The sequence below is a fragment of the Helicobacter sp. 13S00401-1 genome, assembly GCF_002272925.1.
GTDB lineage: Bacteria > Campylobacterota > Campylobacteria > Campylobacterales > Helicobacteraceae > Helicobacter_I.
On sequence record NZ_MLAR01000013.1, the window covers coordinates 1 to 46904 of the forward strand.

42 protein-coding genes and 4 tRNA genes are annotated in these 46904 nt (G+C 35.0%); 13 read left to right on the forward strand and 33 right to left on the reverse strand.

Annotated elements, in window-relative coordinates; all coding sequences use genetic code 11:
- A partial coding sequence (locus BKH43_RS06700; RefSeq protein ID WP_143429047.1) for a hypothetical protein occupies positions 1-3245 on the reverse strand: 3245 nt, incomplete at its 3' end.
- A gap of 146 nt (positions 3246-3391) precedes the next feature.
- Here BKH43_RS06700 and BKH43_RS06705 point away from each other — a divergent pair.
- Positions 3392-4150, forward strand: a complete 759-nt coding sequence (locus BKH43_RS06705) for a TSUP family transporter (RefSeq protein WP_095229897.1) — start codon at positions 3392-3394, stop codon at positions 4148-4150.
- A gap of 35 nt (positions 4151-4185) precedes the next feature.
- On the opposite strand, the gene BKH43_RS06710 is transcribed toward BKH43_RS06705, so the two are convergent.
- The 5 genes from BKH43_RS06710 to BKH43_RS06730 are packed head-to-tail and all read right to left on the reverse strand — an operon-like array spanning position 4186 to position 8727.
- On the reverse strand, positions 4186-5016 hold the full coding sequence (locus BKH43_RS06710) for an outer membrane beta-barrel protein (RefSeq protein WP_095229899.1): 831 nt from the start codon (positions 5014-5016) through the stop codon (positions 4186-4188).
- A gap of 14 nt (positions 5017-5030) precedes the next feature.
- Positions 5031-6179 (reverse strand): hypothetical protein, encoded by a 1149-nt coding sequence (locus BKH43_RS06715; RefSeq protein ID WP_095229901.1) that lies wholly within the window; start codon positions 6177-6179, stop codon positions 5031-5033.
- Entirely contained in the window at positions 6169-6963 is a 795-nt protein-coding gene (locus BKH43_RS06720; RefSeq protein ID WP_095229903.1) for a hypothetical protein, read from the reverse strand. Before BKH43_RS06720 ends, BKH43_RS06715 begins: the two co-directional genes overlap by 11 nt.
- Complete coding sequence (locus BKH43_RS06725; RefSeq protein WP_095229905.1) at positions 6953-7873, reverse strand: hypothetical protein; 921 nt, start codon at positions 7871-7873, stop codon at positions 6953-6955. The genes BKH43_RS06720 and BKH43_RS06725 overlap by 11 nt, the downstream gene beginning before the upstream one ends.
- Complete coding sequence (locus tag BKH43_RS06730; protein ID WP_095229907.1) at positions 7870-8727, reverse strand: hypothetical protein; 858 nt, start codon at positions 8725-8727, stop codon at positions 7870-7872. Before BKH43_RS06730 ends, BKH43_RS06725 begins: the two co-directional genes overlap by 4 nt.
- 155 nt (positions 8728-8882) lie before the next feature.
- Between BKH43_RS06730 and BKH43_RS06735 the strand changes: the two genes are divergently transcribed.
- On the forward strand, positions 8883-9380 hold the full coding sequence (locus tag BKH43_RS06735) for a peptidylprolyl isomerase (RefSeq protein ID WP_095229909.1): 498 nt from the start codon (positions 8883-8885) through the stop codon (positions 9378-9380).
- Positions 9381-9394: 14 nt separating this feature from the next.
- The gene (ileS, locus tag BKH43_RS06740; protein ID WP_095229970.1) at positions 9395-12145 is read left to right on the forward strand and encodes an isoleucine--tRNA ligase; all 2751 of its coding nucleotides are present in this window, start codon (positions 9395-9397) and stop codon (positions 12143-12145) included.
- Positions 12146-13017: 872 nt separating this feature from the next.
- On the opposite strand, the gene BKH43_RS06745 is transcribed toward ileS, so the two are convergent.
- From BKH43_RS06745 to BKH43_RS08500, 4 genes are read right to left on the reverse strand one after another with little or no spacing between them, the layout of a single operon-like run.
- A complete protein-coding gene (locus BKH43_RS06745) occupies positions 13018-14484 on the reverse strand; it encodes an MATE family efflux transporter (RefSeq protein WP_095229911.1) in 1467 nt (488 codons plus the stop codon).
- Positions 14481-15050: a class I SAM-dependent methyltransferase gene (locus tag BKH43_RS06750; protein WP_143429048.1), complete on the reverse strand. Its 570-nt coding sequence runs from the start codon at positions 15048-15050 to the stop codon at positions 14481-14483. Before BKH43_RS06750 ends, BKH43_RS06745 begins: the two co-directional genes overlap by 4 nt.
- A 10-nt stretch (positions 15051-15060) precedes the next feature.
- Complete coding sequence (locus tag BKH43_RS06755; RefSeq protein ID WP_143429051.1) at positions 15061-15987, reverse strand: carbon-nitrogen hydrolase; 927 nt, start codon at positions 15985-15987, stop codon at positions 15061-15063.
- Between the two features lie 20 nt (positions 15988-16007).
- Positions 16008-16148, reverse strand: coding sequence for a hypothetical protein (locus tag BKH43_RS08500; RefSeq protein WP_172402341.1), 141 nt, complete (start codon positions 16146-16148; stop codon positions 16008-16010).
- Between the two features lie 158 nt (positions 16149-16306).
- Between BKH43_RS08500 and BKH43_RS06760 the strand changes: the two genes are divergently transcribed.
- Positions 16307-16879: a hypothetical protein gene (locus BKH43_RS06760; RefSeq protein ID WP_253248069.1), complete on the forward strand. Its 573-nt coding sequence runs from the start codon at positions 16307-16309 to the stop codon at positions 16877-16879.
- A gap of 940 nt (positions 16880-17819) precedes the next feature.
- Here BKH43_RS06760 and mreC read toward each other — a convergent pair.
- Genes mreC through panB form a run of 6 tightly spaced genes read right to left on the reverse strand, consistent with a single transcriptional unit; the run spans position 17820 to position 23099 of the window.
- On the reverse strand, positions 17820-18623 hold the full coding sequence (mreC, locus tag BKH43_RS06770) for a rod shape-determining protein MreC (RefSeq protein WP_095229921.1): 804 nt from the start codon (positions 18621-18623) through the stop codon (positions 17820-17822).
- Positions 18624-18631: 8 nt separating this feature from the next.
- Positions 18632-19669, reverse strand: coding sequence for a rod shape-determining protein (locus BKH43_RS06775; RefSeq protein WP_095229923.1), 1038 nt, complete (start codon positions 19667-19669; stop codon positions 18632-18634).
- Between the two features lie 18 nt (positions 19670-19687).
- Positions 19688-20968, reverse strand: coding sequence for an ATP-dependent protease ATP-binding subunit ClpX (clpX, locus tag BKH43_RS06780; RefSeq protein WP_095229925.1), 1281 nt, complete (start codon positions 20966-20968; stop codon positions 19688-19690).
- Positions 20969-20970: 2 nt separating this feature from the next.
- Complete coding sequence (gene lpxA / locus BKH43_RS06785) at positions 20971-21750, reverse strand: acyl-ACP--UDP-N-acetylglucosamine O-acyltransferase (RefSeq protein ID WP_095229927.1); 780 nt, start codon at positions 21748-21750, stop codon at positions 20971-20973.
- Positions 21747-22259 carry a 3-hydroxyacyl-ACP dehydratase FabZ gene (gene fabZ / locus BKH43_RS06790; RefSeq protein ID WP_095229929.1) on the reverse strand — a complete coding sequence of 171 codons (513 nt, stop codon included), beginning with the start codon at positions 22257-22259 and terminating at the stop codon, positions 21747-21749. Before fabZ ends, lpxA begins: the two co-directional genes overlap by 4 nt.
- A gap of 45 nt (positions 22260-22304) precedes the next feature.
- Entirely contained in the window at positions 22305-23099 is a 795-nt protein-coding gene (gene panB / locus BKH43_RS06795; RefSeq protein ID WP_095229931.1) for a 3-methyl-2-oxobutanoate hydroxymethyltransferase, read from the reverse strand.
- Positions 23100-23226: 127 nt separating this feature from the next.
- Between panB and BKH43_RS06800 the strand changes: the two genes are divergently transcribed.
- A complete protein-coding gene (locus BKH43_RS06800; protein ID WP_095229933.1) occupies positions 23227-24534 on the forward strand; it encodes a hemolysin family protein in 1308 nt (435 codons plus the stop codon).
- Positions 24535-24559: 25 nt separating this feature from the next.
- Positions 24560-25531, forward strand: a complete 972-nt coding sequence (locus BKH43_RS06805; RefSeq protein WP_095229935.1) for a DMT family transporter — start codon at positions 24560-24562, stop codon at positions 25529-25531.
- Between the two features lie 86 nt (positions 25532-25617).
- On the opposite strand, the gene dnaJ is transcribed toward BKH43_RS06805, so the two are convergent.
- Entirely contained in the window at positions 25618-26739 is a 1122-nt protein-coding gene (gene dnaJ, locus BKH43_RS06810; RefSeq protein ID WP_095229937.1) for a molecular chaperone DnaJ, read from the reverse strand.
- A 76-nt stretch (positions 26740-26815) separates the two neighbouring features.
- Between dnaJ and recR the strand changes: the two genes are divergently transcribed.
- The gene (recR, locus tag BKH43_RS06815; RefSeq protein WP_095229939.1) at positions 26816-27388 is read left to right on the forward strand and encodes a recombination mediator RecR; all 573 of its coding nucleotides are present in this window, start codon (positions 26816-26818) and stop codon (positions 27386-27388) included.
- A gap of 3 nt (positions 27389-27391) precedes the next feature.
- Positions 27392-28420 carry a glycosyltransferase family 2 protein gene (locus tag BKH43_RS06820; RefSeq protein ID WP_253248070.1) on the forward strand — a complete coding sequence of 343 codons (1029 nt, stop codon included), beginning with the start codon at positions 27392-27394 and terminating at the stop codon, positions 28418-28420.
- A gap of 35 nt (positions 28421-28455) precedes the next feature.
- On the opposite strand, the gene BKH43_RS06825 is transcribed toward BKH43_RS06820, so the two are convergent.
- Both BKH43_RS06825 and panC read right to left on the reverse strand, forming a co-directional pair.
- Positions 28456-29715: a hypothetical protein gene (locus BKH43_RS06825; RefSeq protein ID WP_095229941.1), complete on the reverse strand. Its 1260-nt coding sequence runs from the start codon at positions 29713-29715 to the stop codon at positions 28456-28458.
- Positions 29712-30566 carry a pantoate--beta-alanine ligase gene (gene panC / locus BKH43_RS06830; RefSeq protein ID WP_095229943.1) on the reverse strand — a complete coding sequence of 285 codons (855 nt, stop codon included), beginning with the start codon at positions 30564-30566 and terminating at the stop codon, positions 29712-29714. Before panC ends, BKH43_RS06825 begins: the two co-directional genes overlap by 4 nt.
- Positions 30567-30699: 133 nt before the next feature.
- Between panC and BKH43_RS06835 the strand changes: the two genes are divergently transcribed.
- Positions 30700-31872 (forward strand): NAD(P)/FAD-dependent oxidoreductase, encoded by a 1173-nt coding sequence (locus tag BKH43_RS06835; protein ID WP_095229945.1) that lies wholly within the window; start codon positions 30700-30702, stop codon positions 31870-31872.
- Positions 31873-32260: 388 nt separating this feature from the next.
- Here the strand turns inward: BKH43_RS06835 and BKH43_RS06840 are convergent, their stop codons facing one another.
- The 6 genes from BKH43_RS06840 to pyrG all read right to left on the reverse strand — a co-directional run bounded on the left by BKH43_RS06840 (position 32261) and on the right by pyrG (position 39875).
- Positions 32261-33127, reverse strand: a complete 867-nt coding sequence (locus tag BKH43_RS06840) for an ATP-binding protein (RefSeq protein WP_095229973.1) — start codon at positions 33125-33127, stop codon at positions 32261-32263.
- 553 nt (positions 33128-33680) lie between these two features.
- Positions 33681-34589 (reverse strand): translation elongation factor Ts, encoded by a 909-nt coding sequence (gene tsf / locus BKH43_RS06845; protein ID WP_095229947.1) that lies wholly within the window; start codon positions 34587-34589, stop codon positions 33681-33683.
- Between the two features lie 13 nt (positions 34590-34602).
- Positions 34603-35397: a 30S ribosomal protein S2 gene (rpsB, locus tag BKH43_RS06850; protein ID WP_095229949.1), complete on the reverse strand. Its 795-nt coding sequence runs from the start codon at positions 35395-35397 to the stop codon at positions 34603-34605.
- A 150-nt stretch (positions 35398-35547) separates the two neighbouring features.
- Complete coding sequence (locus BKH43_RS06855) at positions 35548-36543, reverse strand: RluA family pseudouridine synthase (protein ID WP_095229951.1); 996 nt, start codon at positions 36541-36543, stop codon at positions 35548-35550.
- Entirely contained in the window at positions 36543-38237 is a 1695-nt protein-coding gene (locus tag BKH43_RS06860) for a DHH family phosphoesterase (RefSeq protein WP_095229953.1), read from the reverse strand. Before BKH43_RS06860 ends, BKH43_RS06855 begins: the two co-directional genes overlap by 1 nt.
- 12 nt (positions 38238-38249) lie before the next feature.
- Positions 38250-39875 carry a CTP synthase (glutamine hydrolyzing) gene (gene pyrG / locus BKH43_RS06865; protein ID WP_095229955.1) on the reverse strand — a complete coding sequence of 542 codons (1626 nt, stop codon included), beginning with the start codon at positions 39873-39875 and terminating at the stop codon, positions 38250-38252.
- Between the two features lie 262 nt (positions 39876-40137).
- Here pyrG and BKH43_RS06870 point away from each other — a divergent pair, with 262 nt between their 5' ends.
- Both BKH43_RS06870 and BKH43_RS06875 read left to right on the forward strand, forming a co-directional pair.
- Positions 40138-40974 (forward strand): hypothetical protein, encoded by an 837-nt coding sequence (locus tag BKH43_RS06870; protein ID WP_095229957.1) that lies wholly within the window; start codon positions 40138-40140, stop codon positions 40972-40974.
- Between the two features lie 153 nt (positions 40975-41127).
- Complete coding sequence (locus tag BKH43_RS06875) at positions 41128-41547, forward strand: hypothetical protein (protein ID WP_143429049.1); 420 nt, start codon at positions 41128-41130, stop codon at positions 41545-41547.
- Positions 41548-41623: 76 nt separating this feature from the next.
- Here the strand turns inward: BKH43_RS06875 and BKH43_RS06880 are convergent, their stop codons facing one another.
- From BKH43_RS06880 to BKH43_RS06915, 8 genes are all read right to left on the reverse strand, one after another.
- Positions 41624-42064, reverse strand: a complete 441-nt coding sequence (locus BKH43_RS06880) for a hypothetical protein (protein ID WP_095229961.1) — start codon at positions 42062-42064, stop codon at positions 41624-41626.
- Between the two features lies 1 nt (position 42065).
- Positions 42066-42647 carry a phosphoribosylglycinamide formyltransferase gene (gene purN / locus BKH43_RS06885; protein WP_095229963.1) on the reverse strand — a complete coding sequence of 194 codons (582 nt, stop codon included), beginning with the start codon at positions 42645-42647 and terminating at the stop codon, positions 42066-42068.
- Between the two features lie 292 nt (positions 42648-42939).
- Positions 42940-43016 (reverse strand) — tRNA-Arg (locus BKH43_RS06890).
- Positions 43017-43051: 35 nt separating this feature from the next.
- Positions 43052-43128, reverse strand: a tRNA-Arg gene (locus BKH43_RS06895).
- 9 nt (positions 43129-43137) lie between these two features.
- Positions 43138-43214 (reverse strand) — tRNA-His (locus BKH43_RS06900).
- Positions 43215-43227: 13 nt separating this feature from the next.
- Positions 43228-43305 (reverse strand) — tRNA-Pro (locus BKH43_RS06905).
- A gap of 188 nt (positions 43306-43493) precedes the next feature.
- Complete coding sequence (locus tag BKH43_RS06910) at positions 43494-43928, reverse strand: globin domain-containing protein (protein ID WP_172402342.1); 435 nt, start codon at positions 43926-43928, stop codon at positions 43494-43496.
- Between the two features lie 93 nt (positions 43929-44021).
- On the reverse strand, positions 44022-44486 hold the full coding sequence (locus BKH43_RS06915) for a hypothetical protein (RefSeq protein WP_095229967.1): 465 nt from the start codon (positions 44484-44486) through the stop codon (positions 44022-44024).
- A 47-nt stretch (positions 44487-44533) separates the two neighbouring features.
- Here BKH43_RS06915 and msrA point away from each other — a divergent pair, with 47 nt between their 5' ends.
- Both msrA and BKH43_RS06925 read left to right on the forward strand, forming a co-directional pair.
- The gene (gene msrA, locus BKH43_RS06920) at positions 44534-45007 is read left to right on the forward strand and encodes a peptide-methionine (S)-S-oxide reductase MsrA (protein WP_095229968.1); all 474 of its coding nucleotides are present in this window, start codon (positions 44534-44536) and stop codon (positions 45005-45007) included.
- A gap of 464 nt (positions 45008-45471) precedes the next feature.
- Positions 45472-46904, forward strand: a 1433-nt coding sequence (locus BKH43_RS06925) for a cache domain-containing protein (protein WP_143429050.1), incomplete at its 3' end; no start/stop codon positions are given.

Below are 46904 nucleotides of genomic sequence, written 5' to 3' on the forward strand. Positions count from 1 at the left end.
TTTGGGGCTTTATAGGTTTGTGCATAGAGGTTTTCTAGGTGTAAGGTGTTATAGATATTTATATCACCAGTTACATGAAGATCAGAGTTCCCATCTTGAAAGGTTAGGTTGTTAGCGTTTAGGGTAGGCAGATAGGCACTAGCAAAAAGGAGGGTTAGGTTGTTAGCATTAACACTAGCTACATTTTTAACATTAAGCACAGACCAGGAATCTAAAGTGGCATTATTAAGATTGATACTTGATCCTTCTTTAGTAGTGCCATTACCCCTAAACTCTAAGCCTGCTCTATCTACACCACTAGTGCCTTGATATAAGTAAAGGTTATCTATGTTTACCTTATCAAGCTGAGAATAAAACACAGTGTTATTATTACAACCTCCATTTATACAAGTATTATTATTTCTTTGAACTGTTAGGCTTCCTATATCAAAGTTAGAGCCATAAACACTTGCAGTCTTTAACCCTAAGGTCTTAATAGTAGAGTTACCAGTAACACCACTTAGTTCTAATGTAGAGTTTGAGACTAATGCACCTGCACTATCAAGGCCTGCGGCATTTATAGTATCAGCATAAAAATTTTTAGCTTTAACTGTTAGTTTTTGGAGGTTACTAAGATTCACGCTAGTTAGGTTTATATCTATACCAGGAGCGTTGATAGTGCCACCACCTCTAAAACTCAAAGCGCCAACTTGTGAGCTATCAGTTATATGCTGAAAGTTTAAAGTGGTGCCATTACCCACAGATATAGCACCAGAGGCAAGTTCTTTTGCCCCTATAGTTAGAGTGTTAAAATCACCTAGATTAAGATTCCCAAGTTTTACACCATCAGTCACATCACCAAAACTTAAAAAGGAGTTAGCTCCAGTTGTTATATCATTAGTCTCTAAAGTCTTCCCGCTAGCTTTTAGCTCGTTATACCCATGAAGTGTGATAGCTTTAGTTACCTTTATATCATTACTACCTTGTAAGTTTATACTTAAGATGCTACCTGCTGCACCATCTGGTATTATAGTATTGCCATCACTACCTCTAGTTCCTGCATAGTCTAGCGTGTCTACTGTGATACTTTTACCTAAGATATTGGTCTTAGCACCTGCTGTAGTATTAGAAGCTTTGATATTGTTAATGGTTACATCACTATTTTTTGCATTTATAGTAGTGGTGCTTCCAAGAGTTACATTGACTATGCTTGGATTAAGGTTTAAGTTAGTTATATGAGTAGTGCCTTTTACTCCACTAAAGTCTAGATTTGAGTTTAAACCTAAGGCTACATTAGTTATAGCTAAGTTATTGCTTACTTTGCTTAGATCTAGCTTAGAGTTTAGTCCAGCACTAAGACTAGTGGCTGTAAAGTTTTTAGAGCCTACTGTAAAGGTCGCAGAATCACCTAAAGCTACATTGCCAACTGTAGCACTATCAGTTACGTTACTTAGGTCTACAACATTACCTAAAGCACCACCCCTACTTGATATGTCTCCTGCTGTAAAGGTAGTTACCTTATTAGCCTCTCCCCCTACTACTAAGGTACTACTTGATCCTAGCAAGACACTACCCATCTTGACAGTTCCACTTATACCACTAAAGTCTAGTTGGGATGCTATCTGTGTGCTTAGATCACTAGTAGTTAGATTGATTCCTGAGGCTGAGAGTTTATTCCAACTAACTAGGGCTACTGGTTTATCTATACTTACTGCCTTACTTCCTTTTAGAGCAAGCTCTAGCTCACTACCTGAAACACCAGCAACTTTATACTCTATAGAACCTACTTTTATATCCTTGCCCTCTATGCTATCTCTTGAGCCAAAGGCTGTATTACTCAAAGATACACTATCTACAGTGACATTACTTTTAGGTGCTTTTAAAGCAGAAGTGCTTCCAGTAGTAGTTCCTGCTATAGCTGGGCTAAAAGAAAGATTTGTTATTTTAGTATCCCCTGTGACTTGAGAGAGATCAAGGCTAGTATTTAAACCAAGGGTAAGATTAGTAAGGCTAAAACTATCAGTTACCTTGCTAAAGTCTAGCTTTGAACCAGAGCCTGTTTCTAGACTAGTAGCACTAAAGTTTTTAGCGCCTACTGTGAATGTATTCTTCCCGCCTAGATTTATAACTCCTGCTTTTACACTATCACTTACCTTGCTTAGATCTATCACAGTTTGAGAAGTAGGTGAGTTTAAAGAAGTGATATTTTTAGCTTCAAAGCTTTTACCCCCAGCAGTAAAAGTCATAGTAGCAGAGTCTCCTCCACTATTACCAAGAGTTAGATTCCCAAGTTTAGTAGTGCCAGTAACACCACTTAAATCTATACTTGATCCTTGCAAGCCTCTACCTATAGATATATCTTTAGTGGTTAGATTAGTAGCGCTTACTTTAAGACTGTCATTATTACCTATCTGTAAATTATTATTAATTTTTACATCGCCACTAGTAGCAGTAAGTGTCGCATGAGCACTAGCCCCTGCCCTTCCTATATCACTATAGTTTAGAGTATTTATAGTTATGCTTTTACCATTAATAGTTACAGAATCTAATGCATTTAAGGTATTTAATATTACATCACTATTTGAGGCATCTATCTTTGTTCCGCCAGAAGTGTTTATAGTACCAGTTGAGTTAAAAGCTGAAGCTCCAGTTATAGTTAAACTCGTAGGGTTGCTCTGACAACCAGATGTAGTACACTGTATGAGACTTAAAACACCATCTTGATGAACTGTGCCTGTGGCATTAATGCTTACTTGGGCACCACCACCGCCATATATACTTGCGCCATGCTGTGCATAGTTTCCTCCAAAGTATGTATTACCTCTTATATAAAAGTCTTTAGCGCCAGTAAAAGTTACTCCAGTGTTATATTTAGTAGTGCTTCCGCTAAAAGCTCCTAATAAAACATTGCCCGTATTCCCATTAGTGGCAGCATCAGCACCTAGTATGAGACTAGAGCCAGCTAAGTTTACAGTTAGCATATTAGTCTTGTTGAGATCTGAGTTCATAGAGTAGTTAATATCTTTTAGGTAATAAGTGCTTGAAGGAGTAAAGCTATTAACTGTTAGATTTGGATTCCTACTTTGATATAAATAGCCTCCATTTACAGAATTAGCTCTAGTAAAACCAGTGCTTCCATTAAACTTACTCCCAGCATTTTGAGGTGTAGTATCAGCATAGATAGTTCCTAGCAAAGAACTTAAAACAAAAGAAAGTGCGACTAGCTTTGTAACACCAGTATACTTTGTATTAAATCTATGTAACATTTAAGGACTCTCTCACATTTTTGATTTGTTAATGCTATATTAATGCATAGAGAAAACTGTTGTTGTAATTATATAAGATATGCTTAAACTGGTTAATAAATATTATTAATTAATCTCAACACAGGATTGAAAACTTAGGAGAAAAGATGGATATATGGATACTAGTTATACTAGCAGTTATCTTTTTCCTAGCTGGATTTATAGATAGCATAGCAGGCGGTGGAGGGCTTTTAACTATGCCTTCTTTATTGCTAGCTGGCATAAGTCCAGAGATAGCCTTAGGGACTAATAAGTCCATTGTTACTTTAGGTACTTTAACAGCCCTTATAAACTTTATAAGACATAAGCTTTTAAACTATAAAGCAGCCATCGTAGGCTCTATAACTGGGATCATAGGGGCTTTTTTTGGTGCAAAAACTGTCTTACTTTTAGATACCCACGTGATATATAAAGTCTTTTTTATCATCCTACCTATAGCACTTATCCTAACATTAATACCCAAAAAGAACTCAGATAAAACAGTTATGAATAGAAAAGATATATATTTGTTTACTCCTATCATAGCTTTAGTGGTTGGATTCTATGATGGATTTTTTGGACCGGGTACTGGTAGCTTTTTAATCCTTGGCTTTTCTGTGGTTATAGGGCTTAACTTAGTTCACGCATCAGCACTTGCTAAAGCTATCAATCTTTCTTCCAACATCGGAAGCCTTGTAACTTTTATCCTAGCTGGCAAGATCATGTATGCCATCATCTTGCCTTTAATCATAGCTAATATGCTTGGAGGCTATGCTGGCTCTAGTTTAGTTATAAGAAAGGGTCAAAAGATAGTAAAAATCTTTATGCTAGTAGTCTTTTTTGCTATCTTTATATCCCTTATATACAAGTACTTAAAAGGATTTTAAGTCTAGTTTAAAGTAGATTTAAAAAGCTTTAAATCTTAAAAAACATAGCTATAGCTTATAAGTAAAATTGGCGACCTATAAAAGGTTGGAGTTTCTTGTGAGTTAGCACTAAGCGCAAAGCCTGGTAACTCTAAGAAAGCAAAGGGGATGTTGTAATAAAACTCGATTCTATTTTTATTAAAAAGTGTGAGGCTAACACCTAGATTAAACGAATAGTCTACTTGAAAGTTATAGTCCCATATGAAAGGATGGGCTTTATAGTTAACATAGGTTCTATAATACATCGTGCCTATATTAACCCCCGCAAAGCCACCTAAGTAGTGCTTGTAGTTATAGTTTAGTGGGAACTCAAAGAGGGCATCTGCACTAAGTCCTGCTAGGGCATAAAAGGCTTGCAAGGAAGTATCACCTAGTGCTGGAGTTTTGTTACCACTGCTTACATCATAGAGGTTAACACTTCCTAGAGGGGCACTTACATTCACCATCCCTGTTAGCCTAGCACCAAAGTACTGGTTAACAAAGCCTACATAGCCACCTTTTAGCCCTAGTAAAAATGGCGAGGCTATAGCTAGCTTTTTAGAATCTTGTGTGTAGAGATTAACAAAGCCTATATTTCCCCCAACAAAAAATCCACTTTTACTATCAGCATCATCATAGATCTTTTGCAAGGCATTTCTTGTAGCATAGTCGTTATCTTTAGATTCTATATAAGTGTCATGAGGAAGGGCTGGTTTATAATCACTGCCTAACTCAAGTCTAAGCTTTGTTATATCATTAGTCAAAGTTGAAGATGGGTTTGAAAGAGTGCTATCTTCAAAGGCATATAAGGAGGTAAATAAACTTAGTGCTATAAAAATGTACTTCATGCATAACCTCCTTTTTAAAACTTATAAGAGTAACTAGTAGAGTAAAGACTATCAAAAGAAGTAGCAGTCTTCATAAAAGGTACACTCCACTCTAGATTCACCCTATTATGTTTATACACTAAGATACTAAGGCCAAAAAAAGCTCCTGGCGTAAAGTTCTCTTGAATATTATTCCCTAAAGAGATACCTCCATAGATGCCTACATCATTACTTGAAAAAAAGCTTTGGCCTATCTCTTGGAGCATAGCAAAGCGTAAGTCAACACTATAAAAATTAGGGTTTAAAGTAAGATTGCTAAACCCTCTAACCTCAGCAAAAAGTGCTTGCCTAGGTGTTATATAGTTTATATATCCAACACTTCCACCTAAAAAGTTAGAATCTAATCTACTAATCCCTGATAGATTAGTAAGATAGCTTAACCCTACATAGTAGCCACTTTTATCCTTAGCGTTAATGGCCTCTAAAACACCTAAGTCTTTATAGTAGACTTGTGCCCTAAGCATGTATCTTTCTTTTTTAAGCTCATGTATCTCTTGGGCTTGCTGTAAGTTTGAAACTTCAAAATGTTCATCTTTATCACTACTAAAAGCTATCTTGTCATTTGCAAGCTTTGCTTCATACTCTTCTTTAAGTGCCCTTCTCTCAGCCCTTTTACTTGGAATCTTTAAGCTTTCATCTTGCTTAGCTTTACTTGCATCTTTTTTTGGGCTAGATTTTAGAGGCTTATCATCACTACTAGATGTAACTTGACTAGTAGTAGGTGTCTTATCAGTTAGATTTTTAGTTAATGGGACTTCAGATTCTTCATCAGGCGTGTTAAGTTTAGAATCTTGCAAAGAATTGTCATCTACTGGAAGGCTTTGGATAAGTGGGACTTGCCTAGCTTCACTTGGCGAGGTTTCATCTTCCTTGCTATCTTTGGAAGGAATCTTAGTATCTAGATTAGAGGCTTTATTATCTTCACTAATAGCAGTGTTTAGACGCGTAGTATCATCATCTTTAGTGATAGTATCAGTTTTTAAGCTAAGAGCTGGAGTTTTTACCCCAAGGTTAATGCCTCCGCTAGAGCTTGGGTCTATAAAACTATCAGCCACTAGGAATCTGCCTTCACCAAAAGCAACACTAGCACTAACTAAAAGTAGGCATATCAACTTAAAACGCATAGCTATATCCTAGGTCTATATTTAAAGGTGAGGCAAAGTCTGCTTGTCTAAAGTCACTAGTCACACTTAAACGCCTTGTGACAAAACTCCCATAGTAGTAAAAAATCTTACCTATCCTAAAAGAGATTCTATGTCTATCAAAAAGCAAGAGACTTGCTTCTAAGTTTACATTAGCACTAAGCCCTTTTAAAGAATCCCAGTACTCATCACTATACTGCATATATCCTATACCATAGCCTGCACTCAGTCCACCTTTTACATACTTGCTTAAAGGTATATCTGCCATTAAATCAACATTAATAGAAGCTAAATTTAAGCTAGTATCTACAAAGCCATCAAGATTAGGCAGCTCAAAAAATCTACTTAACAAATTAGACGCATAAAGATTATCCACATAAACCCTTATCCCAAAGTAGTTTCCATAAGCTCCTAAAAAGTTTTGGTAACCTAGCTTTATGTTGATATTAGGCAAGGTATGTTTGTTATCTCTAACACTTGTTAGAGTAACTCCTGTTAGTATGCCTATAAAAACTTGAGTTTTACTAACCCCCAAGTCTACGTTGCTAGCTATGGCATTTTGATCTTGATACTTTGAAAAAAGCCCTCCTTGAAGTTTGTATCTTTGATTACTACTATCTGGGGCGACTGTATTTATAAGAGATCTATTTTTTATATAGTTATCTATTTGCTTGCTTTCTTGTGAGTTTTCTGCACCAAAAGCAGTGCTTAAAAAAGCAAAAGTTATAAAAGTTAGTAATAGCTTAGAATCTAGTTTAAAAAACATAGGCATATCCTATACTAGGCACTATGAAGTAAGTATCAAAATTAGTTAGATTTATAGGTGCTAAAACTTTTACTCCAAGCTCTACTCTATGCTTTTTTAGAACATAACTCATACCAGCATTTAAGCTTCCACCCAGTTTAAAGTTAGAACTAGCATTACTTTTACTTAGCAAGTTACCTAGCCCTAGCCCTAGTGCAAGCTCAAAGCCCTGTTGTTTTTTATAACCAAAAGGTAGGTGTATGAGTAAGTCAGCATTACCTCCAAAGTAGGTTATAAAGCCTCCTCCAAAGCTTTGGATATAGTTTACATAAAGCCTATATCCAACTGGTCCATTAGGAGTAAAAAGCCCTAGTCTCCCTCCTCCTTTTAGGTTGATAAAACCTGCTGTTAGCTCTAAGCCTGCATTTAAAGGTGTGCCTAGCTTTAAGTTTAGATTACCACCTACAAAAAAACCACTTTTTAACTCACTAGCATCAACTGCAGTTATAAGCTTAGCTATATCACTATCATAGTACTTGTTATAAAATCTCATAAATCTATAGTACTTTGGGTCTAGATTATCATAGTTTATATTGTAAGGATTTGCCTCTTGCATAAAGGCCTTAGAAAGATTCTTATTAACACTTTGTATAATAGAACTTGGATGCATGCTTTCACTTTGTAAGCCCCCTCCTTGATCTATGAGGCTACCTTCAGCAGTACTATCATCTGGCTTACTAGAATCTATTGCAGTGCTGTCTTTTAGTGGAGAGCTAGATTCTATTAGAGTAGATGTGTTTGAAGGTGTGCTTGAATCTATAATCCCACTAGATGCACTAGAAGTCTTTGTGCTAAAAGGAGCTTTTAAATCTTGTGCGCTAGCTAGGCTAAAAGCTAAGGCACATAGGCAAACTAAGCTTTGTTTTATCATCTGCAGTAACTACTTATATTAGGACTTTTTATCTGATTTAACCTTGCTGCTTCGCATACAAACTTATAAGCACTTTGATTACTCACTAGCTTGTCTTTTAAAGTATCAGCGCCCTTAAAACTATCCTTACTTAAAAGCCCTAAAAAACCGCCGCTAGGTGAAAACAGTGGTAAAGAAAGCGTATCTTTACTTTTTAGCAAGTCTTGCAAGTCTTCTTTTTTCATAAACAAAGAATCATCTACATTAATAGAAGGATAGAGGGCTTTAACATCTTGCTTACTATCATCACTCTTGGCACTAACTAAAGTAGCAAGCAAGTCTTGCTTGCTTATGTTAAGTCCATACTTTACATTGATACGTTCATGATAAAAACTCTCACTCCTAGGTAGGCAGTTTATATCAGTATAAGCCACTGGTTCTAGCAAGCTAAGATTAGTATCAAGATCGTTTGCTACAGTTCTAAAGCGTGCTACACACATTAAAGAGTGGGCTACATCATCTTGCATCCTAGCTTTTATAGTTTTAGCAAAACTGCCAGTTTCATTAACCAGCGAGGCTGAACTTAGCACATAGCCATCTTGAAGCAAGATTCCATAGCCTCTTTTTTGTATGCCATTTTCAAAAAAGACATTAAGTACAACTACTGAATAAACAAGTGGACTTTCACTTTTTGGTTTATATAAGGCTTTGGTTGTGTTTTTATTAGGAGTAAATATTTCTTTTATAAAAGGTCCACTAGACCTTTGAGTGCTCTTAGTAGCAGGAGTAGAAAAAAGGTCGTGTGAGTTTGGAAGGGCACTCTCCCCAGCAAAGACAACACCTAACATAACTAGTATCAATACACACTTTTTCATAGCTTCCTATCTTTACAAATATTTAAAAAATACTGCCTAACTACCCTTTCTTTTAAGTGGCCTTATAGATAGCTTTTAACTTAGCTTCTAGCCTCTTTAGAAATCGCCCTTTTATGATAAAATTGTATCTTATCACATTTTTAAAAGGCTAAGTTATGGAAGATTTAAAAGAGTACAACCTAAGCGAAAACGAACTAAATGATTTACAATTTGCAAACATCTACACCAACAAAGGTGTTATAAAACTAAAACTTTTTCCTGAAAGTGCGCCAAACACAGTGGCAAACTTTGCAGACCTAGCAAAAAAAGGCTTTTATAATAATCTAAAATTCCACCGCGTGATTCCTGGCTTTATGGCACAAGGCGGCTGTCCTCATGGAACTGGCACAGGAGGCCCGGGCTATAGGATTAAATGCGAACTAAAAGGAAACCCAGTTAAACATCTAAGAGGCACTATCTCTATGGCCCATGCAGGACGCGATACAGGCGGCAGTCAGTTTTTTATCTGCTTTGTGCCTTGTCCTCACTTAGATGGCGAGCACACTGCTTTTGGACGCATAGATCCAAAAGATGAAGCAAGCCTTAAAGTTTTAGATTCTATAAAACAAGGCGACACCATAGAAAAAGTAGAAATCCTAAAAGAAGAAGCCTAGTCATGAGCGAAAAAATCGATTATAAAGATAGTTTAATCCTCCCAAAAACTAACTTCCCTATGAAGGGAAGCCTCCCTCAAAATGAACCTCTAGTTTATAAAAAGTGGGATGGCTATGCCTACAAAAAGATGCAAGAACTTAGAAAAGACGCTAAGACAGAGTTTAATATCATCGATGGCCCTCCTTATGCAAACGGTCATTTGCACATAGGCCATGCGTTAAATAAGATCTTAAAAGACTGTATAGTAAAAATCCACTACTTTAATAACGAACGCATAAAATACACTCTAGGCTGGGACTGCCACGGGCTGCCTATAGAACAAAAAGTAGATTCCTTACTTCAAGAAGAGAAAAAAACTGTGAGTAAAACTCAAATGCGTGAGCTTTGCAGAGAGCATGCTAGTAAGTTTGTAGAGATACAAAAAGAAGAGTTTAAGTCTCTTGGCGTTATAGGCAACTATGAAAAAGCTTATAAGACTATGGATTATAAGTTTGAAGCTGATATCTATAGAGTGCTTATAGAGCTTACAAAAAAGGGGCTTTTAGCACAAAGAAGCAAGCCAATTTACTGGAGTTGGGCGGCAAGAAGTGCGCTAGCTGATGCAGAAGTTGAGTATAAACCTAAAAAGTCTAACTCAGTTTATGTAAGCTTTAAGTTGGATGAAGATTCTAAAAGGAAGCTTGATTTAAAACAAGATGCAAGCTTTATCATCTGGACTACTACTCCTTGGACTTTGCCAAGCAATGAAGCTATAGCTTTAGCCGAAGATGAAGCCTACACTTTAACAGAAGATGGTTATATAGTAGCTAGTAAGCTTTATTCTAGTCTTTTAGAAAAAGGCATAGTTAAGGGTACTAAAGTAAAAGAGTTAGATTCTAAGTCTTTAGAAAATCTAAAAGCTATAAACCCGCTAAATGACAAAGAAAGCCTAATAGTACTAGGAAGCCACGTAAGTATGAATGAAGGAACTGGTGCTGTACACACTGCCCCAGGGCATGGTGAAGATGACTACTATGTGTGCTTAAGATACAGCTTGCCTGTCATCATGGCAGTGGATGATAATGGCTGTTTTGATACTCAAGTTAAGTCTTTAAAACTTTTTAGAGATGATGTAGTAGATGAGTTTGTAGGCATGCATATCTATAAGGCTGAAAAGAAAATCTTAGAGCTTTTAGGAGCATCTCTTTTAAATCACACTGAGATAACCCACTCCTACCCTCACTGCTGGCGTACTAATAAGCCAGTGATTTATAGAGCTACTACTCAGTGGTTTATCTTAATGGATGAGCCTTTTATGGATGGCAAGACTTTAAGGGAGGTTTCACTTGATGCACTAAATGGTGTTAGATTCTATCCTGCTAGTGGGGAAAACCGTCTTAGGACTATGATAGAAAATAGGCCTGATTGGTGTATCTCAAGGCAAAGATCTTGGGGTGTGCCTATAGCTTTTTTTATAGATAAAAACACCAAAAAACCACTTTTAGACTTAGAAGTGCTTAATCATATAGCTGATATCTTTGAAAAAGAAGGTACTAATGCTTGGTGGAGTTACGAGATAAAAGACTTGCTTCCAGATTCTTATAAGCACTTAGAGGCTAACTTAGAAAAAAGCATGCACATACTTGATGTATGGTTTGATAGTGGGAGTGTATGGCATGCCACGCAGGATAAAAACTATGACGCAGGCAAATATCCAGCCAGCCTTTATCTTGAAGGAAGTGACCAACATAGAGGCTGGTTTCAAAGCTCTTTGATATTAAGCTCTGCCCTAAATGGAATCTCACCTTTTAAAACGCTTTTAACCCATGGTTTTACTCTTGATGAAAAGGGTGAAAAGATGAGTAAGTCTAAAGGTAACGTCATAGCCCCAGAAACAGTGTCTAAGACTTTGGGTAGTGAGATAATAAGACTTTGGGTAGGCTTAGCTGACTATCAAGGCGATATTAGAATCTCAAATAACATCTTAAAGCAAGTTAGTGATAACTATCTTAAGATTAGAAACACTTTACGCTTTTTACTAGCTAATACTGAAGGATTAAATGAGCTTCATTTAGATCATCTAAGCGATGTAGATAAATGGATACTAAGTCGTGCAAATGCTACTTTTGAAAGCGTTTGGGAAAGCTTTTTAAACTATGACTTTTCAAAAGCCTTTCAGATTCTAAATGCCTTTATAACAGTAGATCTTAGTGGAATCTACCTTGATATATGTAAAGATAGTTTGTATTGTGATAACTCTACATCTTTTAAAAGACTAGCTATCCAAAGTGGTATGTGCCTTATAGCTAGGCGTATGCTTTTTACTTTAGCACCATTTTTAACCTACACTGTTAATGAAGCCCTAGAGTACGCAACTCCTTTAGTTAAAAATAACGCTAGTGATGTTTTTTCTATCACTAAACAAGAGCTAGACTATGAACTTACAGATAGTTTGCAAGCTAAGTTTGATATCTTACTTAAGGCTAGGATGCTTTTTAATGAAGGTGTTGATGTTTTGAAAAAAGATAAGCTTGTTAAATCAAGTCTTGAACTAAGTGTGGAATCTAACTACGCCCAGGGGGATTTAGAAGAGTTTTTGATGACTTCAAAGTTTAATAAAGACGCTAACTCTACGCCACTTTTTAGTTTTGATATAGATGGTCTAAACTTTAAAGTACATAAAGCTAGTCTTCATAAGTGCCCAAGATGTTGGCAGTTTAACGCTTCAAGTGAAGATGAGCTCTGCCCAAGATGCCAGAAGGTGATTAGAAACTGTACTTTATAAGATATTGTATTTAATAGGCAAGATTACTCTTTTTATAATCTTTGCAACCTGTCATTGTGAAGGGCGTGTAAAACGCCCTGTGGCAATTTTATGTGTGACAAGCACTTAAGTTTTTTGTTGCGAAATCTACTTTAATAAATTTCTATTCTTTTGGCAAGAAGGGAGAGAAGGCCTATCTTAAAGCTAGGCGGTCTCCTTATCCCTCTAATTTTTTTACAAAATATTACCCCTTAAGTCCTCGTCACACGCTTAGTTTTACTAATGTAAAAACCCAAAAGCAGAATATACAGCTTACCACGTCAGCACTTCATGTCTCCTTGCAATGACAGAGCGTTAGCTTACTTGAAAACGAAGTTTCCTTGAAAACGTTAGTTTCCTTGAAAAAGGGGCTTACCCCCCCCTCACTCCTGCAAAGCCTGCAAAAGCATAAGTTTCTTTGAAACAAGTATAGTTGCTTATAGTAACTAGGACTTTCTTCTTTATTTCTTTCTTTTAGGAGAGCTTTTTTTAGCGTGAGTTAAGGGGAAGGGCCTTGGCACATTTCCGTTTTCTAGTAAAAATCATGCGTTCACATCGCACTACTGCTCACTTTTTTTTGTGATTTTTGTCAGCACGAAACAAAGCAAGCCAACAAGTACATTTTAATGGAATAGTTACGTATATATAATTTTTTATTTTCAAGGAAACTTCGTTTTCAAGGAAACTAGCGTTTTCAAGAAAGCTTCGCTTTGTTTAAAGAAAAATATATAGATAAAAAGTATAAAAAAAGAAAGTATTAGAATAAAGATTTAGTTAATAGCGTAAAGAGATTAAAGCTGCATATGCTATAAGATCTACTTTCTATAGTTTTATAGCAAGCAAGCTTAGTCTCTTTAGGTCTTACAAAGACTACGTTTTCTACTAACAAAGCGTAGCCTTCTATGAAGCTTAGGTATCCACGTACCCTTATTAAACGCAAAGTGGAAAAATATAAATCTAATATAAGTTTCAACACATATAATGACATATAAGATATACACGCTTAATCCTAGGTGTATGCAAATATACATGGGCAAAAGTCTTAAGATAGTAATACTTGAGATATTAATCATTAAAGGGACATTAGTCTTACCTGCCCCACGAAGCGCCCCATCATAAACAAAACAACAAATTAGCGGTACTTGAGAAAGTCCAACAGCTATTAGATAATACATCCCAGAATGTATAGCAACTGCATCATGGCTTATAAAGATAAGAGTAAGAAAGTAGCCAAAGATAGCCAAAAGCAAGCCTATAGTCCCCATAACACTTGAAGCTATAATCAAACAAAGCCTTACATACTCTTTAGCATAAGCTATCTTTTTAGCCCCTAAACTTTGCCCCATCAAAGCCATAGCAGCTACCATAAAGCCAAATCCAGGCACAAAAGAAAAGCTTTCAACCCTAGTGCCAACTTGGAATCCTGTAACTATACTATCTCCATAGCCTGAGACAAACTTTAGGATAATACTTATACTTACAAGCGTATAAAGTCTTTCTATACCTGTAGGTATACCTATCTTTAAACCATGTTTTAAATAGTAGAAGTTAAAACTAGGTCTTAGTTTTAATAAGATCTTTTTCCTTGTAGTAATAAGCGTTAAAAGTATAAGGCTTTCAAGGTAGGAGATTCCAACTGTTACAAAAGCTGCTGCTTCCATACCAAACTTAGGCATACCAAAACCACCAGTGATAAAAGTATAGTTTAATAACACACTTAAGATAGTAACTCCTATCTTTATCATAAAAGGCTTTCTAGTATCTCCAAGGGCTGCAAAGCTTGAGATCATAACATTTTTTGTCATAAGGGCTGGGAAGATAAAAACTGTGACTGAGAGATAGTAAACACCAAGATTAGTTATTCTATCACCTAAATTAAGCCATGAAAAATAGTAGTAAGATCCAAAGTGGGCTACAAGGGCTGTAGGTATGGAAAAAAGTATGGCTGAAAAGAACATAACTGAAAAGATAGTTTTTATCTTAGTATAGTCCCTTGCGCCAAAAGCACGAGATATCTGAGCATTTGCAGCGATATAAAGTATAGAAACTACAGGATAAAAAAGCACTAAATAGCCAGTTGAAATACTGACACTTGCTACATACTCATTACCAAGTGCACCTATAAAAAAAAGGGCTATAGACATATCTAATACATCAAGACCACTTTGTAAACCACTAGGCAGTGCTATATTAAGTATGCGCCCTATTCTAAATCTAGTCTTAGATCTAGCCTTACCTTTTAGCTTGCTATCAAGTACTGGTATAGCTTCAGAGATGGCTTTAGGGGTGCTAGATCTTTGATGATCAGGGTCGTTATTCATAAAATGCGCCTTGCTATGACCCTAATAGTCCTTTTTTCTTCACTCTCATTTACATAGTCTTTATGAAGTATCTCAAAGTCACTTAGGTAGGTTAGTAGCTCATCAACATCTAAGTAGTGATCTGTATTTTTATCTTCACTTAGTCTTTCAAAACTTTCATAGATAAAGATTCCATTTTGCTTAACTAAAGAGCGTAAGTTTTTTAGTATGCCCCTATTAAGATAGAAAAACTTCATCACAAGATCATACTCTTCATTAGCCTCAAAGTTTTCTAAGTCAGCACAGACTAAATTTACTTTATGGCTACTATACTCTTTAGCTTTTAGTAAGGCTTCTAGTTTACTAAGTGCTACTTCTGATATATCAACACAGGTTAGATTAAGCTTTCTTGAAGACATAAGCTTTAAAGAGTGCCTACCAGTCCCGCAGGCTATATCTAGTACTTTTAGCCTTTCTTTACTTTCTTGTTTTTCTAAAAATGGTAAGGCTAGATCTAGCAAGACACTAGATTCTAAAACCATATCATTACTTGCATACTTACTATCCCACCTAAGCTTATCTTGCACACTCAAAGCCCTAACCTCTAAAAGCAAAACGTTTTAATAAATCAGAATAAGCATCTATACGTCTATCACGTAAAAATGGCCATATATTTCTTATACGCTCTATCTCACCCATATCTAATCTAGCCTCTAATATACCTTCTTGTTTAGAATCTAGCCTTCCTAGAATCTCTCCTTGTGGTGAGGCTATAAAGCTATTGCCAAAAAAATCTATGCCTTCTTTATCGCTTTTAGATTTTTCTAAGGCTTCTTTACTAGGATTAAATATAACACTTAAGCTTTCGCCTTCTTTTCCAACTCGGTTTATGCTTACTACATAGATTCCATTAGCTATGGCATGGCTTCTTTGCATACTCACCCACGCATCTATCTGCCTAGCTCTTTCGTCTTCATCTTCACTAAAAAGTGAGCCTATAGCGGTAGGATAGATTAAGATCTCAGCACCATTTAATGCCATAATCCTTGCTGCTTCTGGATACCATTGATCCCAGCAAACTAAGATTCCAAGTCTACCTACACTAGTATTAATTGGCCTAAAGCCAGAATCTTTTTCTTGCTCTCCGGGAGTAAAGTAGTACTTCTCATAAAAGTTGTTATCATCAGGTATATGCATCTTTTTATAAGTACCAGCTATCTTGCCATCTTTTTCAAACACTACAGCAGTGTTATGATAAAGACCTGGAGCTCTTTGTTCAAAAAGACTAGTTACTAACACTATCTTTAAGCTTTTAGCTAGGTCACTAAAAAATGCCACTTGTGTATCAAAACTATGCGCATACTCAAAGTTACGCAAATCTTGGGCTTGACAAAAGTAGTGGTTAGTATGCAACTCTTGAAGACATACTAACTCAGCACTACTTGCAGCCTTCTTTATAGCATAGGCTGTCTTTTCTAACTGTTTTTCACCTTTAAAGCTTTCTTGTATAAGGGCTATTTTTATAGTACGCATGTTTGTTCTTTTTACTCATCACTTTCTTCATCATAGAGATCATAGTCATCTTCATCATACTGGAATCCTACTTCATCCCCTAGTCCATCATCTTCTTCTTCAAAGTCTTCTTCATAGTAGTCGTAATCGTCTTCAAAATCATCATCTGACATGCCATACTCCTTTAAAAATAAACTGCTTCCAAATTATATAATTTTTCTCATAATAACTATGAAATCAATAGTATAGAGAAATATGAATTTATCTTGATTTGGGTATTAGATTTGCTTATATAGATAAAGATTAGAAATCTTTAAGAGATGGGGATATGATGTCAGACTTAAATAACATTTCACTAGACTTATATAACAAAAACACACTCTACATAAAAAGACAAAATATAAAAAGCTCTAACAGCGAGGCAAGGGCTAAAAGCGAAGGCGCTTCACTAGAAAGTGCATCTTTTAAGACTAAAGTAGAAAGTGCTCCTGCAACAAAAAGCACATCAAACCTAGCAGAAGTCATACTTGATGAAAAAAGTATCCCTAGGCAAACTTATGGCTTAAATATATTAGAGTTAATGAGCGATAAAGAATATAGTGCATGGATAAAAGCAACGCTTAATCTAAACGATGGAGAAAAACTCCTAGCCGCACAAAAGCTTTATCAACTAGCAGATATGGATAAGTTAAGGGAAAAAAGCAAGCTTAATAAGCCTGAAACAAGCCACTTAGAATCTAAAACTAGCCTAGATTCCAAAAATCCTAATGAGACTGATACGCCCTTTATAATTAATGCTAATAAGCTAAATGGTATCAAAATGTTTAACGCGCATAATGACTTTGTGCAACGTTATGTTAACGCCTACTCTAACTTAGAACAAAACATAAACATTAACAGCTAAGAGCTTTTACTAGCTTAGAGGCTTTGTTATCTTAACTTAAGCATGCTTGTCTTAAATACTCAAAAACTATAAGTAGCTAGGCTTAAAGTTAAGTAAAGTTTTACTATTTACTTGCCTTAGGGCTTTTATGAAAATAGTAGTCTTTGACATAACAACGTGATATTTAAAAAATGATCAACTTTATAGAATCTAGATTCTATCTTCCCTACTTAAAAACTGCCATATTGCTAATTTTACCTTTCCCTAACGCATCGTTTTTAATGGGTAGTATTACTTTTTCTTGCGATCTTTGTAATCTATCATTACGAAGGGTATAAAACTCCTTGTGGCAATTTTGTGCAAAGCACTTAAGTTTTCTATTGCAAAATCTACTTTTATAAATTTAAAGCTTTTGGCAAGGGGGATAAGGGGACTTATATTGAGCCAGGCAGTCCCCTTATCCCCCTTGCCTAACCCCCGTAGTCCCCCCCGCAGGCTTGTTTTTGTTAGTACGAAAAGAAAGGCTATGCATATAAGAATAACCGCATCGTAATAACAATATAAAAAACTATAGACTTATAGAAATACAAACTACTTCTATAAAATGTGCCCGTTAGCTCGCTTTGTTTCGTGGTGCAAAAATCGTGAGAAAAGGAAGCTAGACAGTGCGACCGCACGATTTTTCGAGGAAGCTTCGCTTTCAAGGAAACTTCGTTTTGCTAGAAACGGAAATGAGCCAAGGCCCTCCCCTTGGCTCACGCCAAAAAAAGGCTTTCTTAAAAGAAAGTACTAGTTTCAAAGAAGCTTACGCTTTCGCAGGTTTTGCGGGAGTAAGGAGGGGGTAAACCCCTTTTTTATTAGAAGAAAGCATATAAGTTAGAAAAAATAGAAAAAGAAACTGTTGAAATAAAGATTTAGCCACTTACAAAGCAAACTACTTGCAAGCTTAGTTTATAAACACTTACTTATCAAAACTATCTGCATCTAGCTTTATAGTTTGAGGAACCTTAGTATCTACTATCCATACATAACCAAGCCTAGCTTCATCTGAGTAGACTTGCACGCTAGCTTTTGTGTAGCCATGATCTTCTTTTATGCTAGTGACTTTGCCAACTTTTATGCCCTCAAAAAAGATTCCATCTAGACCGCTAGTTATGACCTCATCGCCAACTTCTACATCTATCCACGAAGGTATATAGTCTATAACTATTTTATTATCGCTATCAGTTCTTAATATACCTGGGGCTTGGTTTTTTCCAACATAAACGCTATAGCTTGTACTCTTGTCCCCGTTTAAAAAACCTAAGAGATTATTACCCTTAAAAGTTGCTATCCCTAGGGCATAACCATCTTTTAAGATTCCATACATTTTATTGACACTGCTATGTTTTTGTGTGTAGTCAATCCAAACGCGAGTGTAGTTAGCAAGTGAAACAAAAGATATCACTTTTGCTAACTTGGCATCTACGCCATCATATTTATTATTCATATTTAAAGCAGCGTTTAGATTATAAAAGTTAATTTTTAAAGCATCATACTTAATCTTATCAGCCTGTAAGTTTCTAATAGTAGTACGCATATGGGCCACATCAGCGGCCTTAGTCGTATAGTCATCTATAAAGTCTGTAAGTCCTTGCTTTTTTGCTATATAAAACTGCTTTGCATCATAGCTTGAAGTTATGACAAAAGTTCTAAGGACTGGCACAAAGCCAAAGATAGCCACAACTAAGACTATAAGTATGATAAAAAAGGAAAGTATCTTCATTAAGAAAACTAGCTATTAGCTATGATCTTTTCTAGTACACTCATATTTTCCATAGCCTTGCCTGTGCCTTTTGCCACGGCAAGTAAAGGCTCATCACCAACATAAACTGGAAGCTTGACCATTTCTGAAAAGTACTTATCAAGATTTCTAATAAGTGCTCCACCACCAGTTAAAACTATGCCATTTTCTACTATATCGCCTGCTAGATCAGGTGGGACTACCTCTAAAACACTTTTTAAGGCATTACCCATTTCTTTGATGTGATCTTTTATGGCATCTCTTATATCTTCACTAGTTATTTCTATAGTACTTAAAAGACCACTTATCTGATCTCTACCTTTAACTTGCTTAACTAAGATCTCATCTAGTGGAGCAGCACTTCCTATATCTATCTTTATCTCTTCAGCTGTTCTATCACCTATTAAAAGGTTAAATTTCTTTCTTACGTACTCTATGATAGCGCCATCTATCTTATCGCCAGCTGTGCGTATAGACCTAGATATAACAAGGCCTCCAAGTGATAAAACACCTATCTCAGTAGTACCACCACCTATATCAACTACTAAGCTTCCTTGAGGTTCTTGTATAGGTAAGCCAGCACCAATGGCCGCAGCTAAAGGTTCTTCTATCAAAAATACTTCTCTTGCCCCTGCACTCATGGCAGATTCTTTAACTGCCTTTCTTTCCACACTAGTTAAACCATAAGGAACACAAACCATAATCCTAGGACGCATAAAGTTTTTTCTCTTATGTGCCTTTTCTATAAAGTAGCGTATCATTTTTTCAGTGATGTTAAAGTCAGCTATAACTCCATCTCTCATAGGTCTAACAGCCCTTATATTATCTGGCGTCTTACCTACCATCTCTTTAGCTTCCCTACCTACGGCTAAGATCTCATCATCTTTATACTTATCTACCTTAACAGCGACAACTGAAGGTTCATTTATTAAGATCTCATGACCTTTTATCATAACTATAGTATTAGCTGTACCTAAGTCTATGGCTATATCGTGGGAAAACCACCCTAAAAGTTTATTAAATAACACTTATATGCTCCTTGTATCTTATATAGCTTTGGCTTTGTTTTTTTTGATTAGTATAGGTTTATCTAGCTTATCTACACAAGCTTTTGTTATGACTACTTGATAGCCACTATATTCTGGCATATCAAACATTAAGTCTATGCACAACTCTTCAACTATGGACCTAAGCCCCCTAGCACCAATTTTACGTTCAATTGCAAGCTCAGCTATACGATCAATTGCATCATCTTCAAAAACTAGATCTATATTATCCATTTCAAAAAGCTTTTTATACTGCTTTATGATGGCATTTTTTGGATTAGTGAGTATAGATATCATAGCTTCTTTGCTTATGCTTTCAAGGGTTGATATAACTGGCAGCCTCCCTATAAGTTCTGGTATAAGACCGTAGTTTACAAGATCACCTGTATCAACTTTAGAGATGATAGAATCTTTAGATTCTACTTTTTCTTCTTCAGCACTAACGCCAAAACCTAGGACTGAGTTTTTGGATACTCTTTTTTTGATGATATCTTCTATGCCATCAAAGGCTCCACCGCAGATAAAGAGTATATGGCTAGTATCTATTTGTATAAAGTCTTGATTAGGATGTTTTCTTCCGCCCTTTGGAGGGATGTTTACCACACTTCCTTCTATAATCTTAAGTAAGGCTTGCTGAACGCCCTCACCACTTACATCGCGAGTTATAGATCTATTTTCTGATAAGCGAGAGATCTTATCTATCTCATCTATAAACACTATACCCATTTCTGCTTTTTTAACATCGCCATTAGCAGCTTGCAAGAGTCTTGTTAATATATTTTCTACATCTTCTCCGACATAACCCGCCTCAGTTAAAGATGTAGCATCACAGATGGCAATAGGCAAGTCCAAAAACTTAGCTAAGGTTTGGGCCATTAAAGTCTTACCACTTCCAGTAGGACCAATAAGCAAGATATTAGACTTAGAAAGCTCTACATCTTCGCCCCCATAAAGTATATTTCCATTCTCATCTTTTTTATTTAGGCTAGAGATTCTTTTGTAGTGGTTATAAACTGCTACGCTAAAGATCTTTTTAGCTCTTTCTTGCCCTATAACATAGTCATCAAGATGACGTTTTAAAGATTTAGGGGAAGGTATGTCATGTTTTAAAACATCAAAACCTGCACCTTCAAGGCCATCTTTATCAAAGTACTCTTTATATATATAAGTTGAACAGTACTTACAGATAAAGGCTTTTTGTCCGCTGACTTCTGGGTTGCTAGCTACTAGTGGATTCCCTTCACTTGCTTCTTTTCCACAAAAACTACATCTATCAGTCATGCTTATAGCTCTCCTCTTTTAAATGGTATCCCACGTGTAGATTCCAAGATAAAGTTACAAATATGCTTTATCTCATCTATAGGATTAGTTTCTAACTCTAGGGTTGCTACTTCTTGCAAGCTTTGCTTACCGCTAAAAAGTTTTTTATAAAGCGTGCTTATAGAATCTATATCTTCACGACTTAAAATCTTTCTCATTCTAAATTTATTAAGCCCTACTATCTTTGCTCTATTACCCTCTGCTAAACAGTAAGGGGGTATATCTTGTGCTAAAGCACTAGCTCCAGCTATCATAGCGCCTTCGCCTATTTTTACAAACTGGTGAATTGGTGTCATGCCGCCTATGTTTACGTTGTTTTCTATAACTATATGACCACCAAGTGTTGCATTATTAGCCAAGATATTATTGTTACCCACTATACAGTCATGCGCTATATGAACATAAGCCATAAATAAATTATTACTACCTATGACTGTTTTTCCACCGCCTCCAAGAGTTCCTGGGTTAAACATACAGTGTTCTCTTACTAGATTATTATCACCTAAGACCAAAGTAGTAAGCTCACCTTGATATTTTAGATCTTGAGGGGGAGTGCCTAAGACTGCATAAGGAAAGATAGTATTACCTTGACCTAATGTTGTATGACCCAGTAAGGTTACGTTGTTATAAAGCTTAGTGTTATCGCCTATAACTACATTTTCACCTATGACACAAAAGTCGCCTATCTCTACGTTTTTACCTATCTTTGCACCTGGTTTTATAATGGCAGTACTAGCTATCATTTCGTATGCCTATCAACTACCATAGCTTGCAACTCTGCTTGACTGGCAAGATTCCCATCTACAAAAGCCTTACCTTCAAGCTTCCATATATTACTTCTATGTTTTAAAACACGCATCTCATAGCAAAGTCTATCACCTGGTCTAACTGGGATTCTAAACTTAACATTATCCATAGTCATGAAATAAACTATCTTGTCATCACTTAGCCCTTGATCTAACCCCCAAGTGCTTACAAAAGCTAAGATTCCACCAGCTTGTGCCATACCTTCAACTTGCATCACGCCAGGATAAATTGGCTCTTTTGGAAAGTGACCCAAAAAGACTTCTTCGTTGATAGTTATGTTTTTATAAGCTTTTATGCTTTCATTTGGGATGATTTCAGTAACTCTATCTACTAAAAGCATAGGATATCTATGAGGTAAGATCTTCATAATAGAATCTATGTTTAACTGGAATTGTGAGTTTAATGTATCTTGTTTTGAATCTGCTTTATTAAAAACTTCTTCCATTAAGACCCCTTGTATGTATTTTGATATTGTTAATTTGTGATTCTATCATAGATAAGTTTCTTTAGAATCTGGAAACTCTTTTGTTTTTACTGATTTGACATAGTTTTTAAGTGCGTCTTCTACTAGCTCAGCACCATTTAAAAAGCGTCTTACAAACTTAGGCTTAAAGTTAGTAAAAAAGCCAAAAGCATCACTCCAAACTAGTATTTGCCCATCACACTCATTACCCGCGCCTATGCCTATAACTGGGATTTTAAGCTCACGTTGTAAGTCTTTGGCCAAGTTTGCTACAGTGCCTTCTAAAACTAAGGCCATAGCTCCTGCCTTTTGCACATCTAAAGCATCATCAAATATCTTTTGTAAAGACTTTTCATCCTTGCCTTGAACGTGAAAGCCTCCCTCACTTCTAGCCATTTGAGGCATAAGACCTATATGACCAACTACTGATATCCCTCTATCAACTATAGCTTTTATGATAGGGGCTACTTCACTGCCACCTTCAAGTTTTATAGCATCTACTTTGGTTTCTTTATAGAATCTTGTTGCATTTTTTACAGCTTGCTTTACACTACCATAAGACCCAAAAGGCATATCAGCCACTATATAAGCCTGACTAGCCCCCCTGCAAACTGCACGTGAGTGATATATCATCTCATCCATACCTATGGTCAAAGTATCACTTTCATTATTAAAGCTCATATTTAAACTATCGCCAATTAGTATCAAATCTACATGTTTGTCAAAAATGTTCGCAAACAAGGCATCATACGCTGTTATACACACTATTTGTTCTACATTTTTCTTAGCTTGTAAAGCTTTAGCTGTGATTTTAGTACCCATTTATAACACTCCTTGTTTTAAGTAATGATAACATTACACTTAATATCTTTGTATATTATTAATGTTAAATGTTAAAATAGACACATTACATTTTTATCTTATGTAAAAAACTTTAAGGAGTTCTAACTTGGACCCATATCACTCGGTTGGTGTCGTTATCTTAGCCATACTGTTGGTTTTATTAAATGCATTTTTTGTATTATCAGAATTCTCTATAGTTAAAATTAGAAAGTCAAGATTAGAAGAGCTAGTAAAGCTTAAAGCGCGTAATGCTAAACTTGCACTAAAAATCTCAAAATCTTTAGATAGCTACCTTTCAGCCACACAACTTGGCATCACTTTAGCCTCCATAGGACTAGGATGGGTTGGAGAAAAAATAGGAAGGTTAATCTTTGCTGGATTTTCACTCTTTACTAATGACCCTCAAGCCTTAAGCATAGCAAGCCTTATACTCTCTTTTATCATAGTAACCCTACTTCATGTCATATTAGGCGAGATAGTGCCAAAGTCAGTTGCCATAGCAAAAAGTGAAGAATCTGTCCTTGCCATAGCTAAGCCACTTTATGCTTTCCACTTTGTCTTTTTTCCCGTTATAAAGTTTTTTAACATCATCTCCAACCTAGTCTTAAGGCTTTTAAAAGTAAAAGGCACTAGTGATGCCCATAGCGATGAAGAACTTAAAATCATCGTTGGTGAAAGCCTAAAAGAAGGGCACTTAGATTCTATAGAATCTGAGATTATTAAAAACGCAGTTGACTTTTCAGATACCTTAGCCAAAGAGATAATGACTCCTAGAAAAGATATGGTTTGTCTTGATAAAACTAAGACTTTAGAAGAGAACTTAGAGATAGTTAAAAATAGCAAACACACAAGATTCCCATATTGCGATGGCAGTAAAGATAAAATCATAGGGATCATACACATTAGAAGTTTGCTTAGCCTAGCACTTCAAAACAAGGTGCAAAATCTAGATTCTATAGCTGTGAAAATGCTAGTTATCTCAGAAAACATCTCAATCTCTAAAGCCATAGTTAAAATGCATGAAAAAAGAGTTTACACTGCCCTAGTTGTAGATGAGTACGGTGGTACTGCTGGGATTTTAACTACTGAAGATATATTGCAAGAAGTTATGGGCAGTATCTATGATGACACAGATGAAAATCACATAAAAAAGATAGATGAAAACTCTTATGAGCTAGAAGGAACTTATGAGCTAGATGACTTACAAGAAACCTTAGGAGTAGACTATGAAGATAAAGAGCAAGTCACTATAGGAGGATATGTCTTATCGCTTTTTGGAAGTATGCCAAGTAAGGGCGATAAGATAAGTGATGAGTACTGTGAGTACGAGGTATTAAGCACAGAAGACAATAGGATTAATAAACTAATACTCACAAAAACTACCTGCGAAAACACTCAAGAATCTAAAAGCTAGCATGGCTAAAAGTAAGGACTACTAGGTGTCAGATACGTTAAAAGGTGTTTTGCTTATGGCTCTTGCAACCATATTTTTTGCAATTATGAATGGCTTAATAAAAATCCTAGGCCAGCTTAATATGTCTTCTATGGAAAGCATCTTTTTTAGAGCCATAACTATGGTTATCATAGTTTTTATTGGCATAGTTTTAACCAATATCCATAAGGATATATTTTTAATGTTTACTTCCTTAAGAGATGCCTTAAGATCTAAAAAAAAAGGTGGCCTAAGTAAGCTTTTAATACGCTCTCTTTTTGGGGCCATATCTATGTCTTTAGGCTTTTATAACTATATAACCATACCTCTAGGTATAGCTGTAGCCTTCTTGCTTAGCACACCTTTATATATAACACTTTTTGCACTTTTTACAAAAAATAAGCCTAGACCTATAGTTATCTTTGCAACTATTTTAGGTTTTCTTGGAATCTTATTAATTAGTGATCCCTTCCATGGGAACATACCTTTATTAAACATTATTTTAGGAGTCTTAGGGGCCTTAAGTGGGGCTTTTGCCTTTTTTACATTAAAAAGCATGGATGGCTACTTTAAAAGTGAGAGTATAGTTTTATGGTATGGGATAATTATGAGTTTAGTTGGTCTTTTTGGAGTTTTTATCCTGCCTCTTTTTGGGGTGCATGATGACTTAATCTCAGGACTTATGATGCCTCATAGCACCATGTGGCTTATTATCATCTTTGTTGGAATCTCAGGCACATTAGCCCAGTGGCTTATGACTAAGTCTTACATGTTTACAAGCCCTGCCATAGTCTCTCCTATAACCTATCTTAGAATCATATGGAGTATGATAATAGGCATCTTTTTAGGAGATAAGCTACCAAACCTCTATCAAAGTTTAGGTCTAGCTTTAATCATAATCTGTGGTGTTCTTATAGCCTTGCCTGTGCTTATCCAAGATCTTAGTGATAAAAAGAACTTTAAAAAACTTAAAAAGTAAAGTTTTTATTAAGCACTAGTTAGATTCTATAAGCTTATAAAATCTAACACTTTTTACCCACTATCTTGTTTCTTAGTGCCAAACAGTCACCTTTTCACCCAGTCAGAAAACTTTTTAAAAGCCTTCTTAAAACTTGACTGATAAGGCTTGCTAGTGGTTTCATTAAAACTACTTTGAAGCTTTAAGACTAGCTCTTTTTGCTCTTCACTTAAACTTTTTGGATAATTAACTTTTAGCTCAGCTACAAGCCTACCTTTAGCTCCTGTGTGAACATCAGGCACTCCTTCTCCTCTAAAAACTATCTGCTGGCCATTTTGTGCGCCTTGAGGCACTTTTAATTCTAGCTCACCGCGCAAAGATGGAATCTTTATACTTCCACCCAAAACTACAGTGGTAAAAAAAACTGGCACTTGTAAGTAAATATCACTTCCATGCCTTATAAAGTGCTCATCGTCAGCTACTTTTACTTGCAGGTATAAATCGCCTCTTACACCTTCTTTTATGCAATTACCTTTGCCTCTATAAACTAGTTGATTACCAGTGTCAACTCCAGCTTTTATACTTATCTCTAAGTTTTCTTCTAAGACTTCAAAGCCTTCTCCATGACACTTAGAACACTTAGCAGATGGAATCTGCCCGCTTCCACCACAAGTACTACAAGTTTGTTGAAACTGTAAAAAGCCATTTCTAGCAAAGACAACACCCCTTCCTTGGCAAGTTGGACAAGTCTTAAGCTTGCCATCTTTTGCACCTGTGCCAAGACAGGCCTTACAGTAGCTTTTATACTTATGTTTTATAGTTTTTTTAGCTCCAAAAACTGCGTCTTTAAAACTTACATCAAGCTCTATAAGCAAGTCTGGTTCAAATAAAAGTCTTTCTTTTTTCTGGCTAGAAGCACCACCAAAAGCACCAAAAAAGTCGCCAAATATATCTTCAAATATAGACCCAAAGCCACCTTGTGATGAACTAAACCCACCTCCTTGACTAACTCCTTCTTTACCATATCTATCATAAAGAGTTCTTTTTTCTGGGTCACTCAAAACTGCGTAAGCTTCATTTATAAGCTTAAATCTTTCTTCAGCATCTTCATCTTTGTTTCTATCTGGATGATACTGTAATGCCAACTTACGATAACTTTTCTTTAAGGCTTGCTCGTCGCAATCTTGCTCTACTTCTAATATCTCATAATAACTAGCCTCTAAAGACATTGCCTTCCTTAATATATGGTTTTATTAAACCTTAGATTTTATCAAAAAAGAGGTCTTTTTTGATAAAATGACGCCCATGGATAAACAACTAACCTCTTTTTCAAATCTAGTAGATGCCCTAAGCAAACTGCCTAGCATAGGTAAAAAAAGTGCGCTAAAGATGGCTTATACTCTCTGCATAGATGATATAGCTTTAGGTTTAAATATAGCTGAAAGTATTAATGAAGCTGTGCGCTCTACTAGTAAATGCAGTATCTGTGGAGGCCTCTCAGAAGGAGAGATCTGTCATATATGCATAGATTCTTTAAGAAGTAATGGCAAGCTTTGCATAGTAAGTCATCCAAAAGATATCCTCTTAATAGAAGGCTTAAAAGAGTTTTTTGGTAGGTACTGCGTTTTAGAATCTATAAAAGACTTTGACTTTGAAAGCTTAATAAAACGTATAAATGAAGAAAAGATCGAAGAGATAATCTTTGCTTTTTCACCCTCTTTAAGCAGTGATGTTTTAATAACTCACTTACAAGATAAACTTTCTCACTTAAACTTAAAGTTTACTAGGATAGCCCAAGGTGTGCCCTCTAATGTAAACTTAGATAACATAGATCACTTCTCTTTAAGCAAGGCTTTTATGTATAGGGTGGATTTATAAGTTTTGCCTCCTTTTATCTCCATAATCATCCCTGTTTTTAACGTAGAAAAATATATAGCGCGTTGCTTAGAATCTTGTATAAACCAAACCTTAAAAGATATAGAAATAATAATAGTTGATGACTGTGGGAGTGATAAAAGTATAGAGATAGCTAAAGGTTATGCTAGTAAAGATACTCGTATAAAAATAGTTTCTAACTTAAAAAACTTGGGCACTTTTCACACAAGACTTGAAGGTGTAAAAAATGCAGTTGGAAGATATATATTATTTGTAGATTCTGATGACTTTTTGGAACTAGATGCTTGTGAAGTGCTAAAAAATATAGCTTTAAATACACTAAAGTTAAAAAAAGATATAGATGATATTGATATCATAAACTTTAAGTCAAACTTCATTCTTTCAAAAACTACTAGGGTTAATAAAAAAGATTTATTGCTACATAAAACTCGCTATATCCTGCCAACTGCTTTTAATAAGGGCCCTCTTAAAGATGAGCAAATAGCCTTTAACTTCTTTTTAAAAAGCTATCACTTTCCAAAGTTTACGCTCTGGGATAAGGCTTATAAAAGATCTTTAGTTCTTAAAAGTATGGAAGTTTTAAAGTCTATAAATAGACCTTTAAGCATGGCTGAAGACATGCTTATGTTTTATGTTATATCTTTACTCGCAAAATCTTACATAGGCATAGATAAAAGACTTTATAACTACTGCTTAAACCCAAGCTCCATAACAAAAGCTACTTCAGAGGCTAGCCTTGAAAAGAAAAAAGATGATATGACTTATATAGGAAATACGCTTTTAGAACTTTCTAAAAACAATGCTTTAAAGTCCAATAAGTATGCTTATAAGATAGCTTTTAGGATGAGTGAAAATCTTAAGTCTATAAATATATTAGAAGATAGATTTAACATAAAAGATGGAAAAAGTATCTATCTTAAAAAGTGTAAGGAATCTTTAAAACACTGGAATAGGAATCTAACCTATGTGCGTCTGCTAGCTTATATCCTAAGTGCTGGAAAGATAAAGCTTTAAACACTTCTTTAGATTCTAATCTAAAGAAGTAAGTTTTAAAAACTAAGTCTTATACCGCCTGTTGCTTCAAAGGTATTAGGTAAAGGCGATTTACTTAAGTGAGTGCTACTTAGATATAAGATAAAGCCTACATTGCTAACTATTTGCATATCAACCATTAAATCCAACTCATTTTGCACATACTGTTTAGAGACGCTATTAGTCACATAGTCAAAAAAAGTAGAGCCATAAACTAGATATAAAGAAAGCTTATCTGAGAAGGCTTTAACCTGCCCTACTCCATAAAATAAGTTAGCATTACTTCCATTTTTAAAAGCACGTCCTCCCCATATAAAAAATGGCAAGACGTTATTAAGACTTTGTTCAAAACCGCTATGAACTGAGTTTCCTATCCCTAAAAGATTAAGACTAGCAAGGCCATTTTTTCCATTTCTTGCATAACCTAGGGAAAAATCTATCCACTTAAAGCCAGTAGCTAGTTTTACATCAGCTAAGTAGCTATCAAAACCAGGAGAGCTAAAACTAGGCTTCATACTAGCAGCTATACCAGAATCTAACCCCACATAAAAACTAGAGTTATTAAACCTAGTAAAGGCGTGAATCCTTGCACCAAACATATTGAAAATAGATGGAGAGTAAAACCAAAAACCATAGACATAACTAGAGTTTTTGATGTCATTTTGTGAATCACTTAGATAATATCTAGCACCTAGGTTATAAAGCCCAAAACGCCCTAGGTCTTGAAAAGGTTGTATTTGATAGTAAGAAACTTGCCCAAAACTTTTAGCATAAATCCCTTCAAGCAAGAGGTTGTTAAATGAAGCATTTCTAACCCATATACCATCTATTAGGTGGTTTATAAAAGGATTAAGAGGCATAAAACGTCCAGCTTTTATAGCTGTATCACCATCAAAGTACTCCAAAAAGCTTGGTCCTAGCATAACAGTGCTATCGCTTGAAAAGTCCTTCCTTGCCCCAAGTCCTGAGTTATAAAAACTCTGTAATGCCATAAAAGATATAGCAGCCCTTACATTATAAAAAAAGCCTGAAGTGTAGCCAAGCCCCACTGAGCTTAGCACATAGGCGTTATTACCTAAGAAAGTTTTTGTGCCAACGTTGTTGTCATTATAAAAACCAGCTTGCCCACTAAAAAGCTTCATATAGTTACCATAAAGCATAGCCTCACCTCGTGAGGTACCATTTTTTAAAGCCTCATTTAAAGAGTTGTACTTAGCACTTAAGGTAACTATAAGGCACATCATTACTAGTATGTATTTTAAGGCAGTATTTTTCAAATGCACTTTCCTTCATGAACGATATCACTTATCCAAAGATTATCTAAAAGTCTGATGTTTTCAACTCTTATAACCGCTATAAGTATAGAATCTTCTAGTTTAGTTGTTATGTGTAGCTCTCTATCTACAAATTCAAAGTATTCAACCTCAACATCCCATAAAGATTTTAAGGCTTCTTTTTTAAGCAAGCTTACATCTTTTATGCCATTTTTAATCTTATCTTCTATGCTAAAAAGTGCGCTTGAAAGACAAAGGGCTTTTTTTCTTCCTTCATTACTTAAGTAGACATTCCTTGAACTAAAAGCAAGGTTATCTTTATCTCTAATTAAAGGCATGCCAACTACATTTATAGATAAGTTTAGATCTTTTACCATCTTTTCTATCATCAAAAGCTGTTGGGCGTCTTTTTTGCCAAAGTAAGCATTGGTTGGAAGAACTAGGTTAAAAAACTTTAAAACTATACTTAAAACGCCATCAAAGTGACCAGGACGCAAAAAGCCTTCAAAAACATAGCCCATGAACTTAGGAGCGCTAACTTTTATAGAATCTTTTTCATACATCTCTTCTACGCTAGGCAAAAACACTACATCAACCCCAAGACTTTCACATATCTTTAAATCAGATTCTATAGGTCTTGGATACTTGCTTAAATCTTCATGTGGTAAAAACTGTGTAGGATTTACAAAGATAGAAACCACACTTATATCATTATCTTTCTTGCTTTGTCTTATAAGGCTTTCATGTCCTAAATGAAGCGCACCCATAGTTGGAGTAAAGCCTAAGGTTTTAGAGCCTGTTTTAAGGCGCTTTAATGTGGATACTAACTCATGCTTGGATTTGACTACTAACATATCAATCTTTTATCTTTTGTAAAAATTAAAATAACTTGCAGGCGTTATTTTACTAAATTATCCTTTTTATCTTGCTAAAATCAAAGGGCTTACCACAAATCTAAATATACGCCGCAGGCGAAAAGAGGGAATTATGGAAAATGATAAACTAAAAATTGTCGTATTAGGGGCTGGATATGCAAGTCTATCTTTCTTAAAGTCACTAAGCCATGAGATGTTAAAAAAAGCTCAAATAAAGCTTATAACTAACAATCCTTATCATTACTTTTCAGTACTACTACATGAAGTAGCAGTTGGCAATATGGACAAAAACGCCACAGTCGAACTAAAAAAGGCACTGCCTAAAGAAGTAGAACTAGTAGTAGACACGGTCACAGAGATAAAACAAAACGAAGTTATAACTAAAAATTCTAGCTTTGGTTTTGATAAGTTAATAGTAGGACTTGGATTTAATAGTGAGTTTTTTAATATAAAAGGTGCTGATACAAACTCACTAACTTGTGGGAACTACAAAGAAGCCTTAGCCATAAAAGAACGTATAGCAAGCTTGCTTACTACTAAGACTAGTAAGGGTGAAAAGGTAGATATAGCAATATGTGGCGGTGGATTTAGTGGGGTTGAGTTAGTCTCATCTCTAGCCCAAAAAGTATGTGAAGATAAAAAATTACCAAAAGATAGTGTTAATATCTACTGCATAGAGGCTATGCCAGATATCATAGCCGCCTTCCCAAAAGAGCTAATCAATGTAGCAAAAAAAAGACTAGATGAACTTGGTGTTATACTTAAAACTGACCATAAGATCTTAGAGATAAAACAAGATTCTATAACTTGTGATTACAAAGGGAGTGAAGTTAGTATAAAAACTGACCTTGCTATCTGGTTAGTTGGCGTAAAGGGTAATGCAGTCATAGGCAACTCTCCCATCCTAGAAAGTGCTAGAAACAGGGTGGCAGTTACTAAAACACTCAATGCACCTAGGTTTAATCACATCTTTATAGTTGGAGACTGCTCTTTTGTAAAAGATGATAATGATAAACCGCTTCCTCCAACTGCACAACTTGCCATACAGCAAGGAAAATATCTTGCTAGGGAGTTTACTAATATAATAGAGGGCAAGAGCTTAAATGAGTTTAAGTTTATCTCTAAAGGTATGATATGCTCTCTAGGAGAAGACTTTGCTATAGGCGTAGGTGCTGATCCAAAAAAACTTTATATAGGCAAAGGACCTATGCTCTTAAAACGTAATATTATAGAAGCTTACTGGAGATATAAAGTAGGCGGTATGAGTAGGCTACTCAAAGGATAAGGCTACTTATGAAACATAAACTATTTTTTATTTAAGTTTAATATAGCCATTTTTAAAAAGACTTATAGAATCTAGTGGCAAATAGATTCTATAAGTCTTTAAAAATATTTTTTAATTCATAAAATTTTACACTGTAGTCTTTTTTTACACTGCTTATCTTTACTTTGTTTGCATTTATCTTGCTTACTATATTTCTATGGCTTATATGGGCTTATATGGGCTTATCTTGGTTTTTAGGAATCTTAGTTATGCCAGGTTTTAATCTTTGCTATCCATGAAAACTACTTTAAAGATAAGGTTTATATTTGATATTTAAAAAAGTTTTGATTAGATGAGTGGGCAAGCCCTAAAAGGGCTTAGTAATGCTAAGACATAGTTTTTATAAAAACTATTTGTGTTCTATGCCTTCTATTCTTAATACTTTATTGCCTAGCATTTCTGGTATCCAAAGCACACCATTATGTAAGAATATGTCAGCAGGAGCTCTAAGTTTTACTGGTAGAGGTATCTCTTTATAGCTTCCATCAGCTTGTACTCTGTAAAGTTTTCCATCAGTAGAAGTGAAATTTAGACCATTCCAGTCGCTTACTAGGAAGCTTCCGCTTGGTTCTTTTTGAAGACCATCTAGCTCGCCTTTAACACCGCTAAATACTTCAAGTTTTTTAGTTTTCATGTTGTACTTCATAAGGTTGGCTGCGTTTTTACCACTTGCATCATAACCAGCTATATAAAGCTCATCACCATCTAGCACTAGTCCATTTGGTCCGCCAAGAGCAGGGTCTATCTTAACTAGAGTGCTGTACTTTTTAGTTTTAACATCTACTTTTAAGATAAGGCCAGTACCTGTATCACTAACTAGTAAAGTGTGATCGTTTTCAACAGCTATATCATTTAAGAAGATTGAACCTTTAACTGGAAGTTTGAAAACTTCTTTTTTAGTTTTTACATTAAAGCCTCTGATAACACCAACATCTACCATGTAAAGTGTATCGCCTATCATGTTCATACCTTTTGGGCCATCTAGTCCAGTTATCCATTTTTTTTGTATAACGTTACCATGGTGGTCAAGTAGACTTACAAACCCATCGCCATCTTTTGCTATAGGGGCAAATTTTCCAACATTAGTTACATATACGTGATGTTTGGATACAAACACGCTTTCTGGAGATGCTAGTCCATCTATTTCTTTAATTTTTAGACCATCCATTTCCATGGTTTTACCCATAGACATATGTTTGTCCATTTTTTTGTCCATAGATTTGTGGTGAGCGTGCATATCCATTGATTTATCAGCATGCATGTCAGAAGAGTTAGCCCCAAAAGCTAGTGCACTACAAGCTATAACACTTAACACTGCAGAGATTACTGTTTTTTTCATTTTGATTACTCCTAAAGTAAATATCTTGCCATTTTAGCATTTTATAAAAAGCATAGACCATTAGACCCCGCATGAAATTGTTTTGTTAACACAATGTGTAAATATAAAAAATAACTCCTTTAAACTTACCCATGCAAGATAGTCTTAGTGATATTATAAAAGAGAATAAAAAAATTTACTTTTTAAAAAGAAAAATAATGATCAAAAAAGATAATTTAAGAAAATATCTTGATAAAAAGTACTAATTAAGAAAGGATTAATGCAGTTTCGGTAAACAAAAATTGAACTTATTTACACTTACAGTAGTTTTTTTCTATAGCAGTTAAAAAGATCTGTTTTGGGATTTTATAACTTTAAAACTTAGAATCTAGTTTAAAGATTCTAAGAGTATTTAAGATTGTGTAAGGGGAAAAATATAAGTGATAAAAGCCTATTTCATCTGTGCTGCTACTTCTTCAGCAAAGTTATCAACTTTTTTCTCTATACCTTCACCTAGTTCAAATCTTACAAAATCAACTATGCTAGCAGTAGTTTGAAGGGCTTTTGCAGAGTCATTTACAAAAGCTTCTATGCTTTTTTTATCATCTAGGATGTACTTTTGTTTTAGCAAAGTCACTTCTTCGTAGAATTTAGCAATTTTCCCAGGAAGGATTTTATCCCACATACTCTCTGGCTTTCCTTCTTTTGCTAAAAGCTCTTTTGCTATCTCAGTTTCTTTAGCTATAACTTCATCACTAACACATTTTGGGCAAAGATAACTTGGCTTCATAGTAGCAGCGTGCATAGCTACACCTTTTGCCACTTCTACTAGCTCGTTAGCCTTTGGAGACTGTATCTTTATAAGCGCACCTAGTTTAAAGTTATGATGCACATAACCATTTACTATCTCATCTGCTGAGCAAGTAAAAGTTCTTAGTCTTCTTACAACTATGTTTTCACCAATGGTTGCAATTTTACTTTTTAGATACTCTTCATAACTCATGCCTTCTATCTTAAGACTAGCAAGTTTACTAACATCATCTATGGCATTTTCAAATACTAAATCTAGCGTTTTATTAACTAGATCTTTAAAGCCATCATTTTTTGCAACAAAGTCAGTTTCTGAGTTTAACTCTATTAAGGTAGCTTTTTTGAAATCTGGTGCTATCTTCATGGCTATAACACCTTCACTTGCTACTCTATCACCTTTCTTACCAGCCTTACTTAAGCCTTTTTTGCGTAAGATCTCTATTGCTTGTTCTATGTCTCCACTAGCCTCTTTTAAAGCGCCTTTGCACTCCATGATCCCAGCATCTGTTTTATCTCTTAACTCTTTTACTAATTTTGCACTAATTTCCATCCATCTTCCTTTATTAAAGTGGTTTTTCTTCTATAGCGTCTAAAACTAAAGTCTCTTCTTCTTTTGCTACTTCTTTTTCTTCAGCAGCACTTTCAACTTCGCTAACTTCTTCTTGTGGTGCTTTTTCATCACTCATCTCTCTGCCTTCTATGATAGCATCACTCATTTCTTTGCAGAAAAGTTGGATTGAACGTATAGCATCATCATTACCTGGTACTGGAAAGTCAACTACATCAGGATCACAATTTGTATCAAGTAAGGCAATTACAGGCATACCTAATCTTCTAGCTTCAGCAACTGCGATTTTTTCTTTTACTACGTCTATTACTAAAATCATATCAGGCGCAGCTTTCATGTGTCTAACACCACCTAGATACTTAGTTAGTTTGTCTTTTTTGCGCTCTATCATTAGTCTTTCTTTCTTGGTTAAAAGCTCTATTTGACCGCTTGCTTCCATAGCTTCTATGGCTTCTAGTTTTCTAACTGACTTTTTGATAGTACTAAAGTTTGTAAGCATCCCACCTAACCAGCGATAGTTCACATAAGGAGCGCCAACTTTTTCAGCATACTCTTTTATAGTATCACTAGCTTGTTTTTTAGTTCCTACAAACATTATGCTTTTGCCCTGTGCTGAAGCATCTCTTACTACATTATATATGTATCTAAAATATCTTAGGGTTTTTTGTAAGTCTATGATGTGTATATTTTTTCTAACACCAAAGATGTATTTTTTCATTTTTGGATTCCATCTTCTTGTTTGATGGCCAAAATGTACGCCGCACTCTAGTAAGTCTTTCATCGTTACCATATTGTCTCCTTGTAACTTTATATAAGGTTTTTTCCTCCATACTTTTTAAAGCCCTAATCTCTTAAAGCTCAACCTATTAGGAAAGTATGTGTGTTTTTTACACGAACTATAATTATATAACTTTAAACTTATAGTTTTATAAATGCTAACTTAAAAGTCCTCTTTGGCACAAAACTCTAAGCCTTCAAACTTAAGCTTATAAGCATGGAGCATAAGCCTAAAGTTAGGCTTGGTATTGGTTGTGAGATAGCTTTCTTTTGCGTCAAGATAGATTCTAGCTTCTTCATTACTTACGCCATAAAGTGGGTCGTTTATAATCTTATGTTTTATGGAATCTAGATGGATTCTAAGTTGATGAGTTCTGCCTGTTAGGGGGATTAAAAGCACTTTTGTGAAAAAGTTAGTGACCTTTAGTGGATAGACTATAGTTAGTGCCCCTTTTGTGTTTGCTTCATGTTTTAATTTTAGATTCTTAGCTAGTTCATAAAGCTCTTCTTTAGTGTACTCACAAGGATCAAACCTTAACACCTCGCCCTCACAAGCCCTCCCTCTAACACACAAATCCCCACTATGTGCCCTATTAGTGATAGCTTTATTAATGATAAAAGCCTTAGTAAGCTTACCTCTAACTAGGGCTACATACTCTTTATAGATTCTATCTTCTTGGAAGAGATTTTTTAAATAGATCTCACTTTGTTTATCTTTACCACAAAGTAAAAGCCCACTTGTTTCATAATCTAGCCTATGAGCAAGGTTAGCTTCTAAGTTATCAAACTTAACTTGATCTAGCATACTAGGTGTGGAATCTAGCTTCTTAGGATGGGTTAAAAGATTAGCTGGTTTGTTATAGATTATAAAATTTATCTCTTTACTAACCTCTTCTTCTAGACCTACTTTTATAGGATCTTTACTTCTAGTAAATCTCCCCTCACTAAAAGGTAAGATAAAAAGATCTTTTGGTTCAAACTCTAGTATAAAAGCATTTCCCTCTTTTAGCTCCATGCCTTTTTTGATACTCACTCCATTTTGATAGAATCTTCCTCTATCAAGTATCTTTTGGGCTTCGTTGCTCCCATAAAGCCTAGATAAAAACAAGCTTGCTTTACAAGGCGCAGTTATCTCTAATAGTCTTCTTACAAAAGGCATTAAAAAAGTTTATTGATAAAAAGTACGACTTTGTTTTCATTAAAGCTATCTTGATTTAAAGTAAAGCTAAATCTCAAGATATCGCCAACTTCAAGCTCTTTAGGCTTTTGTTCTACGCCAAACATCATAGCTTTAAACTCTATATCCCCTTTGTATAAAACAAACTCTATGAACTTATTTTTAAGGATGAAAGATTTTACATAAAGCTCAGCGTAAAATATAGGCATGGCATTAGAGTTACCATAAGGTTCATACTTATCTAAAAGCCTCAAAGTGTTCATATTTATAAGAGTGTGAGAGATCTTACCTGTGATGCTAAGCTCTGGTTTGTTTTCAAAATAAATTGGCTCAAAGCCATCTATAAAAGGCTGTATATTTTCAAACTTTAAAGCAAGCCCTACTGCGCCTGTGTGCCCACCAAAACGGTTTAGTAAGTGAGAAAGTTTTTGCACACTTGCTATCAAGTCTACATTTTCAAAGCTTCTACCACTGCCTTTATAGTCTTCAATCTTAGACTTAGTTAGAACAAAAGCTGGCTTTTTATACTTATCTGCTAGTCTTCCTGCGACTATACCTATAACTCCTTCATGCCAGTCTTTGCCAACTGCCATTATGAGATTAGATGTTTCTACCATAGTCTCACAAGCCTCTTGAAAGACTTCTTCTTGTAAGATTTTTCTTTTTTGATTAAGGTCTTTTAGAATCTTAAAGTAGTAATAGGCCTCTTTTTCATCACTAGCTAGCAAAAACTTTAAAGCCACTTTACCATCATCCATCCTACCAGCTGAGTTTAAAAGTGGGGCTAGTTTAAAACCAAACATCGTAGAATCTGCCTTTGATATATAAAAGCCTTTTTTGAAAGTCTCAAGGCAAGGTCTTTTTTGATGATGAAAACTCTTTATAGCGTAGTTACATATGGTGTGATTTAAAGCATGAAGTGGCATAACATCTGAGATGATAGAAACGCCTACTAAAAACACTAAACTAGATCTTTGCCAAGCTTCTAGTTTTATATCTAGGCTGCTTGCTATACCTCTTGTAAAGTACCATGCAACTAGCGATCCACACACTTCTTCATAAGGAAAGTGACAAGCTGCTTGCTTAGGGTTTATTAAAAAGTCACATGGTGGTATTAGCTCATTACCATCTTCATCTTGATGTAAAGTATGATGATCTGTGATTATAAATCTTATATTTTTACTAGCACAAAGCTCACCAGCTTCAAAGCTTGATACGCCATTATCAACTGTTATGATAAGGGCTATATCTGGATTTTTCTCAAGCTCTTCTAAAAATAAAGCCTCTGAAAAGCCATAGCCATGCTTAAAGCGATTAGGTATGCTAAAGCTTACATTTTTATAGCCAATGTACTTAAAAAAATCAAGCATAATAGCACTAGCACAGATTCCATCTGCATCATAGTCACCAGCTATCATTATGTGCTTATCATCTCTTATATACTCTGCTACAAGTTTAGAGGCCTCTTTTACGTTTTTCATCTCATGATGATTTGGAATCTTAGAGATATGGTCTATCTCAAAAGACTCTACCCTGCTATCTAGAATCTTTTTTAAATCGTTTATATGCTTAAAAGTTGGTGCTTCATCTAAGAAGGTAGGTTGGTGGTGAGAGTTTTTGTTTAAAAAAGTTTCGTTGTTTAAGCTTGTTTTTGAAGGTTTAATATTGTTATCCATGTATTAAACCTTTTAAACGCGTTTGTTAAGTAATGCCTGTTTTACAAACTCTAAAATTACGTGATTAGGATTCTGCAAGCGACTTGTAAACTCTGGGTGAAACTGCACCCCTACAAACCATTTATGGTTTTCTAGCTCTATAGCTTCTATAAGTCCATTACAACTTCCACTAACTATAAGACCTTCTTTTTCAAACCTATCTTTAAATATGGGGTTAGCCTCATATCTATGACGATGTCTTTCAAAGACTGGCTCTTTTGGATTTAGATAAGCTTTAGCAAGCTTAGATCCTGGTTTTAACTCACACTCATACTCACCTAAACGCATAGTGCCTCCAAGTGGAGAGTTGTGAGTTCTAAACTGATGTTTGCCCTCTTTGTCTAAAAACTCTTCTATGAGATATATGATTTTATTAGCAGTATTAGGATCAAACTCACTTGAATTTGCATCTTTTAACTTTAAAACACTCCTTGCAAACTCTATCATGGCCAGCTGCATACCAAGGCAAATCCCAAGAAAAACTACATCTTTAGTTCTTGCATAGTGTATAGCCCTAAGCTTGCCCTCTACACCTCTTTCTCCAAAACCACCTGGCACCAAGATAGCATCTACACCATCAAGTACATCTATATTACTATCAGTTAGTTTTTCAGAATCTATAAACTGTATATTTATCTTAGTATCTAGATTAGCTCCAGCATGAGTTAGTGCTTCAATCAAAGACTTATAAGATTCTTTTAAACTTAGATACTTACCAACAAAGCCAATAGTTACGCTTTTTGTAGGGCTAAGTATCTTTTTAACTAGCAAGTCCCACTCGCTTATATCGCTTTTAAAAGTAGGCATATGAAAGCTTTGTGCTATAGCATCAAGTATGTTTTCTTGCATAAAATTAATCGGGCACTGATAGATACTAGCTGCATCCCACGCGCTTATAACATGGGATACATCACAAGAAAGTGCTATCTTTTTTTTGATCTCAGAATCTAGGGCCTTTTCACATCTTGCAACTATTATCTGAGGACTTATACCTATACGGCGTAACTCTTGAACGCTATGTTGGGTTGGCTTAGTTTTAACCTCACCACCAGCAGTATGTATCAAAGGAACTAAGGTTACATGTAAACTTATAGCATCATCACCTAGTTCATGTTTTAGCTGTCTTATAGATTCTAAAAAAGGCATGCCCTCTATATCACCTACTGTGCCGCCAAGCTCTACTATCAAGAAGTCTTTGCCCTTACTTGCAGACTTTATCCTATGTTTTATCTCATCTGTGATATGAGGCACTATCTGTATAGTTTTACCTAAGTAGTTACCCTTTCTTTCTTTTTCTATAACTGAAAGATAAACTTGCCCAGTTGTAAAGTTGTTCTCTTTTATAAAAGACGTATCCAAAAACCTTTCATAGTGCCCTATGTCAAGATCAGTTTCTGCGCCATCTTTAGTTACAAAAACTTCGCCATGTTCAAGTGGACTCATAGTCCCAGGATCTATGTTTAAATAGGGATCTATTTTAAGTATGGATACACTAAAGCCAGCATGCTTTAAAAGTGTTCCTATAGAAGAAGAAGTTATGCCCTTTCCAAGAGAGCTTAAAACTCCTCCGGTTACAAATATGTATCTTGTGTGTTTCATCGATCTTAATAAGCCTTGTGATATTTTGAACTAGATTATACCCATGAAAGGTTGCTGTAAAGCTTAAAGATGGGCTTTCAAGGGCAAGTGTAGGTTAACTATAGAGTTTTCAAAATACTATAGGATCTCAAAGGCAAAAAATACATTCATTAACGCGTATCAACTTTATGGTAAAAGGATAAAGCATTTTGAGAAGACGTGTACAATAGTGACAAAGTCTAGCATCTAGTATTAGTTATATTTAATATTAAAGGGTCTCGTTATGATAAAACATACCGCTATAGCTTTCAGTATGATTCTTACTCTAAGTAGTCTTGGTTTGGCCAAAGAGACTAGGACTGAAGGTGTTTCCACAGTTAAAAAAACTACCACTGTAAAAAGATATCCCCAAAAAAGGCAACATGTAGGCATAAAAAAAACATCTAGCACAAGGATAGAATCTAACACAAGAAAAAGCACTACTAAATCCCACCTTACAAACTCAAAAAACCTAGCTTTAAATGATATTAATGATGATGATGATAGATTTATAGCTCCAGTTAGCACAAAGGCTAAAAGCCCTTATCCACTTGATGGTCTAAAACTAGTGCTTAGTGCTGGAGTAGGAAGCAGTATAAATGTCTCTAAAAATCCAAACTCCCCCTCATCTGCTGGCCTAGATATGAATCTAAAGATAGGAGGTGCTTACTTTGCACCTGGAACATTTAGCTATGTAGGTTTTATGGCTATGGGTGGAGTTGGTGCTAGTAATCTAACCTCTGTTACAACCTATGCCCCACAGTACTTTATATCCCTTACTTTCATGCAGCTTTTTGATGTAGGTGATGGAACTGCAAAGATAGGCTACTTGCTAGGAACTGGTATATCTGTAAGAAGTCTTGATAGTAACAATAATGCCGGTAGAGGCAACCTTAATAAAAAGCCAAATGAAGTTAATGAGCCAGCTAGCATCATGCCAACTGCTAAGTTTGGTGTTATAAACTTTATAAAAAACAACCAAAGCGTATCAGCAGAGTTTCAATACTACTTTGTTAATCCAGATTCTTTACTTCCAGGTAGTGATATAACACTAAGTTATGCTTACTACTTTGGTGACTAAACTTAGAATCTAAATAGTTAAATAAATTTTAACTATTTATCCTATTTATAAGCATTTTTACCCTATTTATAATACCAAACTCTCAAAGGCCAAGCCTGACAAATCAAAACTATAGTAAAATATAACTTTACCTTAATGCAAGGATTTACCATGATGAAAAACATACTAATAAGCATTAGCCTAGTTCTTAGCAGCCTAGCTATAGCAAGCGAGGCACACAATATAGACAAGTCTAATAGCTATGATATAAGTGGCCCTAAAGTCATAGTAGGAGTTGGAACAGGCGTAAGTATTAATAATACTTCAAGTCCTACTTCAAATCAAGCTAGCCCTAAAGTAAGTCCTAATGCAAACTTAAAACTAGGAACTGGTATTTTTAGTACTAATAACACTAGCACCATAGGACTAGAAGCTAGTGCTAGTGCAAAAGCAGATAGCCAAACTCTAAAAACTTCAAAGCCTGACTACTCAGCCAACCTTGACTTTGTGCAAGCCTTTAAAGTTGGTAATGGTAAAGTTAAACTAGGCTATATAGTAGGTGGAGGTGCTGCTTTAGAAAATAAAGATAAATAAGCACTATATAAAAAAACTTTATAAAAACTAGATTCTATAAACTTATAGAATCTAGCTTCTTTATATATCTACACTATCAAAGATAGTAAACTATCCCTACTACATATAAAAGCACAGAGCCTAGAAAACAAAAAGCTAGTAAGACTATATAGCCTACGATACTAACCCACCACTGATGTTTTCCATAACGCTTCTTAGATCTCTTCTTTTTAGGTTTAGTAGCCACTAACTCATATATATAAAACACTACTAAGATGACAAAACTAACTACAAACAAGACTATCTCAGTATTGATAGTTATAACCTTGCTATACTCTTCAGACTTATACAAAAACAAAAGCATCAAGATAGCACTTATAATCCAAGCTATCAAAAGCCTAAGATTTATAATCCTACCCTTACTAAACACTTCAAAAAGTAGCAACACACAAAAAAACAAGCATAAAGATATAACAAAACCAAGGGCTTGAGTTTTTAGTATATCTAGCAAGTTTTCTAGCGTTATAATCTTATGCAAACTAGCTTCCTTTAAGCACTTTTAAAACCGCTTCTACATAAAGCTTATACTCTAAGGTATGTATATCTTTTTCAAAACTTTCTATATCACAAGCTTTTTTAATCTTTTCTTGCAAAAGTATAGTGCCAGAATCTAGTTCCTTACTCACATAGTGCACGCTTACACCACCAAAGTCATTACTATCATTAAAACTATCTTTTATGGCATGTGCACCCTTGTGTAAAGGTAGGTATGAAGGATGTATGTTTAGTATGGGGATATCTAACTTACTTAAAAAAGCCTCACTTAAAACTCTCATAAAGCCTGCTAGCAAGACTAGATTAGGACTTTCTTTTAAAACTAAGCTAGCCAAAACACTATCAAAGTCCTCTCTTTTTATAAAGTCTTTATGATTAAGCACAAAGGTATCTACTCCTTTTTCTTGCGCTTTAAAAAGTCCTTTTGCACTAGGATTATTACTTATAACTTTTTTGATTATGACTTTTTTATCAAAGATAGTTTTATTATGAAAGTGCTCTATTAGATTTAAGGCATTACTCCCTGTTCCACTGATTAATATGACTATGTTAAAGGGTTTAGTCATATGAGCTTCTTTAGTTGTAAAAGTCCTTGCATTATAAAAGTCCTTGCTTTTTAAAGAGGTAATTTAAATTGTAACATTTTTGTAGGGATTATGAAGGATGTGGCACTAGATAAAATGCTAACTCATAAGGATTTATCTATAAGGTAAGTAAATATATTCTAGATTCTATAATCATCTTTAAGATATCAAAAGTACATGGCAATTAATACTATAAAGATTAGAAAATGATGAGTGCTAGATAAATGCTTAAAATAAAGGTAAGTTTTTAATGTTTAGTTTGAAGTTATTAAAGTGGTACGCCCAAGAGGATTCGAACCTCTGACCTACGGCTTAGAAGGCCGTTGCTCTATCCAGCTGAGCTATGAGCGCGTGATAATTTTGACTTTGGAGCTAAGGGGTTATAGTGGTACGCCCAAAGGGAGTCGAACCCATAACCCCCAGATCCGAAGTCTGGTGCTCTATCCAATTGAGCTATGGACGCAAACATAAATGGGGTGGGAGATGGGGCTTGAACCCACGACCTTCGGATCCACAATCCGACGCTCTAACCAACTGAGCTACACCCACCATCATAAAAAAATGGTCGGGGTGAAAGGATTCGAACCTTCGACCCCTTGGTCCCAAACCAAGTGCGCTAACCAGACTGCGCTACACCCCGACAAACAAAATATGCTAAATTAAATAAAGGAGAGATTATGCCTAGACTTTTTATAAAAGTCAAGATGCAAACAAGGCATGATCTTTAAAAAATTTTATAGATTCTAAAACTAGTTTAGAATCTATAATCTTTCATATTTTAAAAACTACTAACTTTAATCTTAAGATAGCTTGTAATGGTACTTAAAACTACTTTTCTTCTTTGTAGATTCTATCTTCTACACCTATAAAAATCTTAGCTAACTCAGTATAAGCCTCTTCCCAAGCCTTTAAAACTTCAGGAGTTGCATCATCTTTCATAACTGTTTTTATAGCCTTCAAAAGACACTCGCCAACTATAGGGTAGTGCTCAGGTTTTACGTTTACATTAACATGCACTTTTCCTATCTTTTCTACTGTTGGAAGTATCTTTTCTAGATTATCTATGTTTTGAGCAGCTGCTAAGATAGCATTAGCTAGAGCTTTAGGCTGATGGCCACTTTTTTGCTTTTCTGTACTAAACATAGGTTTTACTTCTGGATATCTTTCAAACATATCTCTATAAAACTCTCTAGTTAGAGTTTCGCCGTTTTGCTTGATAGCTGGTACTGTTGATTTTATGATATTAATAGATTCTTGACTTATCATTTATTTCCTTTATATATGCCTAGATCTTAAAACTGATCTTAAGGGCAAGGCAAGTATAACCATGCCAAGTATCCCTACTTTTGACATGAATCAAGCTTTAATGCTTAGCTTTACTATGTAGGCTATGATTAAGATAACTACGATAAAAGAGATGCCTGCTATATACCCTACTGCATGAAAGATGCCAAAAATTTGTAAGATAACTATAGAAGCGACGATAAAGATATAAGCTAGGATTCTAAAAAGAGAAAAACTTAGTTCAACTCCTAAGGAAAACTTTGAAGTATCTAAGGCCTTAAGTAGCTCTTTTTCTTGCTTTTTGTCATCTTTTTTATCTAAGTCATTTTTAGAAAGTGCTTCGAGATTAGCTATATCTTTAGCGTTTTTAATCTTGGCTTTTGACTTTGCTTGCATACCTTTAAAAGAAGCTATCACTATAAAGATAAAGCCTAATGCCCCAAGAGAAAAGTTCACTCCAAACACCCATCCAAGCAAAAAACTAACTCCAAATCCTATGAGTATAAAAATGACTATGCCTAAAATACTTTTTTGCATTAGAATCCTTGCTAATAGATTTATAAATTATAACTGAGAGGTGTGTTATGGAAGTGATATATTTAGCTGGTGGATGTTTTTGGGGAGTACAAGCCTACTTTGACAAACTACCTTTTATCTTAGAATCTGAAGTAGGCTATGCAAATAGTAATATCCCTAATCCTACTTATAAAGATGTTTGTAGACATAGATCTAGTGCTAGTGAGTGCGTCAAGCTAACTCACACTAATCTTTTACTAACCCTAAGGCACTTTTTTAAGATCATAGATCCCTTCGTGCTTAACAAACAAGGTAATGACATAGGCTCTCAGTATAGAAGTGGCATCTATAGTACTAGTGAAGTCACTTTAGCTAGTGTAAAAGAGATAGTTGAAGGCTTTCAGCAGCATCACAGCAGGCCTTTTAGAGTAGAAATCATAGCCTTAGAAAACTTTTATAAAGCAGAAGAGTATCATCAAAAGTACTTAGAGAAAAATCCTACTGGCTACTGCCATATCAATCTAGATGATACTTCACTTTGATAGATAAGGCTAAAAGATTTGCTAGCTTTAAAAGATATGGCAGTCTTTTAGCTTGCCATCTATAATTTATCATTTTTAACAGGCAGCTATCTGTATTTTCAATAATTATAATTGTTTAAGGCCTGTGGCATTCTCGCCCGTTTCGTGGTGGCAAAAATCATAAAAAAAGTAAACAGTAGTACTTGCGCTTTTTTTAGGGAAGCTTCGTTTTCAAGGAAGCTTAGGCTTTCAAGGAAACTTCGTTTTGCTAGAAACAAAAGTGCGAGGTCCTCCTAAAAAGCCACTAATAAATCTAGCTACTTTTTAAAAATCTAAAACCTACTTATAGAATCTAGATTCCATAAAAATATAAGTTTTTAAGATATTAGATTATCACTTTCACGCGCATTTTACAAAAAAAAAAAAAACGCTAAAGTGTCAAGCATTCTTAATAATTAAGATTAGATTTTTATAAGGATGATGTTTTGACAAACAGCGTATTTTCAAAAAGGATAGGACTAAAGATAGCTTTAAATATAGCTGGAATAATTATAATTGTTGTTGCATTACTTATATTTGCAGTTATTATGAATATACAAAAAAGTATGCTAAAAGGCGCAGAAAATATAATGGCTTCAAGGGCTACTAGCATAGGAAACTACATTAACTTTCAGATGAGAGATGCTATATCACTTGGCATTGCAAGTGCTTCCAAGATAGGTATGATGCTAGATGCTAATGAAAATATTAGTATAGATACCTTAAAACAAGAAGCATATTCGATAAATAGTGTCAGCAAAACTATAGCATTTAGCGGTATATATTTAAATTTAAATGGCGGAGATAGCATAAGTAAAGATGGTATCTTTATAGGGTCTTTTCAAGATACAGATAGAGTAAGCATGCTTGATAAAGCAACCGTTGAGCGCATCATCATGTCTTCAAGACCTCCAGAGCTTGCTTTTAAAAGTGCTAAACCAGTCCTTGGGGTACCAACTTTAAGAAATATTAATGGAAAAAATATCTACACCATCTCAGCAAACTTTCCCATCTTCAAACACGGTAAGGTGGTAGGCTTAATCCAACAAAGACTAGATTTAGACTTCATACAAGAAGCCCTATCTCATTCAGTAGGTGATATCATATATGAAGATGTAGATAGATATATGATTGATAGAAGTGGAGTGATCATAGCAGATACTTTGGGCCAATATAGAGGGAAAAATTTATCTGATATAAATAATACAAGTGAGTTTAAAAAAGAAGTCATAGATAATATACTAGATTCTAAAGATGTGTCTACTACTTTGGATTTTAGAGGTATGAAAAGAGCGCTTGTTTCACAAACCTTTATTATACCACCTTTTAATATCAAGTGGAATGCCTTAATGGCAGTTCCTAAAAACGAAGTATTAAAAGACCTATACTCCCTAGTTGTTTTTATAGTTATATCTTCTATCATAGCCATCGTTGTTATAATTTTTTTATTTTATTTTTACATAAACAAAGCCTTCATAAAAAGAGTAAGAAATATACAAGCTACTCTAATAGATACCTTTGCAGTTATAAACCATGAAAAAGCTATAAACATACCTAAACTAGATACTAGATCTAAAGATGAACTAGGAGTTATATCTAATGTTATTAATATAGCTATGGATAAAACTAAAACCTCTTTATCCAAAGACAGTGAAGCTGTAAGTGAAGCATTAAATGTAGCTAAGACTATAGAAGAAGGTAACTTAAGTGTAAGAATACTTAAGTTACCTTCTAATCCTCAATTAATTGAACTAAGAGATGTACTTAATAATATGTTAGATGTATTAGAACTAAAGATAGGTTCTAATATGAATGAGATAGAAAGAGTATTTGATAGTTATCTTAAATTAGACTTCTCTACTTCAGTATTAGATTCTAA

Excerpts from the sequence above, each read along its gene's own strand:
- BKH43_RS06705 (WP_095229897.1), top strand. The coding sequence starts at position 3,392 with ATGGATATATGGATACTAGTTATACTAGCAGTTATCTTTTTCCTAGCT.
- BKH43_RS06710 (WP_095229899.1), bottom strand. The coding sequence starts at position 5,016 with ATGAAGTACATTTTTATAGCACTAAGTTTATTTACCTCCTTATATGCC.
- BKH43_RS06715 (WP_095229901.1), bottom strand. The coding sequence starts at position 6,179 with ATGCGTTTTAAGTTGATATGCCTACTTTTAGTTAGTGCTAGTGTTGCT.
- BKH43_RS06720 (WP_095229903.1), bottom strand. The coding sequence starts at position 6,963 with ATGTTTTTTAAACTAGATTCTAAGCTATTACTAACTTTTATAACTTTT.
- BKH43_RS06725 (WP_095229905.1), bottom strand. The coding sequence starts at position 7,873 with ATGATAAAACAAAGCTTAGTTTGCCTATGTGCCTTAGCTTTTAGCCTA.
- BKH43_RS06730 (WP_095229907.1), bottom strand. The coding sequence starts at position 8,727 with ATGAAAAAGTGTGTATTGATACTAGTTATGTTAGGTGTTGTCTTTGCT.
- BKH43_RS06735 (WP_095229909.1), top strand. The coding sequence starts at position 8,883 with ATGGAAGATTTAAAAGAGTACAACCTAAGCGAAAACGAACTAAATGAT.
- BKH43_RS06745 (WP_095229911.1), bottom strand. The coding sequence starts at position 14,484 with ATGAATAACGACCCTGATCATCAAAGATCTAGCACCCCTAAAGCCATC.
- BKH43_RS08500 (WP_172402341.1), bottom strand. The coding sequence starts at position 16,148 with ATGTCAGATGATGATTTTGAAGACGATTACGACTACTATGAAGAAGAC.
- BKH43_RS06760 (WP_253248069.1), top strand. The coding sequence starts at position 16,307 with ATGTCAGACTTAAATAACATTTCACTAGACTTATATAACAAAAACACA.
- mreC (WP_095229921.1), bottom strand. The coding sequence starts at position 18,623 with ATGAAGATACTTTCCTTTTTTATCATACTTATAGTCTTAGTTGTGGCT.
- clpX (WP_095229925.1), bottom strand. The coding sequence starts at position 20,968 with ATGACTGATAGATGTAGTTTTTGTGGAAAAGAAGCAAGTGAAGGGAAT.
- lpxA (WP_095229927.1), bottom strand. The coding sequence starts at position 21,750 with ATGATAGCTAGTACTGCCATTATAAAACCAGGTGCAAAGATAGGTAAA.
- fabZ (WP_095229929.1), bottom strand. The coding sequence starts at position 22,259 with ATGGAAGAAGTTTTTAATAAAGCAGATTCAAAACAAGATACATTAAAC.
- panB (WP_095229931.1), bottom strand. The coding sequence starts at position 23,099 with ATGGGTACTAAAATCACAGCTAAAGCTTTACAAGCTAAGAAAAATGTA.
- dnaJ (WP_095229937.1), bottom strand. The coding sequence starts at position 26,739 with ATGTCTTTAGAGGCTAGTTATTATGAGATATTAGAAGTAGAGCAAGAT.
- recR (WP_095229939.1), top strand. The coding sequence starts at position 26,816 with ATGGATAAACAACTAACCTCTTTTTCAAATCTAGTAGATGCCCTAAGC.
- panC (WP_095229943.1), bottom strand. The coding sequence starts at position 30,566 with ATGTTAGTAGTCAAATCCAAGCATGAGTTAGTATCCACATTAAAGCGC.
- BKH43_RS06835 (WP_095229945.1), top strand. The coding sequence starts at position 30,700 with ATGGAAAATGATAAACTAAAAATTGTCGTATTAGGGGCTGGATATGCA.
- BKH43_RS06840 (WP_095229973.1), bottom strand. The coding sequence starts at position 33,127 with ATGGACAAAAAAATGGACAAACATATGTCTATGGGTAAAACCATGGAA.
- tsf (WP_095229947.1), bottom strand. The coding sequence starts at position 34,589 with ATGGAAATTAGTGCAAAATTAGTAAAAGAGTTAAGAGATAAAACAGAT.
- rpsB (WP_095229949.1), bottom strand. The coding sequence starts at position 35,397 with ATGGTAACGATGAAAGACTTACTAGAGTGCGGCGTACATTTTGGCCAT.
- BKH43_RS06855 (WP_095229951.1), bottom strand. The coding sequence starts at position 36,543 with ATGCCTTTTGTAAGAAGACTATTAGAGATAACTGCGCCTTGTAAAGCA.
- BKH43_RS06860 (WP_095229953.1), bottom strand. The coding sequence starts at position 38,237 with ATGGATAACAATATTAAACCTTCAAAAACAAGCTTAAACAACGAAACT.
- pyrG (WP_095229955.1), bottom strand. The coding sequence starts at position 39,875 with ATGAAACACACAAGATACATATTTGTAACCGGAGGAGTTTTAAGCTCT.
- BKH43_RS06870 (WP_095229957.1), top strand. The coding sequence starts at position 40,138 with ATGATAAAACATACCGCTATAGCTTTCAGTATGATTCTTACTCTAAGT.
- BKH43_RS06875 (WP_143429049.1), top strand. The coding sequence starts at position 41,128 with ATGAAAAACATACTAATAAGCATTAGCCTAGTTCTTAGCAGCCTAGCT.
- purN (WP_095229963.1), bottom strand. The coding sequence starts at position 42,647 with ATGACTAAACCCTTTAACATAGTCATATTAATCAGTGGAACAGGGAGT.
- BKH43_RS06915 (WP_095229967.1), bottom strand. The coding sequence starts at position 44,486 with ATGCAAAAAAGTATTTTAGGCATAGTCATTTTTATACTCATAGGATTT.
- msrA (WP_095229968.1), top strand. The coding sequence starts at position 44,534 with ATGGAAGTGATATATTTAGCTGGTGGATGTTTTTGGGGAGTACAAGCC.